The organism is Arthrobacter arnarulunnguaqae (assembly GCF_051262515.1).
Taxonomy (GTDB): domain Bacteria; phylum Actinomycetota; class Actinomycetes; order Actinomycetales; family Micrococcaceae; genus Arthrobacter_N.
In genome coordinates this window covers 400,229-457,267 of record NZ_JBIMER010000001.1, presented here as the reverse complement: position 1 = coordinate 457,267, position 57,039 = coordinate 400,229, and the positions used below count along the sequence as shown (strand labels likewise).

General features: G+C 67.9%; 53 protein-coding genes (2 of these 53 only partly in view). 35 read left to right on the top strand and 18 right to left on the bottom strand.

Translation table 11 applies throughout. The annotated features are described in order from the left end of the window. The 3 genes in view from ACHAAJ_RS02055 to ACHAAJ_RS02045 are tightly spaced (at most 11 nt apart) and all read left to right on the top strand, a layout consistent with a single transcriptional unit that may run on beyond the window. Positions 1 to 162, top strand: partial view of a bifunctional phosphopantothenoylcysteine decarboxylase/phosphopantothenate synthase gene (locus tag ACHAAJ_RS02055; protein ID WP_435726187.1) — the 3' portion only. The gene continues 1,176 nt to the left of window position 1, outside the view; the window shows 162 of its 1,338 coding nt (coding positions 1,177-1,338); the start codon falls outside the window, past its left edge; it ends in the stop codon at positions 160 to 162. Positions 163 to 171: 9 nt separating this feature from the next. Continuing rightward, positions 172 to 1,377, top strand: a complete 1,206-nt coding sequence (gene metK / locus ACHAAJ_RS02050; protein WP_435726186.1) for a methionine adenosyltransferase — start codon at positions 172 to 174, stop codon at positions 1,375 to 1,377. An 11-nt stretch (positions 1,378 to 1,388) separates the two neighbouring features. After that, the gene (locus ACHAAJ_RS02045) at positions 1,389 to 3,428 is read left to right on the top strand and encodes a primosomal protein N' (RefSeq protein ID WP_435726185.1); all 2,040 of its coding nucleotides are present in this window, start codon (positions 1,389 to 1,391) and stop codon (positions 3,426 to 3,428) included. On the opposite strand, the gene ACHAAJ_RS02040 is transcribed toward ACHAAJ_RS02045, so the two are convergent. Next, entirely contained in the window at positions 3,425 to 4,294 is an 870-nt protein-coding gene (locus tag ACHAAJ_RS02040) for an alpha/beta fold hydrolase (protein ID WP_435726184.1), read from the bottom strand. The two genes, ACHAAJ_RS02045 and ACHAAJ_RS02040, sit on opposite strands and share 4 nt — an antisense overlap. 10 nt (positions 4,295 to 4,304) lie before the next feature. After that, positions 4,305 to 5,387 (bottom strand): sugar-binding transcriptional regulator, encoded by a 1,083-nt coding sequence (locus ACHAAJ_RS02035; RefSeq protein WP_435726183.1) that lies wholly within the window; start codon positions 5,385 to 5,387, stop codon positions 4,305 to 4,307. 156 nt (positions 5,388 to 5,543) lie between these two features. Between ACHAAJ_RS02035 and ACHAAJ_RS02030 the strand changes: the two genes are divergently transcribed. From ACHAAJ_RS02030 to holA, 8 genes are all read left to right on the top strand, one after another. Next, positions 5,544 to 7,295, top strand: coding sequence for a glycerol-3-phosphate dehydrogenase/oxidase (locus tag ACHAAJ_RS02030; RefSeq protein WP_435726182.1), 1,752 nt, complete (start codon positions 5,544 to 5,546; stop codon positions 7,293 to 7,295). A 94-nt stretch (positions 7,296 to 7,389) separates the two neighbouring features. Then, positions 7,390 to 8,118 carry an MIP/aquaporin family protein gene (locus ACHAAJ_RS02025; RefSeq protein WP_435726181.1) on the top strand — a complete coding sequence of 243 codons (729 nt, stop codon included), beginning with the start codon at positions 7,390 to 7,392 and terminating at the stop codon, positions 8,116 to 8,118. Between the two features lie 42 nt (positions 8,119 to 8,160). Then, entirely contained in the window at positions 8,161 to 9,678 is a 1,518-nt protein-coding gene (glpK, locus tag ACHAAJ_RS02020) for a glycerol kinase GlpK (protein WP_435726180.1), read from the top strand. 194 nt (positions 9,679 to 9,872) lie between these two features. Then, positions 9,873 to 12,383, top strand: coding sequence for a leucine--tRNA ligase (gene leuS, locus ACHAAJ_RS02015; RefSeq protein WP_435726179.1), 2,511 nt, complete (start codon positions 9,873 to 9,875; stop codon positions 12,381 to 12,383). Positions 12,384 to 12,434: 51 nt separating this feature from the next. Beyond that, entirely contained in the window at positions 12,435 to 13,424 is a 990-nt protein-coding gene (locus ACHAAJ_RS02010) for a DegV family protein (RefSeq protein ID WP_435726178.1), read from the top strand. A 101-nt stretch (positions 13,425 to 13,525) separates the two neighbouring features. After that, positions 13,526 to 14,299, top strand: a complete 774-nt coding sequence (locus tag ACHAAJ_RS02005; RefSeq protein WP_435726177.1) for a ComEA family DNA-binding protein — start codon at positions 13,526 to 13,528, stop codon at positions 14,297 to 14,299. Continuing rightward, positions 14,296 to 16,869 (top strand): ComEC/Rec2 family competence protein, encoded by a 2,574-nt coding sequence (locus ACHAAJ_RS02000; protein WP_435726176.1) that lies wholly within the window; start codon positions 14,296 to 14,298, stop codon positions 16,867 to 16,869. The genes ACHAAJ_RS02005 and ACHAAJ_RS02000 overlap by 4 nt, the downstream gene beginning before the upstream one ends. Positions 16,870 to 16,906: 37 nt before the next feature. Further along, entirely contained in the window at positions 16,907 to 17,926 is a 1,020-nt protein-coding gene (holA, locus tag ACHAAJ_RS01995) for a DNA polymerase III subunit delta (protein ID WP_435726175.1), read from the top strand. Positions 17,927 to 18,031: 105 nt separating this feature from the next. Here the strand turns inward: holA and rpsT are convergent, their stop codons facing one another. Then, entirely contained in the window at positions 18,032 to 18,292 is a 261-nt protein-coding gene (gene rpsT / locus ACHAAJ_RS01990; RefSeq protein ID WP_435726174.1) for a 30S ribosomal protein S20, read from the bottom strand. A 197-nt stretch (positions 18,293 to 18,489) separates the two neighbouring features. Further along, positions 18,490 to 19,035 carry a type II toxin-antitoxin system PemK/MazF family toxin gene (locus tag ACHAAJ_RS01985; RefSeq protein WP_435726173.1) on the bottom strand — a complete coding sequence of 182 codons (546 nt, stop codon included), beginning with the start codon at positions 19,033 to 19,035 and terminating at the stop codon, positions 18,490 to 18,492. A gap of 133 nt (positions 19,036 to 19,168) precedes the next feature. Here ACHAAJ_RS01985 and lepA point away from each other — a divergent pair, with 133 nt between their 5' ends. Both lepA and hemW read left to right on the top strand, forming a co-directional pair. Further along, positions 19,169 to 21,022, top strand: coding sequence for a translation elongation factor 4 (gene lepA / locus ACHAAJ_RS01980; RefSeq protein ID WP_435726172.1), 1,854 nt, complete (start codon positions 19,169 to 19,171; stop codon positions 21,020 to 21,022). A gap of 4 nt (positions 21,023 to 21,026) precedes the next feature. Continuing rightward, positions 21,027 to 22,256: a radical SAM family heme chaperone HemW gene (gene hemW, locus ACHAAJ_RS01975; RefSeq protein WP_435726171.1), complete on the top strand. Its 1,230-nt coding sequence runs from the start codon at positions 21,027 to 21,029 to the stop codon at positions 22,254 to 22,256. 15 nt (positions 22,257 to 22,271) lie between these two features. On the opposite strand, the gene ACHAAJ_RS01970 is transcribed toward hemW, so the two are convergent. Continuing rightward, positions 22,272 to 22,706, bottom strand: a complete 435-nt coding sequence (locus ACHAAJ_RS01970) for a DUF4870 domain-containing protein (protein WP_435726170.1) — start codon at positions 22,704 to 22,706, stop codon at positions 22,272 to 22,274. A 105-nt stretch (positions 22,707 to 22,811) separates the two neighbouring features. Beyond that, complete coding sequence (locus tag ACHAAJ_RS01965) at positions 22,812 to 23,672, bottom strand: DUF3097 domain-containing protein (RefSeq protein WP_435726169.1); 861 nt, start codon at positions 23,670 to 23,672, stop codon at positions 22,812 to 22,814. A gap of 180 nt (positions 23,673 to 23,852) precedes the next feature. Here ACHAAJ_RS01965 and hrcA point away from each other — a divergent pair, with 180 nt between their 5' ends. Genes hrcA through ACHAAJ_RS01950 form a run of 3 tightly spaced genes read left to right on the top strand, consistent with a single transcriptional unit; the run spans position 23,853 to position 26,865 of the window. Next, positions 23,853 to 24,866: a heat-inducible transcriptional repressor HrcA gene (gene hrcA, locus ACHAAJ_RS01960; RefSeq protein WP_435726168.1), complete on the top strand. Its 1,014-nt coding sequence runs from the start codon at positions 23,853 to 23,855 to the stop codon at positions 24,864 to 24,866. 56 nt (positions 24,867 to 24,922) lie between these two features. Beyond that, entirely contained in the window at positions 24,923 to 26,044 is a 1,122-nt protein-coding gene (dnaJ, locus tag ACHAAJ_RS01955) for a molecular chaperone DnaJ (protein ID WP_435726167.1), read from the top strand. Further along, positions 26,044 to 26,865, top strand: coding sequence for a 16S rRNA (uracil(1498)-N(3))-methyltransferase (locus ACHAAJ_RS01950; protein WP_435726166.1), 822 nt, complete (start codon positions 26,044 to 26,046; stop codon positions 26,863 to 26,865). The genes dnaJ and ACHAAJ_RS01950 overlap by 1 nt, the downstream gene beginning before the upstream one ends. Here ACHAAJ_RS01950 and ACHAAJ_RS01945 read toward each other — a convergent pair. Further along, positions 26,862 to 27,797, bottom strand: a complete 936-nt coding sequence (locus tag ACHAAJ_RS01945; RefSeq protein WP_435726165.1) for a GerMN domain-containing protein — start codon at positions 27,795 to 27,797, stop codon at positions 26,862 to 26,864. The two genes, ACHAAJ_RS01950 and ACHAAJ_RS01945, sit on opposite strands and share 4 nt — an antisense overlap. Before the next feature lie 259 nt (positions 27,798 to 28,056). On the opposite strand from ACHAAJ_RS01945, the gene ACHAAJ_RS01940 reads away from it, so the two are divergent. The 7 genes from ACHAAJ_RS01940 (at position 28,057) to ACHAAJ_RS01910 (ending at position 35,510) form a co-directional block, all read left to right on the top strand. Next, on the top strand, positions 28,057 to 29,151 hold the full coding sequence (locus tag ACHAAJ_RS01940) for a PhoH family protein (protein ID WP_435726164.1): 1,095 nt from the start codon (positions 28,057 to 28,059) through the stop codon (positions 29,149 to 29,151). Positions 29,152 to 29,153: 2 nt separating this feature from the next. Then, entirely contained in the window at positions 29,154 to 29,627 is a 474-nt protein-coding gene (ybeY, locus tag ACHAAJ_RS01935) for an rRNA maturation RNase YbeY (RefSeq protein WP_435726163.1), read from the top strand. Further along, positions 29,624 to 30,952, top strand: coding sequence for a hemolysin family protein (locus ACHAAJ_RS01930; protein WP_435726162.1), 1,329 nt, complete (start codon positions 29,624 to 29,626; stop codon positions 30,950 to 30,952). Before ybeY ends, ACHAAJ_RS01930 begins: the two co-directional genes overlap by 4 nt. A gap of 5 nt (positions 30,953 to 30,957) precedes the next feature. Continuing rightward, a complete protein-coding gene (era, locus tag ACHAAJ_RS01925) occupies positions 30,958 to 31,929 on the top strand; it encodes a GTPase Era (RefSeq protein ID WP_435726161.1) in 972 nt (323 codons plus the stop codon). Between the two features lie 237 nt (positions 31,930 to 32,166). Then, on the top strand, positions 32,167 to 33,909 hold the full coding sequence (gene leuA, locus ACHAAJ_RS01920) for a 2-isopropylmalate synthase (protein WP_435726160.1): 1,743 nt from the start codon (positions 32,167 to 32,169) through the stop codon (positions 33,907 to 33,909). A 24-nt stretch (positions 33,910 to 33,933) separates the two neighbouring features. Next, the gene (recO, locus tag ACHAAJ_RS01915) at positions 33,934 to 34,686 is read left to right on the top strand and encodes a DNA repair protein RecO (protein ID WP_435726159.1); all 753 of its coding nucleotides are present in this window, start codon (positions 33,934 to 33,936) and stop codon (positions 34,684 to 34,686) included. Then, complete coding sequence (locus ACHAAJ_RS01910) at positions 34,683 to 35,510, top strand: isoprenyl transferase (protein ID WP_435726158.1); 828 nt, start codon at positions 34,683 to 34,685, stop codon at positions 35,508 to 35,510. The genes recO and ACHAAJ_RS01910 overlap by 4 nt, the downstream gene beginning before the upstream one ends. Here the strand turns inward: ACHAAJ_RS01910 and ACHAAJ_RS01905 are convergent. Further along, positions 35,483 to 36,757: an alpha/beta hydrolase gene (locus ACHAAJ_RS01905; RefSeq protein ID WP_435726157.1), complete on the bottom strand. Its 1,275-nt coding sequence runs from the start codon at positions 36,755 to 36,757 to the stop codon at positions 35,483 to 35,485. The genes ACHAAJ_RS01910 and ACHAAJ_RS01905 overlap by 28 nt on opposite strands. Before the next feature lie 61 nt (positions 36,758 to 36,818). Here ACHAAJ_RS01905 and ACHAAJ_RS01900 point away from each other — a divergent pair, with 61 nt between their 5' ends. Next, on the top strand, positions 36,819 to 37,904 hold the full coding sequence (locus ACHAAJ_RS01900) for a quinone-dependent dihydroorotate dehydrogenase (protein ID WP_435726156.1): 1,086 nt from the start codon (positions 36,819 to 36,821) through the stop codon (positions 37,902 to 37,904). Between the two features lie 83 nt (positions 37,905 to 37,987). Here ACHAAJ_RS01900 and ACHAAJ_RS01895 read toward each other — a convergent pair whose 3' ends face one another. Beyond that, the gene (locus ACHAAJ_RS01895) at positions 37,988 to 38,575 is read right to left on the bottom strand and encodes a DUF3043 domain-containing protein (RefSeq protein ID WP_435726155.1); all 588 of its coding nucleotides are present in this window, start codon (positions 38,573 to 38,575) and stop codon (positions 37,988 to 37,990) included. 61 nt (positions 38,576 to 38,636) lie between these two features. Between ACHAAJ_RS01895 and ACHAAJ_RS01890 the strand changes: the two genes are divergently transcribed. The 6 genes from ACHAAJ_RS01890 to ACHAAJ_RS01865 all read left to right on the top strand — a co-directional run bounded on the left by ACHAAJ_RS01890 (position 38,637) and on the right by ACHAAJ_RS01865 (position 44,623). Beyond that, positions 38,637 to 40,040 carry a dipeptidase gene (locus ACHAAJ_RS01890; protein ID WP_435726154.1) on the top strand — a complete coding sequence of 468 codons (1,404 nt, stop codon included), beginning with the start codon at positions 38,637 to 38,639 and terminating at the stop codon, positions 40,038 to 40,040. Positions 40,041 to 40,125: 85 nt separating this feature from the next. Next, entirely contained in the window at positions 40,126 to 40,500 is a 375-nt protein-coding gene (locus ACHAAJ_RS01885) for a HesB/IscA family protein (protein WP_435726153.1), read from the top strand. 208 nt (positions 40,501 to 40,708) lie between these two features. Beyond that, positions 40,709 to 41,584, top strand: a complete 876-nt coding sequence (ctaC, locus tag ACHAAJ_RS01880; protein WP_435726152.1) for an aa3-type cytochrome oxidase subunit II — start codon at positions 40,709 to 40,711, stop codon at positions 41,582 to 41,584. Positions 41,585 to 41,589: 5 nt separating this feature from the next. Beyond that, complete coding sequence (gene ctaD / locus ACHAAJ_RS01875) at positions 41,590 to 43,308, top strand: aa3-type cytochrome oxidase subunit I (protein ID WP_435726151.1); 1,719 nt, start codon at positions 41,590 to 41,592, stop codon at positions 43,306 to 43,308. A gap of 2 nt (positions 43,309 to 43,310) precedes the next feature. Continuing rightward, complete coding sequence (locus ACHAAJ_RS01870) at positions 43,311 to 43,712, top strand: cytochrome c oxidase subunit 4 (RefSeq protein WP_435726150.1); 402 nt, start codon at positions 43,311 to 43,313, stop codon at positions 43,710 to 43,712. 122 nt (positions 43,713 to 43,834) lie between these two features. Next, positions 43,835 to 44,623 (top strand): GntR family transcriptional regulator, encoded by a 789-nt coding sequence (locus tag ACHAAJ_RS01865; protein WP_435726149.1) that lies wholly within the window; start codon positions 43,835 to 43,837, stop codon positions 44,621 to 44,623. A 90-nt stretch (positions 44,624 to 44,713) separates the two neighbouring features. On the opposite strand, the gene qcrB is transcribed toward ACHAAJ_RS01865, so the two are convergent. From qcrB to ctaE, 4 genes are all read right to left on the bottom strand, one after another. Further along, the gene (gene qcrB, locus ACHAAJ_RS01860; protein ID WP_435726148.1) at positions 44,714 to 46,390 is read right to left on the bottom strand and encodes a cytochrome bc1 complex cytochrome b subunit; all 1,677 of its coding nucleotides are present in this window, start codon (positions 46,388 to 46,390) and stop codon (positions 44,714 to 44,716) included. Between the two features lie 2 nt (positions 46,391 to 46,392). Further along, positions 46,393 to 47,436: a cytochrome bc1 complex Rieske iron-sulfur subunit gene (gene qcrA, locus ACHAAJ_RS01855; protein WP_435726147.1), complete on the bottom strand. Its 1,044-nt coding sequence runs from the start codon at positions 47,434 to 47,436 to the stop codon at positions 46,393 to 46,395. A gap of 75 nt (positions 47,437 to 47,511) precedes the next feature. Further along, positions 47,512 to 48,300: a cytochrome bc1 complex diheme cytochrome c subunit gene (gene qcrC, locus ACHAAJ_RS01850; protein ID WP_435726146.1), complete on the bottom strand. Its 789-nt coding sequence runs from the start codon at positions 48,298 to 48,300 to the stop codon at positions 47,512 to 47,514. Positions 48,301 to 48,360: 60 nt separating this feature from the next. Further along, positions 48,361 to 48,999 (bottom strand): aa3-type cytochrome oxidase subunit III, encoded by a 639-nt coding sequence (gene ctaE, locus ACHAAJ_RS01845; protein ID WP_435726145.1) that lies wholly within the window; start codon positions 48,997 to 48,999, stop codon positions 48,361 to 48,363. Between the two features lie 147 nt (positions 49,000 to 49,146). Here ctaE and trpD point away from each other — a divergent pair, with 147 nt between their 5' ends. Further along, entirely contained in the window at positions 49,147 to 50,202 is a 1,056-nt protein-coding gene (trpD, locus tag ACHAAJ_RS01840) for an anthranilate phosphoribosyltransferase (protein WP_435726144.1), read from the top strand. A gap of 22 nt (positions 50,203 to 50,224) precedes the next feature. Here the strand turns inward: trpD and ACHAAJ_RS01835 are convergent, their stop codons facing one another. Both ACHAAJ_RS01835 and ACHAAJ_RS01830 read right to left on the bottom strand, forming a co-directional pair. Continuing rightward, positions 50,225 to 50,503 (bottom strand): Lrp/AsnC family transcriptional regulator, encoded by a 279-nt coding sequence (locus tag ACHAAJ_RS01835; RefSeq protein ID WP_435726143.1) that lies wholly within the window; start codon positions 50,501 to 50,503, stop codon positions 50,225 to 50,227. 62 nt (positions 50,504 to 50,565) lie between these two features. After that, positions 50,566 to 50,949, bottom strand: a complete 384-nt coding sequence (locus ACHAAJ_RS01830) for a DUF3054 domain-containing protein (RefSeq protein WP_435726142.1) — start codon at positions 50,947 to 50,949, stop codon at positions 50,566 to 50,568. Between the two features lie 101 nt (positions 50,950 to 51,050). On the opposite strand from ACHAAJ_RS01830, the gene ACHAAJ_RS01825 reads away from it, so the two are divergent. Together ACHAAJ_RS01825 and ACHAAJ_RS01820 are read left to right on the top strand one after the other, a co-directional pair. Next, positions 51,051 to 51,650, top strand: coding sequence for a hypothetical protein (locus ACHAAJ_RS01825; RefSeq protein WP_435726141.1), 600 nt, complete (start codon positions 51,051 to 51,053; stop codon positions 51,648 to 51,650). Further along, positions 51,651 to 52,205, top strand: a complete 555-nt coding sequence (locus tag ACHAAJ_RS01820) for a hypothetical protein (RefSeq protein WP_435726140.1) — start codon at positions 51,651 to 51,653, stop codon at positions 52,203 to 52,205. It begins immediately after the preceding gene. A 55-nt stretch (positions 52,206 to 52,260) separates the two neighbouring features. Here ACHAAJ_RS01820 and ACHAAJ_RS01815 read toward each other — a convergent pair whose 3' ends face one another. Beyond that, positions 52,261 to 52,668 (bottom strand): VOC family protein, encoded by a 408-nt coding sequence (locus ACHAAJ_RS01815; RefSeq protein ID WP_435726139.1) that lies wholly within the window; start codon positions 52,666 to 52,668, stop codon positions 52,261 to 52,263. A gap of 476 nt (positions 52,669 to 53,144) precedes the next feature. Beyond that, positions 53,145 to 53,396: a VOC family protein gene (locus ACHAAJ_RS01810; protein WP_494337656.1), complete on the bottom strand. Its 252-nt coding sequence runs from the start codon at positions 53,394 to 53,396 to the stop codon at positions 53,145 to 53,147. 68 nt (positions 53,397 to 53,464) lie between these two features. On the opposite strand from ACHAAJ_RS01810, the gene ACHAAJ_RS01805 reads away from it, so the two are divergent. Then, positions 53,465 to 54,133, top strand: a complete 669-nt coding sequence (locus ACHAAJ_RS01805) for a peptide deformylase (RefSeq protein WP_435726137.1) — start codon at positions 53,465 to 53,467, stop codon at positions 54,131 to 54,133. 20 nt (positions 54,134 to 54,153) lie between these two features. Here ACHAAJ_RS01805 and ACHAAJ_RS01800 read toward each other — a convergent pair whose 3' ends face one another. Continuing rightward, positions 54,154 to 56,259: a S9 family peptidase gene (locus tag ACHAAJ_RS01800; RefSeq protein ID WP_435726136.1), complete on the bottom strand. Its 2,106-nt coding sequence runs from the start codon at positions 56,257 to 56,259 to the stop codon at positions 54,154 to 54,156. Between the two features lie 64 nt (positions 56,260 to 56,323). Here ACHAAJ_RS01800 and ACHAAJ_RS01795 point away from each other — a divergent pair, with 64 nt between their 5' ends. Next, a protein-coding gene (locus ACHAAJ_RS01795; RefSeq protein WP_435726135.1) for a putative RNA methyltransferase crosses the window boundary here: on the top strand, positions 56,324 to 57,039 show its 5' portion. The gene runs 151 nt beyond the window's last position; only the first 716 of its 867 coding nucleotides appear in the window; its start codon is at positions 56,324 to 56,326; the stop codon falls past the right edge of the window.

Here is a 57,039-nt window from a genome sequence, read left to right as displayed (position 1 = left end):
CTCGTGGTCAACGAGGTCGGCGAGGGTCTGGTCTTCGGCACCGAGCACAATTCGGTGACCGTGCTGGCCGCCGACGGAGCGCGTCCGCGCAAATTCGAGGGCCCCAAGGGACGCGTCGCCACCGGGATCGTGGGCGTCATTTCGGACGTGCTGAACCGGTAGAGTGGTTCGGTGACTCGAGACAATTCCGCCCTGCGCCTGTTCAGCTCCGAATCGGTCACCGAGGGCCACCCCGACAAGATCTGCGACCAGATCAGCGACGCCATCCTGGACGCCATGCTGGCCCAGGACCCCGACTCGCGCGTGGCCGTCGAGACACTCACCACCACCGGACTCGTCCATGTGGCCGGCGAGGTCACGACCAAGGGCTATGTCGAGATCCCGCAGCTGGTCCGCCAGACCCTGCTTGACATCGGCTACGACTCCTCCGGAAACGGTTTCGACGGCGCGCGCTGCGGCGTCTCCGTCTCGATCGGACAGCAATCCCCGGAGATCGCCGACGGCGTCTTCAACTCCCTGGAGGCCCGGGAAGGCATCCAGGAGGATCCGCGGGACCTGCAGGGCGCCGGCGACCAGGGCATCATGTTCGGGTTCGCCTCGGACGAGACCGCCGTGCTCATGCCCACCCCCATCTTCCTCGCCCACCGGCTGTCCGAACGTCTCACCGAAGTCCGTAAGACCGGACTCCAGCCGCTCCTGCGCCCGGACGGCAAGACGCAGGTGACGATCGGCTACGACGGGGACAGGCCGGTGTCCGTGGAAACGGTCGTCGTTTCCTCCCAGCACGCAACCGAACTCCTGCTGCCCCAGCTGCAGGAGGACCTGATGGAGCTCGTGGTGAAGCCCGTGCTCGCCGGAACCGATCTGGACATCAGCGAAACACGCATCATCCTGAACCCCTCCGGACCGTTCATCATCGGCGGCCCCGTCGGGGACGCCGGCCTGACCGGACGCAAGATCATCGTCGACACCTACGGCGGCTTCGCCCGCCACGGCGGCGGAGCGTTCAGCGGCAAGGACCCGTCCAAGGTCGACCGTTCGGCCGCCTACGCCATGCGCTGGATCGCCAAGAACGTCGTCGCGGCCGGTCTCGCCCGGCGTGCCGAGATCCAGGTTGCCTACGCGATCGGCGTCGCCCGGCCCGTGGGACTGTACGTGGAGACGTTCGGGACGGAGACGGTGGATCCGCTGCGCATCGAGGAGTCCATCCGCGAGATCTTCGATCTGCGTCCGCTGGGCATCATCGAGGACCTGGACCTGAAGCGCCCCATCTACCAGCGGACCGCCGCCCACGGGCACTTCGGACGCGAGGAGCCGGACTTCACCTGGGAGCGCACGGACCGCGCGGACGCCCTGCGCAGCTACTTCAACGCCTGAGCGATCCGTTCGTGGAGGCGCGCCAGCCCTCGCTGCTGCAGGGGTTCGACGTCGGCAAGCCGTTGCCCGGCACTCCGGAGGCCGCGGCGGTCCTACCGGTGGCGCGCGTGCTGCTGGAGACCCAGGTGCCGCACCTGGATCGTTTCTACGACTACCTGGTCCCCGCCGCGCTGTCCGAGACGGCGCGCGCCGGCGTCCGCGTGCGCGCGCGTTTCGGCGGACAGGACCTGCCCGGGTTCATCGTGGAGCGCCGCGCGGACGCGGAGCCAGGCGTCCGGCTGCAACCGCTGGACAAGGTCGTCTCCGCGGAGGTGGTCCTGACGCCGGAGGTGCTCCGGCTGTGCCAGACCGTAGCGGCACGCTACGCGGGCACCGTGGCCGACGTCGTGCGGAGCGCCGTTCCACCGCGCATGGCCCGCGTGGAGCGCGAGCCCCGCGACTCCGCCGCCGAAAGCCTCCCGGGCGCGGTCCCAGCCACCGTGCCCGACACCCCACCCGACACCGCGGCGAACCCTTTCGCCGCGTACGACGGCGGCACCGACTTCACGGCGGCCCTCGCCGCCGGTGATTCGCCGCGCGCCGTCCTGAGCGTGCTGCCCAACCAGCCCGGCGGTTGGCCCGCGCTGCTGGCCGGCGCGGTCGCGGCCTGCGTGCGCTCCGGACGCGGCGCCGTCGTCGTCGTACCCGATGCCCGCGACCTGCGCCGCCTCACCGACGCACTCGACGCGACGCCGGGCGCCGATTCCTACGCCCGGCTCACCGCCGACGACGGCGCGACGCCGCGCTACCGCAATTTCCTGCGCGCCGCGCGCAACGAGGTCAGGGTGGCCGTTGGCACGCGCTCCGCGGCATTCGCTCCGGTGGGCGACCTCGGTCTGCTCGTGCTGTGGGAGGACCACGACTCGAGCCACGCCGAACCCAGGGCGCCCTACCACCATGTCCGCGAGACGCTCCTGCTCCGGGCGGGGGAGGCCGGCTGCGGACTGCTCATCGCCGCGCACGGCCGTAGCGCCGAGGCCCAGCGGCTGGTCCTGACCGGGTGGGCGTCCGAGCTCGCCGCGCCGCGCGCGGCCCTGCGTGCGGCCGCGCCCCGGGTGCTCGCGTCGTCGGATTCGCACCAGGCCGAGCGCGACCCCCTGTTGCACGCCGCGCGTCTGCCCCAGGTCGCATGGAAGGCCGCCGCCGACGCCCTGTCCACGGGGCCGGTGCTGGTGCAGGTGGCGCGTACCGGTTTCGTTCCCGCCCTGCGTTGCGAACGGTGCCGGGAAAGCGCGCGATGCGCGGAATGCGCCGGCCCGCTGGGATACGGCGATGCGCGTTCGGTCCCCGCCTGCCGCTGGTGCGGCGTCCAGATGCCGGTGTGGACCTGCCCCGAATGCGGGGGACACCGCCTGCGCGCCGGCACCATCGGGGCCGACCGGACCGCGGAGGAGCTCGGCCGGGCCTTCCCGCGCGCGCCGGTGGTCAGCGCGACGGGCGCGCAGCCCCGAGAGCGGGTGGGTCCGGGCCCCGCCGTCGTGGTGGCGACACCGGGCGCCGAACCGGTCGCCGAGGGCGGCTACGCCGCCGTGTTGTTGCTGGACGGAGACCGGATGTTGGCCCGCGACGGCCTGCGCACCGGCGAGGACGTGCTCCACCGCTGGCTTGCAGCGGCCTCGTTGGCCCGATCCTCCAAGGACGGGGGAGTCGTGGTGGTCGCCGCCGTCGCCTCGGATCCCCTCAGCGCGATGGTGCGCTGGGACCCGGCGGTCTTCGCGGAGCGCGAGCTGGCCCAACGACGCGAACTGGGGTTGCCGCCCGCGGTCCGCACCGCCGTCGTAACGGGCCCGGCCACGGCGACGGACCGCTTCGTGGCCTCGCTCGACCTTCCCCCGTCGGCGCGCACGAACGGCCCCGTCATCGAGGAGGACGGGGACCACCGGTGGATCATCTTCTATCCCTACGCCGACGGGGCGGCCGTCACGGCCGAACTGCGCAAGCAACGGGCCGTCTCCTCCGCCCAGCGCGATCCGGTGGTCAACGTGCGCGTGGATCCCGACGGTGTCCTCTAACGCGTCAGGAACTCGCGGATGTGGCCGGCGGCCTCCAACGGTTTCTCATAGTGGATCAGGTGGCCCACCCCCTCGATGACCCGCAGGTCCGCGGAGCGGAAGCCCGCGGCCAGCCTCCTTTGGCCGGCGACGGACCCCAGTTCGTCCAGCGCGCCGGCGACCAGGAGGGTCGGCACGGGGATCTGGGGCGCGACTTGCAGCACCGTGCCGCTGATGGAGGACGCATAGGCTTCGCGCAGCGTGTCCCGGCCGTTGAAGCGGCTGAAGTAGCGGCGGTGCTGGTCCTTGACGTAGGAGCGCACCGCTCGGTGGCGCGACTTGGTCATGGCCAGGCTCATGAGGTCCGAGATGAGTCTCCAACGCAGAAGCGGTTCGCCGAGCGCGGCCGGGAGCATGGAACCGACGGCGTAGAAGACGCCGGCCGCCTTGGACATCAGTGCGTTGGACCCTTCGAGCGCGGGCTCGCAGATGGGGTTGACCAGCACCAGCCGGCGGAAGGACCCCGGATGGTCGGCCAACAGGCGGGCGGCGACGAGGGTTCCGAACGAATGCCCGAGCAGGGTCGTCGAGGGCCCCAGCCCGAGCTGTCCTGCCAGTTCCCTGACGGCTACGGCGTACCCCGCCGCGTCGTGCGCCGTGCCGCGCATCGGCGTCGAGTCCCCGAAACCGGGCAGGTCGGGCACGACGACGGCGTACTCGGGCAGCGCGTCGACGAGGAGCTGGAGCCCATGGTGGTCGCCACGGAATCCGTGGACGGCCAGGATGGTTCCCGCGGGGGCGCCAGCGGCGGGGTAGGTCCAACACCTGAGGTCCGCCCCCAGGATGCGGTGTGTGCTGACCAGTGTTGCGTCCGGGCGGGAAGACATGGAATCCACCCTAGCGGGAGCCGGGGCCGTGGCCGTGGTCGCCATCGTCGTTGTCGTTGTCGTTGTCGTTGTCGTTGTCGTTGTGCCGATCGTCGGCGATCTCCGCGAGCTCCGCGGCCGCCGCCTCGTCGAGGACCAGATCCGTGATCAGCCCCATGCCGAGTGCCGCCGCGAGGGCCGGTACCTTCGAGCGGCCCGCCACGGCGCACACCCTGCGGGGGACACGACGCAGGACCTCGAGTGGAGGCCCGGTGGATCGCCGGTTCAATTCGATGGCATCCGTCGCCCCGTCCGCCGTGAAGAACGTGGTGGCGACGTCGCCCACGACGCCCCGGGCGCGGATTTCCTCGAGGTCCCGCGGAGTGAGGTAGCCGCCCCGGTAGACGTGGCTGGGGACATCGGCGTCTACGGTGCCCAGCCCGAACAGGACGAGCCCCATGTGCCGCTGCAGATCCAAGACCCTGGTGATGGACCGTTCCCGCCACATGAGTTCACGCGTGTGCGCGTCGTCGAAGAACGTCGGGACGGGAAACTGTTCGATACGGGCGCCGTATGCCGCGCCGAACCGTTGCAGGATGTCTGAGGCGTAGGCGATGCCGGACGACTGCACGTTTCCGGATCCGTTGAGTTGCACCACGACCGTTCCGCGGGTGGGATGCGGCTTGAGGTGGCGGCTGATCGCGCTGACGGTAGAGCCCCAGGCCACACCGATGATCATGTCGGAACCCACCAGCCGCGTCAGGATCCCGGCGGCATGCACCGCGACCCGTTCCAGGACGTCCGCCTCGCTCAGCTCCCGATCGGTGGGCACGGCATGAACGGTGATCCCGTACCGCTCCGCGAGCCGACGCTCCAACTCAGGCGTGGGCGAACTGGCCTTGTTGACCACGAAACTCACGACCCCGGTTTCGCGCGCCCTGCCCAGGAGCCGCGACACGGTGGACCGCGACACGCGCAGCTCGCGGGCGATGGCGTCCATGGTCAGGTTCTGCATGTAGTAGAGCTGGGCGGCACGCAAAACATCGGCGTCCTGTCCCTGGCTGCGCGGGTGCCGCCGCCCGTGGTCGATCCGTCCACTTCCGACGTCGTTCATGGTGTGTCGCCGCTCATAATCTGTCCCGTTCCTGGAATTAGTGCACATTCGTGCATACGCATTGACGTGTTGGTCCACCTTTCCCAAGACTACTCATGCGGGACGGGAACACGTCCCCCGCCAAGAACCCCAAAGCCATGTCAGTGAGGACCCAGCGTGCCCAAAAACACCCGAATCCGCCAGCAAGTACAGGACTTCAAGGACCGTCCCGAGGCGGCCGTGCTCGTCATCGGGGGCGGAATCAACGGCGTCGCCACTTTCCGCGATCTGGCGCTGCAAGGCGTCGACGTGGCGCTGGTGGAACGCGGCGACTACTGCCAAGGGGCATCGGGCGCCTCGTCCCACATGATCCACGGCGGCATTAGATACCTGGAGAACGGGGAGTTCAGGTTGGTGCGGGAGTCCGTTGCCGAAAGGAACGGGCTGCTGTCCATCGCGCCGCATTATGTCAAACCGCTGCGGACCACGATTCCCGTCTTCTCCACCTTCTCCGGGATCCTCAGCGCGCCGCTTCGATTCCTGACGCACCGCAGCGGACGTCCCACCGAACGCGGCGCGGCGCTGATCAAGGCCGGCCTGGTGATGTACGACTGCTTCGCCGGCCTGTCCACGGCCCGCAACACGCCGTGGCACACCTTCCACGGACGCAGGAAATCCCTCGCGGCGCTACCCCAGCTGCGCCGGGACGTGAAGTACACCGCCACCTACTTCGACGCCTCCGTGCACAACCCCGAGCGGCTCACACTCGACGTTCTGAGGTCGGGGTTGGAGGCGAATCCAGCTGCGCGTGCCAGCAACTACCTCAGTCTGGCCCGCCACGAAGCCGAGGGAGTGGTCCTGCGAGACGAAATCACGGGGGAGGAGTTCAGGTTCCGCGCCGGAACGGTCGTCAACGCGACCGGGGCGTGGGCGGATGCGACCAACGCGTCGGTCGGCAAGCCCACGACCCACATGGGCGGAACCAAGGGCAGCCACATCGTTCTGGACCACCCGGCACTGCTGGAGGCGACGGGAGGGAACGAGATCTTCTTCGAGCACAGGGACGGACGGATCGTGCTGATCTATCCTTTGGGCGACCGCGTCCTGGTGGGCACGACGGACATCGAGGCCGACATCAGCCGGGACGCCGTGTGCACGGATGCGGAAATCGACTACTTCCTCGACCTCGTCCACCATGTCTTCCCCGCCCTGGAAGTCGGCCGCGATGCGATCGTCCACACCTTTTCGGGCGTCCGGCCGCTCCCGCGCCACGATGGCACGCAGCCCGGATTCGTCTCCCGGGACTACCGCATCGAGAGAAGCACGCTCGGCGACGGAGTGCCGATGCTGACCCTCGTCGGCGGGAAGTGGACCACTTTCCGGGCGCTTGCGGAGCACCTGGCCGGCGACGTCCTCTCGGAGTCCGGCCAGCGGCGTTCCGTGTCGACGAAGGACCTCGCCATCGGCGGCGGACGCGGGTACCCGAAAGACGCGGCGTCGCTGGGGGAGTGGTTCGCCGCCCGGGCCTCCCTGGCGGAACGCCGTCGGCTGGAGATCCTCTTGGAGCGGCACGGAACGCGCGCCGACGCCGTGCTGGAGCATTGCGGCCCGAACGACGCCCCGTTGAACGCCACCGATGAATTGACGGTCGGCGAACTCGGCTACTTCGTGGCCCAGGAGCAGGCCACCCGCCTGATCGACATCTTCATCCGCCGCACCTCGCTGGCTTTCCGCGGGCTAGTGACCAGGGAAATGCTGGAGGAAACCGCGGGCGTCCTGGCGCGCTATCTCGCGTGGGACGACGAAACGACCCGGGATGAAATCAAACACGCGCAGGACACCCTGCTCCGGTTGCACCGCACGCAGCTGGGCGGGAACGGCACGCGTCGGGGGCTGGCCCCGCACCAGGGCAGCCACCAACCGGCATAGCGCCCCGAAACGCCGGGGTCCGCGGAGTCATCCGCGGCACCCGCACGCCCGCCCCACATCCGGTGGCCGCGGGAAAAACCACGAGGAGTCAATGATGTCTCTACACATATTCAGCGCCGAGATGTTCGGCACCGCCATGCTCCTGCTGCTCGGTTGCGGCGTCGTCGCCAACGTCGCGCTGGCGGGCACCAAGGGAAACAGCGGAGGATTCCTGCTGGTCAACTTCGGCTGGGGGCTCGGCGTCTTCGCCGGCGTCTACATCGCGGCGGCATCCGGAGCCCACCTGAACCCGGCGGTGACCGTGGGCCTCATGGCGAACGGCGACGCCGCCGAGTTCGCACCCGGCGTGGACAAGACCATGCTGAACATGTTGGCCTATTTCGGCGCGCAGCTCACCGGCGCCATGTTCGGAGCCGCCGCGTGTTGGGTCGCGTACAAGCAGCACTTCGACGCCGAGCCGGAAGCCGCCAACAAACTCGCCGTCTTCTCCACGAGCCCCGGAATCCGGAACCCCGGCTGGAACCTGGCCACCGAGGCGATCGGTACCTTCGTGCTGGTCTTCGTGATTGCTTCCTTCGGGCAGACGCCTTCGGGCTTGGGTCCGCTGGCGGTGGCTCTGCTGGTCGTCGGGATCGGCGCCTCCCTCGGCGGGCCCACCGGATACGCCATCAACCCGACGCGCGACCTCGGCCCGCGCATCGTCCACGCGCTGCTGCCCATCAAGGGAAAGGGCAGCAGCGATTGGGGATACTCATGGGTCCCCGTCGTCGGACCGCTCCTCGGTGGCGCGGCAGCCGGACTCGCCGCCGGCGCCCTCTACTAACACCTCCCCAACACAACGAAGTGACAACGAAAGGTGAAGCACATGAGTGAGAAATACGTGATCGCGCTCGACCAGGGGACCACCAGCACACGGGCCATCGTGTTCGACCACGAGGGCCGGATCGCCTCGACCGGACAACTGGAACACGAGCAGATCTTCCCGAAGGCCGGCTGGGTGGAGCACGACCCATCCGAAATCTGGGCAAATACCCGGGAGGTCGTCGGAAGCGCGCTGTCCAAGGCCAACCTGACGCGGCACGACATCGTCGCGGTGGGCATCACCAACCAACGCGAAACCACGGTGGTCTGGAACAGGACCACGGGCGAACCCGTCTACAACGCCATTGTCTGGCAAGACACGAGGACCCAGCCGATTGTCGACGAGCTTGCCGGGGACGCCGGCGTTGACCGCTACAAGGACCGGGTCGGACTGCCGCTGGCGACGTACTTCTCCGGAACGAAGATCAAGTGGATCCTCGACAACGTTGACGGCGCCCGCGGGCAGGCGGAACGTGGGGAGCTCCTGTTCGGAAACACGGATACGTGGGTGACGTGGAACCTGACGGGCGGCACCGACGGTGGTGTCCACATCACTGACGTGACCAACGCGTCACGCACCCTGTTTATGGACCTGAAGACCCTCGATTGGGATGAGGAGATCCTCGCCGACTTCGGCGTTCCACGCTCGATGATGCCGGCCATCAAGTCCTCGTCCGAGGTCTATGGGGAGGTCCACGGTTCACAGTTGCTGCGCGAGGTTCCCGTCGCCGGCATCCTCGGCGATCAGCAGGCGGCAACGTTCGGGCAGGCCGCGTTCGGGAAGGGCGATGCCAAGAACACCTACGGCACCGGCTGCTTCTTGATCTTCAACACCGGCGAGGAGCTCGTCCGCAGCGAAAACGGGCTCCTCACCACCGTTGCCTACAAGCTCGGCGACGGGAGGCCCGTCTATGCGCTCGAGGGCTCCATCGCTGTCACCGGTTCGCTCATCCAGTGGCTGCGCGACAACATCGGCATGATCTCGACGGCTCCGGAGGTCGAGACCCTCGCGACCACGGTGGAGGACAACGGGGGCGTGTACATCGTCCCGGCCTTCTCCGGATTGTTCGCGCCCTACTGGCGCCCGGATGCGCGCGGCGCGATCGTGGGCCTGACCCGTTTCGCGAACAGGGGCCACATCGCCCGCGCGGCGCTGGAGGCCACCGCCTTCCAAACCCGCGAGGTTTTGGACGCCGTGAACGCAGACGCCGGAGTCGCGCTGACCGAGCTCAGGGTCGACGGCGGCATGGTCGCCAACGACGCGCTGATGCAGTTCCAGGCCGACCTTCTCGGGGTGCCCGTGGTCCGGCCCAAGGTGATCGAGACTACGGCGCTGGGCGCCGCGTATGCCGCCGGCCTCGCCGTCGGGTTCTGGAAGGACCTCGGGGAGCTGGAGAGCTACTGGTCGGAAGACAAGCGGTGGGAACCCCGCATGGACCCCGAGGAGCGGGATCGCCAGATGCGACTGTGGAAAAAGGCCGTGACGCGCACCTTCGATTGGATCGACGACGACGTGCGCTGACGTCCGCCTCCGCGACTGGGGTAAGATCCCTACATGGAACGGAAGTCCCTACTTACCCCGCCGTACGGGGTGCGCTGAGTACACCGCGCGCCCCGTACGGCAGCCCCTTGCATGCAAGGGGCTTTTGTTTGTCCTGAACGCCCCGCGGGTAGGCCCGGGTCGCCGAGGCACCGATTCAACGAGGAAGACCACCAGTGACCAGCGAGAACAGCACCACCAGCCGGCAGTCCGAGGAGGCCGGACAGGCCTACGACGCCGCGGCCATCGAAGCGACCTGGGCGCCGGTCTGGGACAAGCTCAATGTCTTCGCCCCGCTCGACGACGGAAGCCGCGAACGCCGCTACGTGCTGGACATGTTCCCCTATCCCTCCGGCGACCTGCACATGGGCCACGCCGAGGCGTTCGCCATGGGCGACGTCGTGGCACGCTACTGGCGCCAGCTGGGCTACGACGTTATGCACCCGATCGGCTGGGACTCGTTCGGCCTCCCGGCGGAGAACGCCGCGATCAAGCGCAACGCACACCCGAGCGAGTGGACGTACGCGAACATCGAGACGCAGGCGGCCTCTTTCAAGCGCTACGCGATCAGCGCCGACTGGTCCCGCCGCGTGCACACCTCCGATCCCGAGTACTACCGCTGGACCCAGTGGCTGTTCGTCCGGTTCTACGAGAAGGACCTGGCCTACCGCAAGGACCACCCGGTGAACTGGTGCCCCACGGACCAGACGGTGCTCGCCAACGAGCAGGTCGTCAACGGCGCCTGCGAGCGTTGCGGTACCCCGGTGACCAAGAAGTCGCTGAACCAGTGGTATTTCAAGATCACGGACTACGCCGACCGGCTGCTCCAGGACATGGAGCAGCTCAAGGGCCACTGGCCGGAGCGCGTGCTCTCCATGCAAAAGAACTGGATCGGCCGGTCGGAGGGCGCCCACGTCCACTTCGCCATCGAGGCCGTGGGCAACAAGCCCGCGGCGATGACCACCGTCTTCACCACCCGCCCCGACACCCTGCACGGCGCCACGTTCTTCGTGGTCGCCGCGGACGCCGCCTTGGCCGCCGAGCTGGTCACGGACGAACAGCGCCCGGCGCTGGAGGAGTACCAGGAGCAGGTCAAGGCGCTGAGCGAGATCGAGCGCCAGGCCACCGAACGCGAGAAGACCGGGGTGTTCACGGGCCGCTACGCCGTGAACCCGCTCAACGGAGAGAAGCTGCCCGTCTGGGCCGCGGACTACGTGCTGGCGGAGTACGGAACGGGCGCCATCATGGCCGTGCCCGCGCACGACCAGCGCGACCTCGACTTCGCCACGGCCTTCGGGCTGCCGGTTCGCGCCGTGCTCGACACCGGCGAGGAGGACCCGGCCGCCACGGGCGTTGCGACCACGGGCGAGGGCACACTGATCAATTCCGGCGAACTGGACGGCCTGAGCAAGGCCGACGGAATCGCCCGTGCGATTGAAATCGTCGAGGCCGCCGGAACGGGTGAGCACACCGTCAACTTCCGCCTGCGCGACTGGCTCCTGAGCCGCCAGCGGTTCTGGGGCACGCCGATCCCCATCATCCACTGCGCCGACTGCGGCGAGGTCCCGGTTCCGGACGACCAGCTCCCAGTCCGCCTCCCGGACAACCTGCGCGGTGAACAGCTCGCCCCGAAGGGGACTTCCCCCTTGGCCGCGGTTCCCGAGTGGGTCAACGTCGCGTGCCCGAAGTGCGGCGGCGACGCGAAGCGGGATACGGACACCATGGATACTTTCGTGGACTCCTCCTGGTACTTCATGCGGTTCGTTTCCCCGCACTACACCGAGGGCCCGTTCGATCCGCAGGCGGTTAGGGACTGGATGCCGGTCGGACAGTACGTCGGCGGCGTGGAGCACGCGATCCTGCATCTGCTCTATTCGCGGTTCTTCACCAAGGTGGTCCACGACCTCGGCCTGATCGAGGCGACCGAACCCTTCAGCGCCCTCCTCAACCAGGGCCAGGTCCTCAACGGCGGCAAGGCCATGTCCAAGTCGCTGGGCAACGGCGTGGACCTCGGGGAGCAGTTGGACAAGTTCGGGGTCGACGCCGTTCGTCTCACCATGATCTTCGCGTCGCCGCCGGAGGACGACGTCGACTGGGCGGACGTCTCGCCGTCGGGCTCCTCCAAGTTCCTGGCCCGTGCCTGGCGCCTGGCCGGAGACGTCGCCAGCGCGGTGGGCACCGATCCGTCCGACGGCGACAAGGCGCTGCGCAGCGCGACGCACCGCACAGTCGCGGACGCGCGCGAACTCCTCGACGCCGGGAAGTTCAACGTCGTCGTGGCCAAGGCCATGGAGCTGGTCAACGCGACACGCAAGGCGATCGACGCGGGCCCCGGCGCGGCGGATCCGGCCGTGCGCGAGGCCGTCGAGGCCGTGGCGGTGATCCTCAGCCTCTTCGCTCCCTACACGGCGGAGGACATGTGGGCCCAGCTCGGCCACGAACCGTCCGTCGCCAATGCCGGATGGCCCGCCGTCGAGGAAGCGCTGCTGGTCCAAGACACCGTCACCGCCATTGTGCAGGTGCAGGGCAAGGTGCGCGACCGTATCGAGGTGCCCGCCGACATCACGGAGGACGCCCTGCGCGAACTCGCGTTGGAGTCGGCCGCCGTCCGGCGCGCCGTGGACGGCCGGGACCTGCGCACCGTGATCGTCCGTGCGCCTAAACTCGTGAACATCGTCCCGGCATAGGATCCGCAGGCGGGTCCGCCACACCAGCCGATCAAGAGGACGGACACGACGATGGAGCAGAACGGGGCGCTCGCCCAGCCGGGCGGACCGGATCGGCTGCCCGGCTGGCTTGAACGGCTGCGCCGGCGCGGGCGCGAGGTGGCGAACGGCCGAGCCGCAACGCCCCCGGGGCACCGCGTCGCGGTGGTCACCGATTCGTCGTCGGCCATTCCCGTCGACTGGGCCGCGGCGCACCGCGCGGTCCTCACCGTGGTGCCCATGCCGATCATGATCGACGGCCAGATGCACACGGAAGGCACAGCCGACGTCGAAACCGAGTTGGCCATGGCACTGGCGCTCGGAAAGTCGGTCAAGACGTCCCGGCCGGCTCCCGGATTGTTCCTGCGCACGTACCGGGCGTTGGCCGACGCCGGATTCGAACACGTCGTGTCGATCCACCTGTCGTCGAAGCTTTCGGGCACCGTCGAGGCGGCACATTGGGCCGCGGAGCAGAGCCCGGTTCCCGTCACCGTCGTCGATTCGGAGACGGTGGGACTGGCCTTGGGCTTTTCGGTGATGGACGCGGTGTCCGCGTCCGAGGTCGGTGTCGACGAGTCCGGCGTGGCCGCGGTTGCCGGCCTCGCGGGGGGCAACACGATCGGATTCGTCGTCCCCAGCCTTGAGCAATTGCGCAAGGGTGGCCGGATCGGTGCCGCCGCCAGCGTGCTGGGTACCATTTTGGCCGTCAAACCCCTTTTGGCGGTGAGCGAGGGCCAGGTGGTGGTGAAGGAGAAGGTACGGACACTGCCGCGCGCCCTCGTTCGACTCGTCGCGCTGGCCCGTGAGGATGCCGGCCGACACCCGGCCGGGGCACGCGTGGCCGTCCACTATTTCGGCGACAGCGGTCCCGCGCACGAACTCGCGAACGAGCTGTCCGGATCCTCCGTCCAGCCGGTCAGATGCCAGCCGCTGCCGGCGGTCCTCGCCGCCCACACGGGGGCCGGCGTCTTGGCCGTGGTGGTCTCGGCGATACCCAAGGATCCGGAGCCACAGGAGCAATAGGACGCGGAGAGCCGCCCTCCACAACCGGTCACCAGACCCCCGGATTCCACACCGGCCTCAGCGTCGGTCGCCCCGGCCCGGCCGATCCCTAGCGTGGGGGCATGGTCCGTCACCGGTGGGAACTTCGCGGGGACACCGCCCGTCCGGTGGCCCCGGTCCGGCGGCTGCGCTTGCGCGTCGGACGCGGGGCCACACTATGCCTGTTGCTGGGTGCCCTGGCATGGATCTGCATCAGCCTCCTTTTCCACCCGCCGAACGGCGGGGGAGAGCGCCTCGGGGAGGTCCAACTGGTTCCCAGCGCCGCGACGGGCATTGCTTCCGCACCCGCCGCGGGTCCGACGGATGAGAAGCCCGGCGACGGGGAGGAAGCGCCGGGCGGATCCCCGGACGTCCCTTCCGCGGACACGTCTGCCGGAAGCCTGGTGGTCCACGTGGCCGGCGCCGTCAAGAAGCCAGGCGTCTACACGTTTCCCGTCGGCACGCGCGCCGCCACGGCGGTGGAGGAAGCCGGGGGCCTGACGGCGCAAGCCGACCAGTCGGCCGTCAATCTGGCTTCCGTGCTGAACGATGGCCAACAGCTCCTGATTCCCACCACGGGTGACGGGCGTCCCGCCGGGGCTGCCGGAACCGGCGTCCCGGATTCCGCCGGTTCCCACGGTGCCGGGGCCGCGTCGGCCGCCGTGGCCGTCAACGTCAACACCGCGCCCGCTGCCGAGTTGGAGAGCCTTCCCGGCGTCGGCCCCGTCATGGCCGCCAAGATCATCGACCATCGCGGCCGCAACGGACCCTTCTCCTCGCTCTCTGAGCTGGATTCCGTCCCGGGCATTGGACCGGCCATGATGGAGCGGCTCGAGGGGCTGGTGGCCTTCGAATGAGGAAGATCCCCGCCCTGCTCGCCGACACCGCGAACCGGGCCCTGTCTCCGCCTCCCACGGGGAGCACACAGGAAGAACTCGCGGGCTTGGACGCCAGGGCGTTGTGGTGCGCCGCAGGCGCATGGCTTGCGGCCACGGCCTTGGTGGGGCTCGACGTCCCGTCCACGGCGCTGGTTGCGTGCGCCGGAAGCGCACTGCTGGTTGCCCTGGCGTGGGTCCTCTTGCGCAACAGGGGACTGCTCGCCTGGAGCCATCCCCTGTGGGCGCCGCTGGCGTTGTTCGTGGCCGGGGGGACGCTGGCCGCGGTTTCGGTCGCCGGACACGGACTGTCCACCACCGATCCGGTTTTCGACGCTCATCTGGCCGACGGGGATTCCCTGCGTTTCAGCGTCCGGCTACTGGAGGATCCCCGCGCGGTGGCGAACCCCGACCGCTTCGGCGCATCGGACGAGAACGAGAGGGACGACGGCACCGGCCGGACAGGAAAGCCCCGAGTCACGACGCTGATCGCGTCTGCCGCCCTGGAGCGGTATGCCTTGGCGGGGCAGTGGCGTGGGACAAACACGGAAGTCGTCGTGGCCGTCTCACCGGACCATGTCGGCGGGCGCCCCCTCCGGAACGGGGACGTGGTCGAAGGCCTGGGGCGCGCCTCTCCGGCGTCGCCGGAATCGCGCGAAACACTTTGGATCCGCCCCACGGGACCGATCAGCATCCGTGGAGTGGACGACGCGCCAGGGCCGGCCCACACTCTTCGATCCCGCTTCCTGGACCTGACACGAGTGCTGCCCGCCGACGGGGCCGCGCTCCTGCCCGGCATGGTCATGGGGGACCGCAGCGGTCAGGACGAGGGGCTGTCCGCGGCCATGAAGGCGTCGGGTCTCGTGCATTTGACCGCGGTCAGCGGCGCGAACTGCGCCATGGTACTCGGCGCCGTGCTGTGGCTGGCTCGTGCCACGGGACTGGGGCGGGCCGCCGCCTACGCGGGCTCGCTGGCCTGTCTGGTGGGTTTCGTGGTCCTCGTCCGTCCCGAACCCAGCGTCGTCCGGTCCGCGGTCATGGGAGCCGTCGCCGCCACGGCCGTCTATGCCGGGCGCGGGCGGCAGGCGTTTTCCTCCTTGTGTGTTTGCGTTGTGGCGTTGCTGGTGTGGAACCCCTGGTATGCCGGTGAGCCCGCGTTCCAGCTGTCCGTCCTCGCGACCACCGGGATCGTGGTTCTCGGCCGTCCGCTGGCCGCGGTTCTGATGCGGATCATGCCGGGTTGGCTGGCCAACGGATCGGCCATCTGCATCTCCGCCCAACTGTTTTGCCTTCCCGTGCTCGTTGATCTGAGCGCGGAGCTTCCCGTCTATGCCGTGGCCGCCAACATCATCGTGGCTCCGCTGGTGCCGATCGTCACCGTCGTCGGGACTTCCGCCCTGCTGTTGGCCGCACTTCCGGCACCCTGGGTGCTCCCGCTCGTGTGGGCCTCTGGATTGCCGTCGGTCCTCGTGGCCGGCGTCGGCAGGGCGGTGGCTTCCCTGCCCGCCGCCACCGTTCCCTGGCCCGAGGGGGGAAGTGGCCAGCTGGCCGCCGCCGTCCTGGCCGCGTTGGCCGTTTCTTCAGCATGGTTGGCCACGGTCCGGCGCCGGTCCGTGGACCAGCCAACGGATCCCGCGCCGGAGGTGCCTGGAGCGCGGCGGTTCCCGGGTACGCGAATCGGTGCGCGGGGATGGGCCATCGGTGCCGCCATCGGTTTCATCGCGCTCCTCGCGGGCATCACGTTGCCGGCGACTGCCGTGTTCCCGACGAAGTCCGGTCCATGGGAAGTGGCGGTGTGCGACATCGGTCAGGGTGACGCGCTGGCGCTGCGTACCGGGGATCGAAGCGCCGTGGTCGTGGATACGGGTTTGGACCCGGGCGCGGTCGACGCGTGCCTGTCCGGCCTCGGCGTGGACACCGTCGACGCACTCTTCGTCACGCACCTGCACGCGGACCACGCAGGCGGGATCGCCGGCGTCTTCCGCGGGCGTAGCGTCGGCGAGCTGTACTATTCCGGCGCGGACCCGGACGAGAGCCCACGTGGAATGCCCGATGCCCACCAGGCGCGCCGGATCGGGGCCGGTGAAAAGGGACGGGAGCGGACCCTGGAGTGGTCCGCTATCTCGCCCTCCGCCGGCGCCGTGTCGACCAGCGAAAACGACGCGTCGCTGGTCGTGCTCTTCACCCTCTCCACCGGAGCAACGCTTCTGGCAACGGGTGACATTGAAGAGGACGCCATGCTTCGGCTGCTCGGGGAGCGCCCACGCCTGCGGGCGGACATCCTCAAGGTCAGCCACCATGGCGCCAGAAACGGGGGAACCGACGTCATCGAACGGGTAGGGGCAAGGATCGCGTTGATCAGCGTTGGAGCGGACAACGGCTACGGACACCCGGCGCCGGAAATCCTGGCCGCTCTGGACGCCGCGGGCATGGCGACGTTCCGCACGGACCTCAACGGTACGATCCTCCTGCGCACCACTGGGCGGGGCACCGTGGAGTTGGTCGGAACGCCGACGGGGGAAGCCACCGGACGGTCCCGGTGGAGGGGATAGGATTCAGAGTCAAACAAGCGTCGGAAGGTGGACGGACATGGCGGCAGCAAAGTCGGCTCCCACAAGGAGTCAGGCCAAGACGGCATCGGCGGGGAGCTGGCGCACCGTTGAACCGGCTCCCTTGGTCCTGCTCCTCGGACCGGAATCCCATCTGGCCGGGAGGGCCGTCGAGCGGCTCCGCAGCCTTGTCCGGGAACGCGAGTCCGGAGTCGAAACCACGGAGTTCGATGCGGCCGCCTACCAACGCGGTGAGCTGCTCATGGCCGCCAGCCCCTCGCTTTTCGGCGAGGCGAAAGTGGTGGTGGCCCGAGGGCTCGCCACCATGAACGAGGACTTCCTCGAGGACGCCTTGGCCTACTGCAAGTCGCCTGCGCCGGACGTCGTGGTGGCAATGCACCATTCCGGGGGCAACCGCGGCAAGAAGCTCTTGGATGCCCTGAAGGCGGCCGGAGCCCACGTCATCGACTGCCAGCCGCTGAAAAAGGACGCGGAGAAGCTGGACTTCGTGGCCCAGGAGTTCCGCCAGGCCAAGCGCCGCATCCAGCCCGACGCCGCGCGGGCTCTCGTGGCCGCGGTCGGCTCGGACCTGGCCGAACTGGCGGCCGCCTGCACGCAGTTGGTTCAGGACACCACGGGCGAAGTCGTCAAGGAGTCGGTCGACGAGTATTTCGGTGGGCGGGTCGAAGCGACCGGTTTCAAGGTCGCAGACGCCGCCCTCACCGGGCGTGGGGCCGTCGCCCTCAGCACTTTGCGCCATGCGCTGGCCACCGGCACCGACCCCGTCCCGATCGTCGCGGCGCTGGCCATGAAGCTCCGACAGGTGGCCAAGGTCGCAGGGCAGCGCAAGTCGGCCGGGCAGCTGGCGAGGGAATTGGGGATGGCTCCCTGGCAGGTCCAACAGGCCCAGGAACAGGCACAATACTGGACGCCGGACGAGCTCGTGAACTGCCTACGACTGGTCGCGGAAGCCGACGCACAGGTCAAGGGCGCATCGCGGGATCCCGAATACGCGGTGGAGCGCGCCGTCACCGGAATCGCCCTGGCCGCACGCCGCTGATGCACGCGACGGTCCGGTGGCGGGGCGGGGCGGGTCCTTGCTCCAACACAAAAAAGGATGGCCACCCCGTTGCCGGGGCGGCCATCCTCCGCATGCTCGTCCTGCCTAGAGGGCGGCGACCTTCTTGGAGATCGCGGACTTGCGGTTCGCGGCGTTGTTCTTGTGGACGACACCCTTGCTGACGGCCTTGTCCAGCTTGCGGCTGGCCGAGGCCAGCGCGGTGCCGGCGGCATCCTTGTCGGCGGAGGCCACGGCCTCGTTGACCGAGCGGATTGCGGTCTTCAGCTCCGACTTGATGGCGGCGTTGCGAACGCGTGCCTTCTCGTTGGTGAGGATGCGCTTCTTCTGGGACTTGATATTTGCCACTGGTATAAACTCTCTTGCTTCTCGCGGATGGGTCGGTGAGGGTTCACTCCAGAGCCATCGACTGAGCGGCGTGGGGATACCTATGGCGACTCGGGAGAAGTGCCCGTCGACCTGCCCGGACACACAGCAGTCAATGTTAGCAGTAATGCACCCGCCCCGCGATTCCGGCACGAACACGGCGCGTCGGCGGGCGCCGTCTAGGCCGTGAGCCGGCTCGCCACGACGTCGAACCTCGACTTGTCCAGGACCGCCCCCTCGCGCCTGATGCCGCCCGGCTCGAGGCGCACGACACGATCCAATTTCACTTCGCTCTCCCGCCCCGCGGTGTCCCAGCGGCCGCTGCCGATATCCACGTAGTTGGGATCGGCGTTCCTGCCGTTGTTGCGGTCCTTGGATGTCAGCATCAGCCCCAGGAGGTAGGGCCCGTCGTGACCCACCAGCAGGACGGGTCGGTCCTTGCCCTGGGCGTGGTCCTCTTCGTAGGGCACCCAAGCCCACACCACCTCGCCGGGATCCGGCTCCCCGTCGGGCTCGGGCCGGTAGGTGGGACGCAGCGAGCCGGTGAAATCCCCCGGATAGCCGCCGGCCTGCCACCCGCCCGACGCGTCGCCCGCCAGCGGCGGCGGCGGGTTTCCGCTTCCGCCGTACGACGCCGGCCCGCCGCTCCCGGCGCTTCGGGTGGACCGGACCAGGCGCATCGCCATCCGGATCATCTTCACGGCCATGCGTCCATTGAATTGCATGCGCACACGGTACCAGCCGGACCCGCGGCCCTCCGCGCGGGGAGCGCACGCCGCCGGAAGCATGGGATAATGGCTTTTTGCGGTCCGCCCGCGCCCAGTTCACCTGCCTTCCGTACAGAGCGAGGTCACCCACGTGTCTCCCATGGCCCGCACCGCACCGGTGCCCGCCGCCACCGATCCGGCGATCATCAGGAACTTCTGCATCATCGCCCATATCGACCATGGCAAGTCCACCCTGGCCGACCGCATGCTGCAGTCCACCGGAGTGGTGCAGCAGCGCGACATGAAGGCGCAGTACCTGGACCGGATGGACATCGAGCGCGAGCGTGGGATCACGATCAAGAGCCAGGCCGTACGCATGCCTTGGGAACTCGACGGCACCGCATACGCCCTGAACATGATCGACACGCCGGGACACGTGGACTTCACGTACGAGGTCTCCCGCTCGCTGGCCGCCTGCGAGGGCGCCGTCCTCCTGGTTGACGCGGCGCAGGGCATCGAGGCCCAGACCCTGGCCAACCTGTATCTGGCCATGGAAAACAACCTGGCCATCATCCCCGTGCTCAACAAGATCGATCTGCCCGCCGCACAGCCGGAGAAGTACGCCGCCGAGCTCGCCAGCCTCATCGGGGGAGACCCCGACGACGTCCTGCGGGTTTCGGGCAAGACCGGCGCCGGCGTCGAGGTCCTGCTGGACAAGATCGTGCGCGACCTACCCCCACCGGTCGGCGACCCGAACGCTCCGGCGCGCGCCATGATCTTCGACTCCGTCTACGACACCTACCGCGGCGTCGTCACGTACGTGCGGGTCGTCGACGGTCAACTCCACCCGCGCGAGCGCATCCAGATGATGTCCACCCGCGCCAGCCACGAACTCCTCGAGATCGGCGTCAGTTCCCCGGAGCCGACGCCGAGCAAGGGCCTGGGCGTTGGCGAGGTCGGATACCTGATCACGGGCGTGAAGGACGTGCGGCTCTCCAAGGTCGGCGACACCGTGACAAACCTGTTGAAGCCGGCCGCCGACTCCCTCGGCGGCTACGAGGACCCCAAGCCGATGGTCTTCTCGGGCCTCTACCCCATCGACGGCTCCGACTACCCCGTACTGCGCGACGCGTTGGACAAGCTGCAGCTGAACGACGCCGCCCTCACCTACGTGCCCGAGACCTCCGTTGCGCTGGGATTCGGCTTCCGGGTGGGGTTCTTGGGCCTGCTCCACCTGGAGATCGTCCGCGAGCGCCTCGAGCGCGAGTTCAACCTGGATCTGATCTCGACTGCCCCGAACGTGGTGTACGAGGTCATGACGGACGACCGCAACATGGTCACGGTCACTAACCCCAGCGAGTTCCCCACGGGAAAGATCCTCGAGGTCCACGAGCCGATGGTCGCGGCGACCATTCTGGCTCCCAACGAGTTCGTTGGCGCGATCATGGAGTTGTGCCAGTCCCGGCGTGGTCAGATGCGCGGCATGGATTACCTTTCCGAGGAGCGTGTGGAGCTGCGGTACTGGCTTCCCCTCGCCGAGATCGTCTTCGACTTCTTCGACGTGCTCAAGTCCAAGACCCGCGGCTACGCATCCCTGGACTGGAAGGCGGACGGCGAGCAGATCGCCGATCTGGTGAAGGTGGACATCCTGCTCCAGGGGGAGCAGGTGGATGCGTTTAGCGCCATCACGCACAAAGACAAGGCCTACTCGTACGGCACGTTGATGACGTCCAAGTTGCGCGAGCTCATCCCGCGCCAGCAGTTCGAGGTTCCCATCCAGGCCGCCATCGGCTCCCGCATCATCGCCCGCGAGAGCATCCGGGCCATCCGCAAGGACGTTCTGGCCAAGTGCTACGGCGGCGACATTTCGCGCAAGCGCAAGCTGTTGGAAAAGCAGAAGGAGGGCAAGAAGCGCATGAAGATGGTCGGCCGCGTCGAGGTGCCGCAGGAGGCCTTCATCGCCGCACTGTCCTCCGACGAATCCAAGGACAAGGGCAAGAAGTAGCCCGATGCCCTCAGTTTTGCCGTTGGGAGATCCGGCCCCCGCCAATGGGCTGCTTCCGGCGTCGTCCGGCGAGGGCGCCGCGGAGCGTCCCTTCTGCGTCTACGTACACATTCCCTTCTGCGCGGTGCGCTGCGGATACTGCGACTTCAACACCTACACGGCGCACGAACTGGGCTCCGGCGCCACCCAGGACACCTACGCCGCCGCCGTCGGATCCGAACTGGCGTTCGGCGCACGCGTCCTGACCGGCTCCGGACTGCCGGACCGCCGGGTCGAGACCGTGTTCTTCGGCGGCGGGACTCCGACGCTGTTGCCTGCCGAGGACCTTGCGTCCGTGCTGGAACGCATCTCCGTCCTCTGGGGGCTGGCCCCGGGCGCGGAGGTGACCACGGAGGCCAATCCGGACTCCGTCACGCCGGAATCCCTGCGGGTTCTTTCCGACGCCGGATTCACGCGCGTCTCGTTCGGCATGCAGTCGGCGGTGCCCCACGTGCTCAAGACGCTGGACCGCACCCACCGTCCCGAACGCGTGGGCCGCGCCGTGCAGTGGGCACGCGACGCCGGGCTGGCCGTCAGCGTCGACCTGATCTACGGCACGCCGGGGGAGAGCATCGACGACTGGCGCGCCAGCCTGGAGACCGCGCTCTCCTACGAGCCGGACCACATTTCCGCCTACGCCCTGATCATCGAGGATGGCACGCGTCTCGCCGCCCAGATCAAACGCGGAGAAGTGCCAGACATCGACGACGACGACCACGCCGACAAGTACCTGTTGGCTGAATCCATGCTCACGGCCGCGGGCTTCGGCTGGTACGAAGTCAGCAACTGGAGCCGCTCGGAGGAAACCCGCTGCCGCCACAACATGGCCTATTGGACCGGGGCGGACTGGTGGGGCGCCGGTCCCGGCGCGCACTCCCACGTCGGCGGCCTCCGGTGGTGGAACGTGAAGCATCCCGCGGCCTACCAGCAGCGGATCGATGCGGGCGTTTCCCCGGCCGCGGGACGCGAAACCCCCGACGACGACGCGCGCTACCTCGAACGCGCGATGTTGCTGACACGCATTGTCGATGGCATGCCCACCGCGGAGTTGCGCCCGGCGGGAAGGAAGGCGGTGGCAGGCCTGATCGCCGACGGCCTGATCGAAGGGCCGGCGGCCGTGCGCGGGACGGTGGTTGCGACCCTGAACGGCCGGCTGCTGGCCGACGCCGTTGTCAGGCGCCTCCTGGACTTCTGAGTCCAACGCCGCCGGCTAGTGGATCAGCCGCAGGTTCAGTGGATAGCGGTATGGCCGGCCCCGGTTGACCTCGATGCCCGCGACGACCCCGCTCACCGTCAGGTAAACCCAGATGGCCACCGCGATCACCGCGAAGACGCTCCCGACCACCGGGATCAACGTGAGGATGTTGGACAGCATCGCCAAAACCGTCAACGGCACCGTGAAGTTCAGGGCCTCTTTGGACTCCTGCGCGGTGAACGGGCCGCGCCCGCGGTACACGAAATAGATCACTGCCGACGGAATGAAACCGAGGATCGATCCGAAGTGGGCGATCGTTGCCCATTGCCGGTCCTCCGAAGGAGACAACGGCAACGGCGAGGGGGAGGAGGCCTCGTAGTGCCTGCGGTCCCCGGAATCGTTCCGTGCCTTTTCGCTAAACCCGTGGGTCACGCCCGAGTCTCCATTCATGGTCGCCTATTGCGGCCAGTTTATCCCGTGAAGTCGGTGGTTCGCGCACGACGGGCCGGTGGTTCGGCGCGGATCCGCTCCGCGCGCCGGGCCTGTCCCGTGTCGCTACCCGCGTGGGCCACCCTCGGCCGTCAGGAAATCGATGACCTCCTCCACGCGGCCCAGCAGGCTGGCCTCCAAGTCCGCGTAGCTCGTGACGCTCGCCAGCAGGCGCTTCCAACCCAGCGCCACGTCCGCTTGGGTTGCATGCGGCCACCCGAGGCCCCGAAGGATCCCCGTTTTCCAGTCGGTCCCGCGGGGCGCAACCGGCCAGGCGCGAATGCCGAGCACCGAAGGGCGGATGGCCTGCCATACGTCGACGTAGGGGTGGCCGACGATCAGGACGTTGCCACGCGCACCCGGCACGGCCATGGCCTCGGCGGCGATCCGGGCTTCCTTGCTGCCCGGCACCAGATGGTCCACCAGAATGCCGAGCCGCCGTCCCGGCCCCGGGGCGAATTCCCGCACGGCAGACGCCAGGTCGTCGACGCCGTGCAGGGGCTCCACGACAACACCCTCGACGCGCAGGTCGTGGCCCCATACCTTCTCGACCAGCTCCGCGTCGTGCTTGCCCTCGACCCAAACGCGGCTCGCCCGAGCCGTCCGCGCCCTGAGGTTCTCGACCCGCACCGAACCGGACGCCGTACGCGCCGGCCGCGGCGGCGTGCCGCCCCGAACCGGCTCCACGATCTCGACGGGCTCGCCCTCGATCAGGAATCCGAAACCGGTCGGGAAGGACTTGGTTTTTCCGCGCCGGTCCTCAAGGACCACGATCCGCATGCCCCCGGACTTTTCGACCCGGACTACTTCGCCCACCCATTCCGTCTGCACGTCCTCGAGGACCAGACCCAACGCGGCGGGGACTTGGCGAAGTTTCCTCGGTCGCGGGGCCGAGATCTCGCGGGCGCCCCATTCGTAGTTGTTCACAGTGCCTGACACAGCCTTTCGTGGTGCGCCCACGGGGGCGGCGGTGCGATCCGGCCATCCGGCGCGCAGCCACCATGCTAACAACCTCGAAACGTATTAGACTTGGCACTTGACGGCGTCGAGTGCCAAACCGCCCCGTCGTCCAACCATCGCCCACGAGACGGAATCGGGAGGGAAGGGATGTCCGAACCACGACGCCTCGAGGTGCTCCGGGCCATCGTCGAGGACTATGTGCACTCCCGCGAGCCCGTGGGGTCGAAGGCTCTTGTCGAGCGCCACCAGCTGGGCGTGTCTGCGGCGACCATCCGCAACGACATGGCGGCGCTGGAGGACGAGGGTCTGATCGCCGCGCCGCACACCTCTTCCGGGCGTGTCCCCACCGAACAGGGGTATCGGCGTTTCGTCGACCGCATCGAGGACGTGCGGCCGCTTTCCGCCGCGGAGCGCCGCGCCATCCAATCCCTCATCGAAGGCGCGGACGACGTCGACGACGTCCTCGAGCGCACGGTTCGCCTTTTGGCGCAATTGACCCACCAGGTCGCCGTCATCCAGGTTCCGCAGTACAGCGACGCGGCTGTCCGCCACATCGAACTGGTGGGGCTCGGCGCCGGACAGGTGCTGGCCGTCCTGATCAGCACTTCGGGCAAGGTCGAGCAGCGTGTTGTGCTCACTCCGGCGGAGACGAACGAAGACGACCTGCACACCATCAAGGCGGCGTTCATGGCGATGGCGGCCGGCGGCAAGCTGGCCGAGCTGTCGCCGCTGGCGGGCGCCGCCGTGGAGAACGTGCCCGTTAGGCTCCGCCCGGCCGCACGGATACTCGCCGGCGCGCTCGGCGCGCTGGGCGACAACAGCGTGGTCGATCGAATTGTGATGGCCGGTACGGCCAACCTCGCGCGCTCCACGGGCGACTTCCCGCTCACCATTACCCCGGTCCTCGAGGCCCTCGAGGAGCAAGTCGTGCTGCTGCGGTTGTTCTCGGAGATGGAATTGGATGCACGGGGCATCGCGGTTCGGATCGGCAGCGAAAACGCGTACGGTGGTTTGGTTGAGACCTCACTGATCGCCACGGCCTACGGGCCGGGCCAATCGTCCAAGATGGGCATCCTCGGCCCCACGCGCATGGACTACCCCAGCAGCATGGCCGCCGTCCGCGCGGTCGCCCGCTATCTTTCCCGGATCCTGGCCGGCTAACGCCGACCCACCGGTTAACCAAGCATCGAAAAGCAGGAAAGGACACAGCGAACACTGTGAGCAACCACTACGACGTACTCGGCGTCGCGCAGGGCGCGACGACCGAGGAGATCAAGAAGGCCTACCGCAAGCTTGCGCGTAAGCTGCACCCGGACGTCAACCCGGGAGACGGCGCCGCGGACGAGTTCAAGCTCGTCACCCGCGCCTACGAGGTCCTGTCGGATCCGGAGAAGCGCCGCAATTACGACACCACGGGCAACGAGAACGGCAACGCCGCGGGACCCGGCCCCGGAGCGGGCTACGGCTTCAACGACATCTTCGAGCAGTTCTTCGGCGGGACGGGGCAGGCCGCCGGGCCCGCTTCGCGGACCAGCCGGGGCCGCGATGCGCTGATCACCGCGCCGATCGACCTGAAGGACGCCGTCCAGGGCGTCGTCTACCCGTTGGAGATGGAAACCGCCGTCACGTGCACCGCCTGCCACGGGACGTGCTGCCAGCCGGGAACCTCGCCGGAGTCCTGCAACATCTGCAGGGGGCGCGGACAGGTGCAGCGGCCGGTTCGCTCCTTCCTCGGCCAGATGATGACGGTTGAGACGTGCAGCGCCTGCCGCGGTTTCGGAACGACCCTTCCCAGCCCGTGCAACGAGTGCATGGGACAGGGCCGCGTGCGTGAACGCGTCAGCAAGCAGCTCAAGGTGCCCGCGGGCGTGGCAACCGGCACCCGTATCCACCTCGCGGCGCAGGGCGAGGCCGGCCCCGGCGGCGGACCCGCCGGCGACCTCTATGTCGAGATCGAGGTCAAGCGCCATCCGGTCTTCGAACGCGAGGGCAACGACCTGCACGCCACGCTGACCGTGCCGATGACGGCAGCCGCCCTCGGCGCGGACCTGGACCTCGACACGTTCGATGGAAAGCAGGAGATCCGCGTGGAGTCGGGCTCGCAGTCCGGGGACACCGTGCGACTCTCGCAGCTCGGCGTTCCACGGCTTCGCGGCGGTGGGCGCGGCGACCTGATCGTGCACATCCAGGTCGAGACACCCACGAAGCTGGACGCCGAACAGCGGGACCTGTTGGAGCGGCTCGCGACGCTGCGCGGCGAGGAGGTCGCCGAGGGGCGGCTCTCCGAGCGTGGCGGCGTCTTCTCCCGCTTCTTCGACAAGCTTGGCCACCGCGGCTAATGAGCAACCAGGCCTTCCTCGTCGATCCGGGTGCCCTGGCCAACGCGGCACCGGGACAGACGGTGACGCTGGATGGCCCCGAGGGGCACCACGCCGTGTCGGTCAAGCGCGTGCGGGAGGGCGAACGGATCGATCTCGTCGACGGCGGGGGCCGGCGCGCCGCCTGCGTCGTGGTCACCACGGCCAGGGGGTTCCTCGAGGCCCGCGTCGAAACCTTGGAGGTCGAGTCGTCTCCCGCCCTCCGTACTGTCCTGGTTCAGGCGCTGGCGAAGGGCGATCGGGACCTCCAAGCCGTGGAATCCGCGGTGGAACTGGGAATTGACAGGGTGGTCCCATGGCAGGCCGAGCGTTGCGTCGTGCGTTGGACGCCCGATAAGGCGGCCAAGGGCCGCCAGAAGTGGGAGTCGACCGTCCGTGCAGCGGTGAAGCAGTCGCGCCGGTCCCGGGAACCGTCGGTGGGAGAGCCCGTCAACACGAATCAGCTGGCGGCGATGGCCCGCACCCATGGTACGCAAGGAACCGGCGGCGGTTCGGAAGTGCCCGGCGGCCGCCTGACCGTGGTGCTCCACGAGACCGCCACGGAGCCCCTGTCGCGGGTCGTCCAGATGCGGCTGGCGCAGGAGAAGCCGCCTGTGGAAATACTGCTGGTGGTCGGTCCCGAGGGTGGCATCGCGCCCGGGGAGCTCGACAAACTGGTATCGGCCGGCGCCGCGACGGCATCACTGGGAACAAACGTCCTCCGGGCGTCCACCGCCGGTCCCGCTGCCCTGGTGCTGGTCCGGCACCTCGCCGGCCTGCTGGACGGTTCCGTCCGGAACTAGTTGACGGTCAGCGCCTTGGTGTCCTCGCTCAGGCGCTCCGCATCCTGCGCCGTCTGGCCCCACACGGACAGCCGGTATTCGCCCGGGCGCATGTTCAGGACGATTTCGAACGCATCCTCCGGCAGTTCGCCCGCGCCCAATGCAAGCGCCCCCTGCGAGACGACTTCGCCCGGTTCCCCGTCGCGGGTGCGGCGCACCTCCCACCGTGTGCCGCCGGTGAATCCCGCCGAAACACCGCGGACGGTCAGCTTGCCGGCGGGACGCGTCGCGCCGTCTTGCGGATCGATGACCCAAATCGGCGCCCGGAGACTGGCGACTCGTTCGATCGGTCCATCGAGCGGGATGTGGCCGAAGGCCTCGTAGCCCGTGTGCCCGTCGACCAGCACGGCGACCCGCGACGGAGTCGTGCCTGTCAGCAACCCGGCGTTGGCCGCCGCGGCCGTGGCCGTGTACACCAATTGCTGGATGGCGCGTTCGGCAAGCCCGCGGTCGAGTTCGCGGGAGAACGCGTCGTCCGAAAGATCGACGGTGATCACATTGTTCGTGTCGATGGAGGTACCGATGCGCGCGGCGGGCGACCAGACGTTGAAATAGTCGGTGTCGGTCGGCGTGTGCTCCAACATGTATTTGATGGCCGAGGTGATCGGGTCGCCCTGATCCTCGGCCTTGAGGTATTCGCGGTACAGGTAGACGGTCAAGTCCCGCTCGCCGAGCCAATACACGGGCGAGAGGCGGTGGCTGCTCAACTTCTCCAGCGGTTCGGCGTCCTGCGGCGGCGGCGTGACCCGCGCCGTCGTCGAGGATCCTTCCGGCATCGTCGTCGTGGGCACACCCATGCCCCCAGCGCAGGCCGACACGGCGCCCAGGGACGCGACAAGCACCAGGACGGCCACGCGGGAACGCGTGCGTCTACGGTGTTTGGGGGTCGTCAAGGTCGTCCTTTTCAGGGGGGATAGCGGGGTGGCCACCATCGGCCGCCCAACAAGCTTGGCATAGCACTCGCCCGGGGGCGCACCCCGGACCGGGGATGCGGCAGGACTGTTGTACGACCGATATGTCCCGCGTGTGCACTAATTCCTGCGGCCGCCGCCCCCGCGGGGCTGTTCAAGTACGATGGGAGAGCGCCGGAAACGGCCCGGGACCCGGGCCCGGATACGCCGGCGCCCAGCCACGGGAGGCGACGCCGACAGCATGATCCAGGACGCCGAGAAGCCACAACAGGAGAGCGGCGAGGCTGAAGTGGTCCACTTCGACTCCACCGACCAGATGGTTGCCACGCTCGGCGCCCACGACGAGGTTCTGCGGATCGTCGAAGGCGTCTACCCCGGGGCGAAGTTGCACGTTCGCGGCAACGAACTCACGGTGGGGGGCGAACCCGGAGATGCCGCCAAGGCGTTGCGCGTCGTCCACGAAGCCCGCGGCCTCGCGGGCCGCGGAACACGCATTTCCGCGCACCTGGTCGAGCAGCTCGTCCGCATGGTTGATGGTCCGTCCACCGCCCCGGGCAGCGCAAGTGGCGTCTTCGGCCTCAACATCCTGACGGGCCGCGGACGAAGCATCCGCCCCAAGACGGTGAACCAGAAGTCCTATGTCGACGCGATCGACGACAACACGGTGATCTTCGGCATCGGGCCGGCGGGGACGGGCAAGACCTTCCTCGCCATGGCCAAGGCCGTGCAGGCCCTCCAGGCCAAGGAGGTCAGCCGCATCATCCTCACGCGGCCGGCCGTCGAGGCGGGGGAGAAGCTCGGATTCCTACCCGGCACGCTGACGGACAAGATCGATCCCTACCTGCGCCCCCTCTACGACGCGCTGCACGACATGGTCGATCCCGAGTCCATTCCGCGCCTCATCGCCGCCGGCACCATCGAGGTGGCCCCGCTGGCCTACATGCGCGGACGCACGCTCAACGACGCGTTCATCATCCTCGACGAGGCGCAGAACACGACGCCGGAGCAAATGAAGATGTTCCTGACCCGCCTCGGTTTCGGGTCCAAGATCGTCGTCACGGGCGACATCACGCAAATCGACCTTCCGGGTGGCACCAAGTCGGGGCTCAAGGTCGTCAGCGAAATCCTCGACGACGTCGACGACATCGCCTTCCGGATGCTCGACGCCACCGACGTTGTCCGCCACAGGCTCGTCGCCGACATCGTCACCGCGTACGAGACGTGGACCGCGCGCGAGTCCGAGCCGCCGATCGACTGGCGCACGAGGCGCACCAACCGGCGTCCCGGGCGTCCCTCCGGCACGTCCGTTCCGCCCGCCGACGCCGGGAAGGGCTAGCCATGTCCGTCGAGGTGAACAACGAGTCGGCCATGTCCGCGGACCTCGAGGCGCTGAGCCGCCTGGGACGCCACATCCTGGACTCCCTCTATGTGCACCCGGAGGCGGAGGTCTCCATCATCCTGGTCGACGAGGACGCCATCGAACGGTTGCACGTCGACTGGATGGACTTGCCGGGGCCCACGGACGTCATGTCCTTCCCGATGGACGAGCTCCGCCCCGGGAGCCCCGGAAGCCAGACGCCAGCCGGCATGCTCGGCGACATCGTCATCTGCCCCCAAGTCGCCGCCCAACAGGCCAAGGGCGGCGGTCACAGCACGGCGGACGAGATCCTCCTGCTGGCCACCCACGGCATGCTCCACCTTCTCGGCTACGAGCACGACGATCCCGCGGACAAAGAAGAGATGTTCGGGTTGCAGCGGAGCCTGCTCGAGGCCTTCCTCGGACGGCCGGCCCCGCGCGAGACGACCGAATGATCCTCACGCTTCTCGCGCTCCTCGCCGTGGCCTTCATCTGCTGCGCCGCGGTGTTGACCGCCGCGGAGTCGGCGTATCTGTTCCTGCCGCGTTCCGAGGCGGAGCAGATGCTGGCGGACCGCCCCCGGAAGCGACTCCGGCAGATCCTGTCCGAACCGACGGCGCATACGCACGCCGTGCGGTTCTGGCGCATCTGGTTCGAGACCGCGTCCGCGGTGGCCATTGCCATTCTCTACCACGACCTTCTGGACAACGTGTGGCTCGCGGGCCTGTTGGCCACGGCCACGATGGCCGCCATCGGCTTCGTGCTGGTTGGGGTGTCGCCGAGGCGTCTTGGGAGGGACCGCGCCTCCGGCGTCGTCGTCTTCACGGCACCGCTCGTCCGGTTCCTCCGCGTGATCCTGGGTCCCATCCCCGGTTGGCTGGTGCGGGTGGGCTCGGCGATAGCCCCCGGGACACCGGTCCGGGAGGACGCGTTCTTTACGGAGGAACAATTCCGGGACATGGTGGACCGCGCCAACGAGGCGGACATGATCGAGGACGTCGAGGCGGACTTCATCCACTCCGTCTTCGAGCTCGGTGACACCCGTGTCCGGTCCGTCATGGTGCCCCGAACAGACATGGTGACGGTCGACGTCGGCACGTCACTGCATAGCGCCATGACGCTCTTCCTGCGTTCGGGGTGCTCCCGGATACCCGTCATCCGGGAGAGCGCCGACCAGATCGTCGGAATCGTCTACCTTAAGGACGTCGCGGCCCGGTTGCACACCAACCAGGCGGATGGACGCCCGGTCGAGGCCGTCTGCAGGGACGTCCGGTACGTTCCCGAGTCCAAGTCGGTCGCCGAACTGCTGCAGGAACTCCAGCGCGAGTCCACGCACGTGGCGATCGTCATCGACGAGTACGGCGGGACCGCGGGGCTCGTTACGCTGGAGGACCTGATCGAGGAGATCGTCGGAGAGATCGACGACGAGTACGATACGACGCGAACCGAGTCCGAGGACGTGGGTGACGGCGTCTTCCGCGTCAGTGCGCGGATGTCGATCGACGACCTCGGGGAACTGTTCGATCGGGAGCTCGACGACGAGGAGGTGGACACGGTCGGTGGCCTGCTCGCCAAGACGCTCGGCCGAGTGCCCATCGTCGGCTCCGAGGTCGGCGTCTTCGGTATCCGGCTTCACGCCGAGCGGCTGGAGGGACGCCGTAACCGCATCGGCTACGTGCTGGCCTGGCTCGACGAGACGCAGGACGAGGAAAGAACCTCCGAGGACGGCTCGACCGGCCGCATGGAAACCGCCCAACCGGGCGACACCACAAGGGAATAGGAACCATGTCAAAAGACAACACCGGGTCAGGCGGACTCCTGCCGCGCGAATGGCCGGCCGGTTTCCGCGCCGGCTTCACGTCCTTCGTCGGCCGCCCGAACGCGGGCAAGTCCACCCTGACGAACGCGCTCGTCGGCCAGAAGGTCGCCATCACGTCCGCTAAACCGCAGACAACGCGGCACACCATCCGGGGCATCGTCCATCGCCCGGATGCGCAGCTGATCCTGGTGGACACCCCGGGCCTCCACCGTCCGCGCACCCTCCTGGGCCAACGCCTGAACGACCTGGTCGCCGACACCCTCAGCGAGGTCGACGCGATCGGCTTCTGCCTTCCGGCGAACGAGAAGATCGGCCCGGGCGACCGCTACATCGCGGCCCAGCTGGCGCAGCTCAAGGGCAAGCCGATTGTCGCCGTCGTCACCAAGGCGGACCTCGTCGACCGGGCCGCGCTCATGCGGCAGCTGCTGGCCGTCGCCGCGCTGGGCACGGAGACCCTCGGCGAGGCCGGCTGGGCCGCGGTGATCCCCGTTTCGGCAACGGGCGACTTCCAGGTGGGCGCGGTGGCCGACGTGCTCGTGGAGCAGATGCCCGTCTCGCCGCCGCTCTACCCGGATGGCGAGCTCACCGACGAACCGGAGGCCGTGATGGTCGCCGAGCTCATCCGCGAGGCCGCGCTCGAGGGGCTGGGCGACGAGCTTCCGCACTCGCTCGCCGTCGTGGTCGAGGAGATGATCCCCCGCGAGGGCCGCTCCGCGGACAACCCGTTGCTGGACGTCCACGTCAACCTCTTCGTGGAACGTTCGTCGCAGAAGGCGATCATCATCGGCCGCGCCGGCTCCCGGCTGCGGGAGGTCGGGACCCGTTCGCGCCAGGCAATCGAGAGGTTGCTGGGAACGCGCGTGTACCTCGACCTGCACGTGAAGATCGCCAAGGACTGGCAGCGGGATCCGAAGCAGCTCGGGCGCCTGGGCTTCTGACGGCGTCGCCCACGCCGGCGGGGCGGGGGCCCAACGTCCCGTCCCGGCAATAATGCCGGGACGGCGGAGGACTTGATCGGCGTGGGTGATAATGTGGGGACATGCGTGCGGGAATGCTTCTACTTAGCCGCCGCGGCGAGGCAACACGGGGCCAACGGTCCTAGGCCGATCCCTCGCTGCGGAGTTTCGTGCTGCCGGCCACCATTTTCAACCACCACTGAAAAGGCCACCTGAACCATGCACAACGCCCAAAAGCCCTCCGGAATGCCGATCCACAAGTACGTCCCCTTCCAGGACCAGATCGAGGTGTCCCTCCCGGACCGGACCTGGCCGGACAAGACGATCACCAAGGCACCGCGCTGGTGCGCCGTGGACCTGCGCGACGGCAACCAGGCCCTGATCGATCCGATGAGCCCCGAGCGCAAGCACAAGATGTTCGATCTGCTCGTCTCCATGGGCTACAAGGAGATCGAGGTGGGCTTCCCCTCCGCCTCCCAAACTGACTTCGACTTCGTGCGCCAGCTGATCGAACAGGACCGCATCCCCGGCGACGTCACGATCCAGGTGCTGACCCAGTCGCGGGAGCACCTCATCGAGCGCACCTACGAGTCCCTGCAGGGCGCCAAGCGCGCGATCGTGCATCTCTACAACTCGACGTCCATCCTGCAGCGGCGCGTGGTGTTCAACCAGGACCAGGACGGCATCGTCGACATTGCGCTGACCGGCGCACGGCTGTGCAAGAAGTACGAGGAGGGACTCGACGGAACGGACGTGACGTACGAGTACTCCCCGGAGTCCTACACCGGGACCGAATTGGAGTTCGCCCGCCGCATTTCGGACGCCGTGGCCGACGAACTGGGCGCGACGCCGGAGCGTCCGATGATCCTGAACCTGCCGGCGACCGTCGAGATGGCCACGCCCAACGTCTACGCGGACTCCATCGAGTGGATGCACCGCAATCTCGTCAACCGACAGTCGATCATCCTGTCCCTCCACCCGCACAACGACCGCGGCACCGGTGTCGCGGCGGCCGAACTCGGTTACCTGGCGGGGGCGGACCGGATCGAGGGCTGCCTCTTCGGCAACGGGGAACGCACCGGAAACGTCGACCTCGTGACGCTGGGCATGAACATGTTCGCCCAGGGAATCGACCCGATGATCGACTTCTCCAACATGGACGAGATCCGCCGCACGGCCGAGTACTGCAACCAGCTTCCCGTCGCGGAGCGGTCGCCCTACGGCGGCGACCTGGTCTTCACCGCCTTCTCCGGCTCCCACCAGGACGCCATCAAGAAGGGCTTCGAGGCCATGGAGCACGACGCCGGGGCGGCCGGAAAGCACGTCGACGACCTGGTGTGGGCCGTGCCGTACCTGCCCGTGGATCCGAAGGACATCGGACGCAGCTACGAGGCGGTCATCCGCGTCAATTCCCAGTCCGGCAAGGGCGGGGTCGCGTACCTGCTGAAGAGCGAGCACCAGCTCGACCTCCCGCGCCGCGCGCAGATCGAATTCTCCGGCGTCGTCCAGCGCAAGACGGAGGGCGACGGCGGCGAGATCAGCCCCGCCGCCATCTGGACCGCGTTCCAGGACGAGTACCTGCCGTGCCGCGGCATCGACGGCACCGACCGCTGGGGCCGCTACGAGCTCGGCAGCGTCACCACGGAAACGGCCGAGGACGGCTCGTTCTCGCTGACCGCGACACTCATCGTCGACGGCGACGCGCAGCGGCGCACCGCCACGGGCAACGGGCCCATCAACGCCCTGGTGGGGCTGCTGTCCGAGGACGGGGTGGACGTTCGGATCCTCGACTACACGGAGCACGCCCTGGGCGAGGGCGGCAACGCGATGGCCGCGGCCTACGTCGAATGCGCCGTGGGCGAGCGGGTGCTGTGGGGCATCGGCATCGACACCAACACCACCATGTCCTCGTTGAAGGCCGTGGTCTCCGCCGTGAACCGCGCCATCAGGGACGCCCACTAGGGGCTTGGGCAGTTAGGCGTCCGCGTGTCCCGTTCCAGCTTCGCCTCCAAGTCGTACCGCACCCAAGGCCTGGTCTTGCGCACCCACAAGCTGGGCGAGGCCGACCGCATCGTGGTGCTGCTGACTCCCGGACACGGACAGATCCGCGCGGTCGCCAAGGGCGTCCGGCGGACCAGCTCCAAGCTCGGCGCGACGCTGGAACCCTTCATGCTGGTCGACGCGCAACTGGTCCACGGCCGATCCCTGGACATCGTGACCCAGGCACAACTGCGCGGCCCCTACGGCCAGGCACTGGCCGGGGACTACGGCCGGTACACGGCCGCACACGCCATGGCGGAGACCGCAGAACGGCTGACCGACATCGACGGCGAGTCGGCCGGTCCGCAGTTCCGGCTCCTCCACGGCGCGATCGCCGCCTTGGCACGGGGGAGCGGCGACTCGGGCCAATTGCTGGATTCCTACCTGCTGCGCGCCCTGTCGACCGCCGGATGGGCGCCGAACTTCACGGACTGCGCCCGCTGCGGGAAACCGGGTCCACACACTGCCGTGAACATTCCGCTGGGCGGAGTCGTCTGCGCGGATTGCCGGCCCGCCGGGTCCAGTTCGCCGGCGCCCGAAACCATCGAACTGCTCGCCGCCCTGCTCGCGGGCGACTGGGAGCGGGTCGCGGCCGGCGACGCCCCGGGACGCCGCGAGAGCGCGGGCATTGTGGCAGGATACCTGCAGTGGCACTTGGAGCGAGTGGTCAAATCCCTCAAGCATGTGGAAAGAGCGTGATCCCCCTGAGGAAAACATCGGGGCCGGACCTCGGCCGCCATCCGGAGGCGCCGGCCCCGCACCCCAGCGGCGCCGTCCCGCCGAACGTTCCACCCGGGTTGGTTCCGCGGCATGTGGCCATCGTCATGGACGGCAACGGCCGGTGGGCCAACCAGCGCGGGCTGCCCCGTACCGAGGGACACCACGCGGGCGAGGCCGCACTGCTGGACGTCGTGGCCGGCGCCATCGAGATCGGCGTCGAGTTCGTTTCCGTGTATGCGTTCTCCACGGAAAACTGGAAACGCAGTCCCGACGAGGTCCGCTTCCTCATGGGCTTCTCCCGGGATGTTCTCCGCCGGCAGCGGGACCAGCTCGACGCCTGGGGCGTGCGTGTCCGGTGGGCGGGGCGCCGGCCCAGGCTCTGGCGCACCGTGGTCAACGAGCTGCTGGAGGCCGAACGAGTCACCAGGAAAAACACGGTGTGCCAGCTGACCATGTGCGTCAACTACGGCGGCAGGGCGGAGATAGCCGACGCCGTCGCCGCCATCGCCCGGGACGTGGCGGACGGACGGCTCAAGGCCTCTGGCGTCTCGGAAAAGACGATCGGCCGATACCTCGACGAACCGGACCTGCCCGACGTCGATCTGTTCCTGCGGACCTCCGGGGAGCAGCGCACCTCCAACTTCCTGCTCTGGCAATCGGCGTACGCGGAGATGGTGTTCATGGACGTGCTGTGGCCGGACGTCGACCGCCGCACACTCTGGGAAGCCGTCGAGATCTATGCCCGCCGCGACCGACGCTACGGCGGAGCGGTCGATCAGCCGACGGAGGACGGCGACAGGTAGCCGTCCGACCACCGGGTCACCGCGCGGTACGCCTCGGAGCGTGCCCGTGCCGAGGACGTGAAGAGGTCGTGCATCCCCCGTTCGATCCGCACCACGCTGACCTCGCGGCCCAGTTTCAGGGCGCGCTGACGCACCACCTCGACTTCCAGGACGGCGTCCGAGACCAGCATCCCGGCGTCGAACTGCGTCCCGAAGTGGGACCTGTCGGAGGTCAGGACAAGCACGGGTTCCCGGATGTCCAGGCCTTTCGACACCGTTGAGTGGCCGGCCAGGACAGCGGACATCCATCCCACCGTCACCGGAAACGCATGGCGCGGCCTCCAGAGCGGGTGGAGCTTCCATTCGCCGTGTGCCTCGACGCTGAGCGATTGCCAGTAGGTATCGACCTCGGGCAGTTTAAGTTTGGTCCGCGGCCGGCGTCGGGCGACCGGATCCAACAGGCTGGCGGCGGCGTTCCGCACCATCCAGCTGCCCTGCATCTCCAGCCAGGGCGAGTTCAGGACCAGACCGCTCAGGACACCGGGGTTCCTGTCCGCCCAAAGCGACGCGATCAGCCCTCCGGTCGAATGCGCCACGCACACCACGTCGACGGACGTTCCGACGTCCCCGTGGATGGCCTCGAGCGCGGCCTCGATATCGGCGTCGTACTCGCGGAGGTCGGTGACGAAGCCGGGCGTCTGCCAAGGACGCAAACTCCGACCGTAGCGGCGCAGGTCCAACGCGTAGAAGCGGTAGCCCCTGGCCGTCCAATAGCGGGCCAGCTCGGCGTTGAAGAAGTAGTCCGTCCAGCCGTGGACGGAAAGCACGACACGGACCGGACAGCCCCCGGAACCGGCCGGGCCGACGCCGGCAGAGGGACTTTCCTGCGTGCCGCGAGTCCCCGCGGCGCCCCAGCCGCCGGCGCGACGCAGGCCGTCCACCGCGCGCGCCATGACGGCGCGCCGGGGTGGGCGCGCCACCGGAGGACCCGGGTCCGGCGCGTCCGACGCCGGCAGGTAGCGCACCAGCGTCGCCCGAACCGGCCCCTCTTCGTCCTTCCCCTGGTCCAGCGTCCTGTAGCGGAACCCTGGACCGAGTGGATCCCGCGTCCACTGTCCGGGGGGCGAATCGGCGGCGAACCCGCCCCCGTCCACCAGCTCGGCGGCCGGGGGAACCGTGCCGACCGGAACGGGCATGTCGGCGGGGTCCGCCGTCGGATCCATACCTTCGCGACCGTCGCCGCCGGAATCAACACCCACCTTGTCCATGACCCGAGCATAGCCAGCGGCGAGTTGGCAGTCTTGCGCGCTCCGCGGGAGACTGGAGACCATGCGCATCTATCCGACCTTCTTCCGCCTTGTCTTCTCCGGCATGGATCCGGAAAGGGCACACCACATCGGCTTCCGGTTGATCCGAACGGCGGAACGGTGCGGAGCCTCCGCCATCCTGCGGAAGGCCACCCGCCCGCACGCGTCGCTGCGCCGCACCGTGATGGGAATCGACTTCCCCTCGCCGTTCGGCCTGGCCGCCGGCTTCGACAAGGAAGGGCACGGGGTCGCCGCCTTGGCGGACCTGGGGTTCGGGCACATCGAGGTCGGCACCATCACCGGGCAGGCCCAGCCGGGCAATCCGCGGCCAAGGCTCTTCCGGCTGGTGGAGGACCGCGCCGTCGTCAACCGAATGGGCTTCAACAACGACGGCGCCGCTGCGGTAGCGCCCCGCGTCGCCGCCGTCCGGTCACTTTTGGGACGCAGGTTCGCCGGAACTCGACCCGTGGTCGGCGTGAACATCGGCAAGACGAAGACGGTCGAACTCGCTGATGCGGTGGGGGACTACCTCGCCGGGACCGCCCTGCTGGCGACCCACGCCGACTATCTGGTGGTCAACGTCAGCTCGCCGAACACTCCGGGCCTCCGCTTGCTCCAGGACATCGAATCGCTGCGCCCGCTGCTCGCCGCCGTCGGCGCCGAAGCTGACCGCGTGGCGGGAAGGCACGTGCCACTGCTCGTGAAGATCGCGCCCGATCTAGCGGACGACGACGTCGACGACGTGGCCGACCTCGTCACGGATCTTGGGCTGGACGGTGTGATAGCGACCAACACCACCATCGCGCGCGAGGGGCTCGGCCTGCGCACCCCGCCCGAGCGCCTTGCCGAAATCGGCGCGGGCGGCCTCAGCGGCGCCCCGCTCAAGTCGCGTTCGCTCGGGGTGCTTCGGCGCCTGCGAGCCCGTCTCGGCGCGGGCACGGCCGTGGTGTCGGTCGGGGGAGTCGAAACCGCCGCCGACGTCATCGAGCGGTTGGACGCGGGCGCGGACCTGGTCCAGGGCTACACCGCGTTCCTGTACGAGGGTCCGTTCTGGGCCATGCGCATCAATCGTGCCCTGCGCAGGCACTTGGCGCAGAGCCGCGGGTAGCCCGCCGGCCACGCCTACCAGACCCAAAGAGAACGGGGCCGACCATCTGTGGTCGGCCCCGTCGTCGTACGTTGGATTGATACCTAGCTGGGGGTTTCGCCGCGCTTGACCTGCGGCTTGGGCAGGCGCATCTTGCGGAACTGCAGGCCGCGCATGGACGCGTACCAGAGGACGCCGCGCTCGTTGGAACCGAACTTCTCGATCAGCCTCTTTTTAAGCTGGCGCGTCATGATGTAGGCGTCGACGACGGTGATCGCCAGGACCACCCAGAGGCCGAGCGTGACGTAGGCCTGCAGCTGGACGGCGCCCGGGAGGGCCAGGGCGAGGATCAGGAACCCGAAGATGATGAACATCAGGAACTCGCCCACCATCCACCTCGCGTCCACGAAGTCCCGGGCGAACCGCTTCTGCGGGCCCTTGTCGCGGGGCATCAGGTAGCGCTCGTCGCCCGTTTCGTTGGCGATGCGTATCTTTTCCTGCTGTTCCATGCGCCGCCGGCGGTCGCGCTCCTTGGCGAGCTTCCGGTCGGTGGGAACCAGCGGCCGCTTGCGTTGCGCCTCCTGCTGGTTCCGTCGGGGCGTGGGCGAGCCCTTGCCCCCGGCGGAGTTGGGCAGGGTTTCCTCTTGGGCGGCCGGCATGGCGGCGGCGTCATCCTTCTTACGTCCAAACACGCGTCAAGTCTAGCCGCAGCGGGCGGGGCATCCGAACGGCACCATGGGTAGGGTTCTTGCCATGACTACCCCCGAGAGACCCACCGCGGAAGGCGTCGACGTCGCTGCCCTCTCGGCCCACGTCACCGAAGCCTTCCCCCGTACCCTGGCCGAACTCACGGAACTCGTCGGCATCCCGGGCATCGCCTGGGATGCCTTCGACCCGGCCGAACTGGCGCGCAGCGCCGACGCCGTTGCCGGCCTCGCGCGCTCCGCGGGAATGGAAGACGTGCGGATCCTGACCGCCACGACGTCGTCCGGCAAGGAGGGGAGCCCCGCGGTCGTTGCGCGCAGGCCCGCGCGGGACGGAAAGCCCACCATCCTGCTGTACGCGCACCACGACGTCCAGCCGCCCGGCGACCCGGGGCTCTGGAACACGCCGCCGTTCGATGCGACCGAAGTCGACGGCCGTCTCTACGGCCGGGGCGCGGCCGACGACAAGGCCGGAATCATGGTGCACATTGCCGCGCTGCGCAGTGTCTTGGCGGTCGCCGGGGACCTGGGCATCGGAGTCACGTTCTTTTTCGAGGGCGAGGAGGAAGCCGGTTCGCCGTCGTTCCGGCCTTTCCTCGAGCAGTACCGAGACCTCCTCGCGGCCGACGTCATCGTGGTCGCCGACTCCAGCAACTGGAAGGTCGGCGTCCCGGCGCTGACCACGAGCCTGCGCGGGATGGTGGGCGCCGTGATCGAGATCGGCGTCCTGGACCACGCCGTCCACTCGGGGATGTTCGGCGGGCCGCTGCTGGATGCCCCGACGCTGGCGGCCCGCCTGATCGCCGGCTTCCACGACGCCGACGGCAACGTGGCCATCGAGGGCCTGGTGTCCGGGGAGACCAGCAGCGTCGACTACCCGGAGTCCGATTTCCGCGCCGACGCGTCGGTGCTCGACGGCGTGCGCCTCGCCGGCACCGGCCCGTTGGCCGACAGGCTGTGGAACAAGCCGGCGCTGTCCGTGATCGGCATCGACGTGCCGTCCGTCGCCGTCTCCTCCAACACGCTGTTGCCGACGGCGCGCGTGAAGGTCAGCGTCCGGCTCGCGCCCGGGCAGGACCCGGGGGACGCCGGCGAGGCGTTGCGGAGACATGTGTTGGGCCAGGACCTGTTCGGCGCGCGGGTTGGCGTCGAGATCGTGGAGACGGGAAACGCCTTCTCCACCGACACGTCCGCGCCGGCCTCCCGGGCGTGCCTATGGGCGCTGGAGCAGGCCTGGGGCGTTCCCGCTGTCGAAACCGGCATCGGCGGCTCCATCCCCTTTATCGCCGACCTCACCGAGGTCTACCCCTCGGCCCAAATCCTGGTGACGGGCGTGGAGGATCCCGACTCGCGCGCACACAGCGCCAACGAATCCGTGCATATCGACGATTTCCGCCGCGCCGTGCTTGCCGAGGCCCTCCTGCTGGTCAAACTGGACACGCAGGGACTGTAACAATGCCTCCGCGAAGTACCATGGAGTGGAGGAGACGGCGCGCTACGGCGTCGGCTCCCGACACGAGCAGCAATGGAGGACCCAGATGACCGCCACCACGAACAACCCCACGCCCAGCGCGGACGAGCTGGAGACCCACGAGGTCCAGTTGTCCGATGTCGCAGCCGGCAAGGTTCGCAGCCTGCTGGAGCAAGAGGGACGCACCGATCTCCGGCTGCGTGTCGCCGTCCAGCCCGGAGGGTGTTCCGGACTGATCTACCAGCTCTACTTCGACGAGCGGCTGCTGGACGGTGACGCGGTTCGCGATTTCGACGGCGTCGAGGTTGTCGTCGACAAGATGAGCGTCCCGTACCTGTCCGGTGCGTCCATCGATTTCGAGGACACCATCTCCAAGCAGGGTTTCACCATCGACAACCCGAACGCCGGCGGTTCCTGTGCATGCGGCGACTCTTTCCACTAGCGGGGGAGCGGCGACTCCGGCGGTCCGCGATTTCGACGCGCGCCGCCGGGGTTTCTGTCTGCAATGACCCTCCTCAGAGGGTAAGCTCTACAGCAAGTAGTAAAACCATGCTTTCCTTCGGCCTAGTCACTGCCGGTTATTCCCCAGGGAAACCGCCGGCCGCGGGCCGAAGCATCATTCAGCACCAAACAAAGAGGAAGGGCCGTCTGTGAGTTCGCAAGACCGAACCAGCAGCAGCCGCCGGGGTAGGGCCAAGGTATTGGCCATCGCCAGCGCGGGGGCGTTGCTGTTGACGGGTTGTTCAGAACAAGTCCAGCGAGGCTGGCTGCCCAACGTGGAGCGTGACACCACCAACCACACCGGATCCATCCAGGATCTCTGGGTCAATTCGTGGATCGTTGTGCTGTTGATCGGCGTGCTGACGTGGGGCCTGATCATTTGGTGCATCGTGGCCTACCGCCGCCGCAAGGGCGACACCGGCTACCCGCGCCAGCTCAGCTACAACCTCCCCATCGAGATCTTCTACACGGCCGTCCCATTGATGATGGTGCTGACGTTCTTCTCCTTCTCGGACGCAACGGAGCGCGAGATGAACACGCCGGTGGATTCCGAACTGGTCGTCGACGTGCGCGGCAAGCAATGGTCTTGGGACTTCAACTACTCCTACCAGGGCCAGGAGAAGTATTCCGCCGGCGTCCAGGCGGAGCTTGACGGCACCGAGGGCACCGAGGAAACCCTTCCCACGCTGTACCTCCCGGTCGGCAAGTCGGTGACCTTCGAGCTGAACAGCCGCGATGTCATCCACTCGTTCTGGATCCCGGCGTTCCTGCAGAAGCTGGACATGATCCCGGGCAAGACCAATTACATCTACCTGACCCCCGAGGTCGAGGGCACGTACGACGGCAAATGCGCCGAACTGTGCGGCGAATACCACTCCGAGATGCTCTTCAACGTCAAGGTGGTGCCGGAACAGGAGTTCCTCGACCACCTCGCGACGCTCGAGGACGGGCACATCGGCGAGGAATACGACCGCAAGCCGGACCAGGTCGCCAACAACTCGCAGACCCAAGGCGAAGGAGAGTAGGGAACATGACCACCTACGAGTACGCCACCAACGAGGTGAAGACCTCCGCGCCGCGCGTGGTCCCCGTCTCCAAGGGCCGCATCGTCGTCAACTGGATCACCTCCACTGACCACAAGACGATCGGCTACATGTACCTGATCGCCTCCTTCGCGTTCTTCTGCATCGGCGGTGTGATGGCGCTGCTCATCCGCGCCGAGCTGTTCGAACCCGGGATGCAGCTGCTGCAGACCAAGGAACAGTACAACCAGCTCTTTACGATGCACGGCACGATCATGCTGTTGATGTTTGCCACGCCCTTGTTCGCGGGCTTCGCCAACGTCATCATGCCCCTCCAGATCGGCGCTCCCGACGTCGCTTTCCCGCGCCTCAACGCGCTGGCCTTCTGGTTGTTCCTCTTCGGTTCCACCATCGCGGTCTCCGGCTACATCACTCCGCAGGGCGCGGCGTCGTTCGGCTGGTTCGCCTACGCACCGCTCTCCAACACCACGTTCAGTCCCGGCGTCGGTGGCGACCTGTGGGTCTTCGGGCTCGCGCTCTCGGGCTTCGGCACGATTCTCGGTGCCGTCAACTTCATCACCACCATCATCTGCCTGCGCGCACCGGGCATGACCATGTGGCGCATGTCGATCTTCAGCTGGAACACGCTGATCACGGCCATCCTCGTCCTCATGGCGTTTCCGCCCCTGGCCGCGGCCCTGTTCGCCCTCGGCGCGGACCGGAGGTTCGGCGCCCACATCTTCGATCCCGAAGCGGGCGGGCCGGTTCTCTGGCAGCACCTCTTCTGGTTCTTCGGCCACCCCGAGGTCTACATCATCGCGTTGCCGTTCTTCGGCATCGTCTCGGAGATCTTCCCGGTCTTCAGCAGGAAGCCGATCTTCGGCTACAAGGGTCTGGTCTTCGCGACCATCTCGATCGCGGCGCTGTCGGTGGCCGTCTGGGCACACCACATGTACGTCACCGGCTCCGTGATGCTTCCGTTCTTCGGATTCATGACGATGTTGATCGCGGTTCCCACCGGCGTGAAGTTCTTCAACTGGATCGGCACCATGTGGCGCGGCTCCATCACGTTTGAGACACCCATGCTCTGGAGCATCGGATTCATGGCGACGTTCCTCTTCGGCGGCCTGACCGGCATCATCCTGTCGGCGCCCCCGCTGGACTTCCACGTCTCGGACACCTACTTCGTGGTCGCCCACTTCCACTACGTGGTGTTCGGAACCGTCGTGTTCGCGATGTTTGCCGGTTTCTACTTCTGGTGGCCCAAGTGGACGGGCAAGATGCTCAATGAGCGTCTGGGCAAGATCCACTTCTGGATGCTCTTCGTCGGTTTCCACGGCACGTTCCTCATTCAGCACTGGCTGGGTGTCATGGGAATGCCGCGTCGCTACGCGGATTACATGCCAGAGGACGGCTTCACGGCGATGAACCAGTTCTCCACCATCTTCGCGTTCATCCTGGGCCTGTCGATGATCCCGTTCTTCTGGAACGTCTGGGTCACGCACCGCCACGGCGTACGCGTTGAGGTCGACGACCCGTGGGGCTTCGGCGGATCGCTCGAATGGGCGACCTCCTGCCCGCCGCCGCGCCACAACTTCCACTCCATTCCGCGCATCCGTTCGGAGCGCCCCGCCCTCGACCTCCACCACCCGGAGCTGGGAATGCGCAACACGCCCCAGACCGGCGTCGCGAAGATCTTCGGCCCGGCAGACCAGAAGGACAGGTAACCATGAAGATTGAATCCTGGCTCTTCCTCGGCGGAGTGTTCTTCTTCGTCCCGGTGGGCATCGTCTACGGCTACATGACCAACTGGAGCGAATGGGTCGGCTTCCCGGCCATCTTCATGGTCGCCGCCATGTCGGCCATGGTCGGCTTCTACCTGTTCTTCACCGCCAAGCGCGTCGGGCCGCGGCCCGAGGACCGTCTTGACGGCGAGATCCACGAGAATGCCGGCGTGGTTGGCGCCTTTTCCCCGTGGAGCTGGTGGCCCATCGTCTTGGGTGGCGCGGCAGCCATCGGGTTCCTCGGAATGGCCGTTGGCTTCTGGGTAACCTACATCGGTGCCGGCCTGGCGGTTATCGCGCTCATCGGCTGGGTCTACGAATACAGCCGCGGGGACCACGCACACTAGCCATACAGCTGAAGAGTCAAGGGCGGTGCATCGACAGATGCCCCGCCCTTGGCATTTAACCGCGGGGATCAGGGAACCGTAGAATGGCCGCATGACCACCAGCAGCCGAGCGCACGGCCACCATGCCCGGTAGCCGAGCCGACTCCATCCGCGGCCGTCTGGAGAGTACGGCCGGCGGCACCAAACACGGCCAGCTCAAGGCGATCCTTAAACAGCACGCGGAGGCCGTCTGCAAGCCCGGCCAGGCCATCCCCTCCGAACGGGACCTCACGCGGCACTTCGGCGTGGCACGCATGACGGTCCGCCAGGCGATCGATTCGCTCGTCGAGGACGGCGTGCTGGAACGCATCATCGGCGTGGGAACGTTCGTCGCCCGCCCCAAGCTGGATCTACAGGTCAAGCTGACGTCCTACACGGAGGAAATGCAGCGCCGCGGCATGGTGCCCGCGGGGCGCGTACTGCGCTTCGACGAGATCCCCGCGGTGGGGGCGCTCGCGCGTGAGATGGAGCTCGAGGAGAACACCCCGGTGGTCCGATTCCGCCGCCTCTTGCTGGCCGACGGGGCCCCGATGAGCGTCGACGAAAACTATCTGCCCTCACACAAGGTGCCGGGCTTCCTGGACGAACCGGCACCCACGTCCCTCTACAGCAGCCTCAACGAGCGGTACGGGCTCGTGATGGAGTGGGGAGAGGACCAGATCGAAGCCGCGGCAGCCTCCCCGGGAAACGCCCAGCAGCTGGGAGTGGACGTCGGGACGCCCTTGTTGCGCATCCAAAGGCATGCCTATGTGGGGCGCGAACTCCTCGACTACTCCGTGTCGTTGTACCGCGCCGACCGCTACAAGCTCTGGGTGCCCCTGCAGAGGCCGGGAACGCGCCCCCCGCACTACTACGACGCCCACCGGGATTGAGGCCCGCAGAACTACTCCAGGCCCGCATGCACGAAGGAGCCCCGACCGCTGGTCGGGGCTCCTTCGTGCATGCCGCACTACGGCCGGGCGCTAGTGACGCTCGATCGCGTCCTGCCTGTTGTCCGACTCGACCGCGGCGTGGCCGTGGTGTGCCTGCGCTTCGGCCAGCTCGCTGGGCGTGACGGGCGCGACGCGGTCCTCGAAGAAGAACCGCGAGATCGCGCCGCGGGCCTTTTCGCCCCGCGTCACGTGTCCCGCGCGATCCGCCAAGGCTGGCAGAACCTCGTGGGACTCGAAGGCAACCAACTTGTAGAGCTTGTACTCGTCGAGCTGGGCGTGCCGCTCGGAGAAGCCACCCTCCGGAGACATCTCGATCACGCCGGCCTCCCGGCCGTGCAGGACGATGTCGCGGTCCTTGCGCTGCAGTGCCAGGGCGATGCGGCGGGCCACGATGAAACCGACGATCGGTCCGGCGAAGAACAGCACGCGGAGCCAGTAGGTGACGTCGTTCAGCGAGACGTTGAAGTGCGTTGCGATGAGGTCCGAGCTCGCCGCGGCCCACATGACGCAGTACCAGATGACGCCGGCGACGCCGATGCCGGTGCGGGTCGGGGCATTGCGCGGGCGGTCCAGCAGGTGGTGCTCACGGTTGTCCTTCGTGACCCAGCGTTCGATCCAGGGCCACATGAACATGGCTCCGAGCAGGATGGTGGCGGGAACCAGAGCCGGAAGCAGGACGTTCAGGATCAGGGTGTTTCCGCCCCACGGGAAGGGGATGACCCATTCGAGCGACATGTTGCCGATGTAGCCCGGCATCAGGCGCAGCGCTCCGTCGACCCAACCGATGTACCAGTCCGGCTGGGTGCCGGCGGAAACGGGGGAGGGGTCGTAGGGACCGTAGTTCCAAATCGGGTTGATCGTGAACAGGCCCGAGATGAACGCCACGATTCCGAAGACGATGAAGAAGAAGCCGCCTGCCTTGGCCGCGTAAACCGGACCGACGGGGAAGCCGACGACATTGTCGTTGGTGCGGCCCGGGCCGGGGTACTGCGTGTGCTTGTGCACAACGACCATGAACAGGTGGATCGCGACCATCAGGAGGATCAGCGCGGGAACCAGCATGATGTGCATCATGTAAAGGCGGCCGATGACTGCCACACCCGGGAATTCTCCACCGAAGAGGAACGCGGAGATGTAGGTGCCAACGACGGGAAGTGCCTTGATGACTCCATCGATGATGCGCAGTCCGTTGCCGGAGAGCAGATCGTCGGGGAGCGAGTAGCCGGTGAAGCCGGCGGCGAGGGCGAGTACCAGCAGAACTCCGCCGACGACCCAGTTCAGTTCGCGCGGCTTGCGGAACGCGCCGGTGAAGAACACGCGCAGCATGTGCACCGAAACGGCGGCCACGAACAGCAGGGCCGACCAGTGGTGTACCTGGCGCATGAACAGTCCACCGCGGACGTCGAAGGAGATGTCCATCGTGGATGACATGGCCACGGACATTCCAACGCCCTTGAGCGGATTGTAGGAACCGTTGTAGACCGTGTGGGCCATGGAAGGGTCGAAGAAGAACGTCAGGAAAGTGCCGGAGATCAACAGGATGACGAAGGTGTACAGCGCCACCTCGCCGAACATGAAGGACCAGTGGTCCGGGAAGATCTTGCGGCCAAACTCCTTGACCATGGCGGATCCGCCGACTCGTTGGTCGACGAAGTCCGCAATGCGGCCGGTGGAGGTTTTGGGTTGGTATGCGTTAGTGGTGCTCATGGTTAGCCACGCTCCCAGTAGCTCGGCCCGACGGGTTCAAGGAAGTCGCTCTGCGCCACAAGGAAACCCTCGGCGTCCACCGTGATGGGTAGCTGCGGCAGTGCGTGGCCGGCGGGACCGAAGATGACCTTGCACTCCTGCGTGAGGTCGAACGTCGACTGGTGGCAGGGGCACAGCAGGTGGTGTGTCTGCTGCTCGTACAGTGCCACCGGGCAACCGACGTGCGTGCAGATTTTCGAGTAGGCGACGATGCCGTTGTAGTGCCAGTCGCGGCGCTCGGGAGAGATCTGCATCTTCTGCGGATCCAGCCGCATGAGCAGGACGACGGCCTTGGCCTTCTCGTTGAGCGGGTCCTCGGTGTCGTTCAGGCCCTCCGGAATCACGTGGAAGGCCGAGCCGATCTGGACGTCCGAGGCCTTGATGGGGGTGCCGGACGGGTCGCGGGTCAGCTTCATGTCCTTGTCCCACATCGTGTACCGGAGACGGTCGACGATCTGGTCTGCGTCCGCGCCCGTGCGGTCGAGATCGCGGAACATGAAGATCGCGGGGATCGGCGCCAGCGCGAGTGCCCCGATAAGCGAGTTCCGGATCAGGGGACGGCGCATGATGCCCGTCTCCTCCAGCACGTCGTTGATGATGCCCTCGGCCTCGGCACGATCCGCCTCCGGGCGGATCTCGTGGCGCGACTCCGCGATCTCGTGGTCCGGCATCAAAGTCCGCGCCCAGTGGACGATGCCCACGCCGATGCCCAGCATCGCGAACGTGGTGCCGAAACCGAGCATCATGTTCTGCGTGCGCATCTCGGCGATGGATTCCGGCCTGCCCAGCACGAAGTACGCGATGAAGAACGAAAGCGTGCCGATGATCGAGATGACGAACAGTAACGCCACCTGACGCTCTGCGCGCTTTGCGGCGTGCGGATCCAGATCCGCGAGGCGCTTACGGTGCGGCGGAATGCCGGGGTCCTGGAAGCTTTCCAAGGAGCCCGGACCAGCCTTAGCAACGGTGCCCGGGTCGTTCGGACTGCCGTGACTATGGTCGCCCATGTTGTCTCTCATCCTCTTATCTCAAAAATGGCTTGGTACGAAGTGATCCGGCGTGTGATGGCCCGCCGGAAGCCCTCAGGAAGGACGCGAGGTCAACCAGATGGTGAAGGCGATGACGATGCCGAGGCCCGCCGTCCAGATGAAGAGTCCCTCGGAAACCGGTCCGAGCGAGCCGAGCTTGGCCCCGCCGGGGGAGCCTTGCGCCTCGATCTCCTTCAGGAAGGTGATCACGTCGCGCTTTTCCTCCGGAGTGATGTTGGAGTCGTTGAACACCGGCATGTTCTGCGGTCCGGTCGCCATGGCCTCGTAGATGTGCTCCTCGGTGACGTCGCCGAGCCCCGGAGCGAACTTGCCCCGGGTCAGCGCGCCACCAGCGGCGGCGGCGTTGTGGCACATCGCGCAGTTCACGCGGAAGATCTCGCCACCATTGCCGGAGTCACCGAGCGATGCGTCGACCATTTCCGCGTCCGGCACTGCGGGACCGGCGCCGAGGGAGGCAACGTACGCGGCAAGCTGCTGAGTCTGTTCGTCGTCGAACTGCCTCGGCTTCATCTGTGCCTGCGGGCCCTGCATCTGCATCGGCATGCGGCCGGTGCCGACCTGGAAGTCCACAGCCGCCGCACCAACACCCACCAGGGAGGGACCGTTGGAGCTGCCCTCTGCGTTCATGCCGTGGCACGTTGCACAGTTGGCGACGAAGAGCTTGTTGCCCTCTTCAATGTCGCTCGCGCTGTACACGGTCGAAGCCTGGGCCTCGTTGACGCTGCCTGCCGCGGCGTACAGGCCGCCAGTGACAAGCAGGCCCATCAAGAGCAGCGCGACGGCCGCTAGCGGATGGCGGCGCCTTTGCGAAAGAGCCTTCACTTGCTGGTTCCTCACTAGTTTCTTGGGGGTGGTGGAGCTGGTTGAACCGATGCCGATTGGCTACTTCAGGAAGTAGATGATCGCGAACAGCGCGATCCACACGACGTCGACGAAGTGCCAGTAGTACGACGTGACGATTGCGGACGTCGCTTCGAAGTGACCGAACTTACGCGCTACGTATGCGCGCCCGATGATCAGGAGGAAGGCGATGAGTCCGCCGGCCACGTGGATTCCGTGGAAGCCGGTGGTGATGTAGAAGGCCGAACCGTAGGGGTTCGAGTTCAGGGCGACGCCGTGGTGCACCAGTTCGGTGTACTCATACGCCTGAACGGCAACGAAGATGGCGCCGAGGATGAAAGTCACGATGAACCACTCGACCATGCCCCATTCCTTGAAGTTGAACAGCCCGCCGGTGCGGCGGGGCTTGAGGTCCTCCGCGCGGAAGACCCCCAACTGGCAGGAGAAGGAACTGGACACGAGGATGATCGTGTTGATGAGCGCGAACGGAACGTTGAGTTTCGCTGTTTCCGTTGCCCATAGCTCCGGCGACGCCGCACGGAGCGTGAAGTACATGGCGAAGAGCGCGGCGAAGAACATCAGCTCGCTGGAAAGCCAGACGACGGTTCCGACCGACACCATGTTGGGGCGGTTCAGCGCGGGATGCGCTGGGACATTGAGGGCTTGAGTCGCAGTTGTCACAGAGCCATTATGTCTATAAAAGTGCCGGTCGCACCAATGCATCCGGCCCCGAGTCGCCGGTTTTCACGCCGGTCAGGCCTAAGTTCCGCGGAATACCGGGGCAGAAACAATTCCGCACTTTCTACAAAACGTAGATAACCTAGTTGCGTGTCAACGACTTCTGCCGCCCGTACGTTCCCAAACTGGCCCGCGCTCCTGACCGCGTTGATCGGGGGAACCGATCTTTCGACCGCCGACGCCGCGTGGGCCATGGGCGAGATCATGTCCGGAAACGCGACCGACGCACAGATCGCCGGCTTCCTGGTTGCCCTGCGGTCCAAGGGCGAAACGGTGGAGGAATTGACCGGACTCGTGGCGGCCATGGTGTCCAGCGCGAAGCCCCTGCCCCTGCCGGGGGAGAAGCTGGACATCGTCGGCACCGGCGGGGACCGCCACAACACCGTCAACATCTCCTCGATGGCGGCGCTGGTCTGCGCGGGCGCCGGAGCGCGGATCGTCAAGCACGGCAACCGGGCCGCGTCGTCGTCCTCCGGGTCGGCCGACGTGCTGGAGGCGCTCGGCGTGCGGCTGGACGTCGGCGCGGAGCGGCTCGAGGCCGTTCTCGACGCCGCGGGGATCACCTTCTGCTTCGCGCAGGTGTTCCACCCGTCCATGCGCTTCGCCGCGGTGCCCAGGCGAGAGTTGGGCGTGGCCACCGTCTTCAACTTCATGGGTCCGCTCACCAACCCCGCCTTGCCCACGGCATCGGCCATCGGCTGCGCCGACCTGCGGATGGCGCCGCTGATGGCTGGCGTCTTGGCGAACCGGGGCGTGCGCGCCCTGGTGTTCCGCGGCGGAGACGGGCTCGACGAACTGACCACGACGACGACCAACCGGGTATGGGAGGTCAGGGACGGCGGAGTCGCCGAGTCGGAGTTGGACGCCTCCGACCTCGGCATCGCCCGGGCAACCCTCGAGGATCTGCGCGGCGGCGACGCTGAGCACAACGCCGCCGTGGTTCGTCGCGTCCTCGGGGGCGAACCGGGGCCGGTGCGCGACGCCGTCGTGCTCAATGCGGCGGCGGCGCTGGTCGCGCTGGACCATTCCGCCGAAGTCTCACTGCTGGAACGCATGGCCAGGGCGATGTCCCGCGCCGAGGATGCCATCGATTCCGGACGCGCGGCGTCCGCCTTGGAGAACTGGGTCCGGGCCACCGCCGGTTAGCGGGACGTCGGCGGTTGCGCGCCTATTCGAGTCCGAGGGAGAACGCGGCGTCGAGGTCGTGCTGCGAATACGCGCGGAAGGCAATGTGTGTGGACGTCTCCAGGACGCCCGGAACCTTCGACAGTTTGTTGGCGATGGCCTCGGCGAGGTCGTCGTGTTGCCGGACACGCGCGATGGCGATCAGGTCCCAGTCGCCGGCGACAGAGTAGACCTCGCTGATGCCGTCGATCTCGGAGATGCTCTGCGCGCATTCGGGAATGCTATCCGCCTGCGTCTGGATCATCACGAACGCTGTGATCATGTTGCCTGCCTTCGGTTCTCTCGGCGGGTCGCGAGCCGCCCGCTTCCGCTTTCGAGCCTAGTTCACGGCCCGCCGGCGCGCACTTTGCGTGAGGCCGCGAATTGGGTCGCGGCGCGCCTTCCCAGCAGGAGGACGCCCAGCGCGATCGTTGCCACGACGACGAACGGCAGTGCCGCCGTCGATCCCGTCAGAATCCTGAGCGCCAGTCCCAACGCGACGGTTCCCAACCACAGCACGACGCCGTGGGGCCAGATCCGCGAGTTCGTCGCCCGGAACCGCGTCGCCAGGGCGAGAACAGCCAGGGCCAGCAGGAACGGCGCGGCGGTCTCCAAGATACCCAGTACGCCCAGGCCACGCTCATGCTCTCGGCGGCCGATGGCGGCGAAGAGCAGCACCAGAAGGGCGTCTACGAGCAGCAACGGAATCCATGGCGAGCGATTTTGCATGGTCCCATCGTAGTCTTGGTGCCCGGAGGGAGGCGCCCCACGATCCGTACACACAAAGCTTATGCCTTGTAATGCGGGCAACAAAACGTTAGCCTTGTTGCATGATTGTTGTGACCATCGACCAACGGGCCTCGCGGAAGCGGCCGGACCACGTCGATGCCCTTGTCGAGCGGCTTAACGCCGAGTATCGCGCCCTGCGTCCCTTCGAACGCACGGCCGGGGACGAACTGCAGGGCGTGCTCGAGGACGGCCACGACGCGGCCGCCCTTGCGCTCGACGTCGCACGGACGTCGCAGTGGAGCGTGGGCATCGGCGTCGGCGTCGTCAAGGAACCCCTGCCGATGCAGACCCGGGCCGGTGCCGGCGAGGCCTTCGAGATGGCCCGCGATGCGGTGGAGCGGGCCAAGAACTCGCCGGCTTCGATCGCGGTCTCCGGGGCGGGGGAGGAGGCGGCCAGGATCGAGGCGGAGCTGCAGCTCGTGGCCGAGGTGGATCGCCGGCGCAGCGAGGCGTCGGAGAAGGCGGGCGCAATGGTCTCCTCCGGGCTGTCTCAGAAGGAGGCGGCCGCCCGGTTGGGAATCACGCAGCAGGCGGTCTCAAGCCGACTGTCTTCGGGCCTCTGGCACCAGGCGCGGAACCTGGCCACGCACGCCGGACAGGCGCTTCACACGTATTCGCGGCGAGTGGGCGGGGAACGGTAAATGGGTGTCATCGCCATCGTGCTCTCCGTCGTGGCGGCCGCCGGGGGAGTGCCGCAGTACTTCAGGCGCTTCCGGGGCCGCTCGGACAAGTTGCTCTCCGCCACGGCCTTGTCCCAGGTCTTGCTGATCGGGTTGGCGGCGCTGGTGGCATCGGCGGCGAGTTCCGCTGGTGCGCTCGAGCCGGTCCCCCTGCCCGTCGCGGTGGTTTTCTCCGTCGCCGCGGCTGCCTTGGGCGGGGGGCCCGTCACGGTAGCCATTCTTCGCCTGGCGGAGCGCGAGGATCCTCCCGCGGTCACCGAGGGGCAGTCGACGTACGTCCATCCGCCGGTCCTGCAGGGCGGGGCCTGGATCGGGATCCTTGAACGCGTTGCGATCGCCGCCACACTATGGGCCTCCTGGCCGGAAGGGCTGGCGGTGGTCCTTGCGGTCAAGGGCCTGGGGCGGTATTCCGAACTCGGAAAGGACGGCGCAGCGGAGCGCTTCATCCTGGGCACGTTCTCCAGCGTCCTCTGGGCGTGCGCATGCACGGGCATAGGCTTCATGGTTCGGGGCTGAGCCGGAACCCGACGGGTCTTGACCTGACTGTCGATCAGCGGGGGACAGGTGGCATCTAGTCCGAGGTCGTCGGCTCGTATCCGATCAGCCAGTGAAGCCCGTGCCGGTCGACGACTTGGCCGTCGGCCGCGCCCCACGGCTTCGCGGCCAGGGGATCGAGAACCGTTCCTCCGACGGCCAGCTTGTCGAACCACTCGTGGAGGGTCGCCGGATCGGCCGTGCCGAGCAGCGACATCATCGCGCGCTCCAGCCGAACGCTCGTCCCGTCTTCCGCCCCGTCGGACCCGGCCAGCGGTACGACGCCGTCGAGGACTCCGTGCGCGATCGCGTCCGGTGAGCCGGAGCTGTTTCCGAAGTCCGCGTTGGTGTGCAGGACGAGGTCGCCGCCGAACACGTCGGAGTAGAATCCGAGCGCCTCGCGGGCGTTGCCGGGGAAGTTGACGTAGAGCATGGGGGCTGTCATGCGGATACGCTAACATCGGCCACGGGCACGCGTCCCGGGAACACGTCATCCGATTCGGCCGGCCTGCTCGCTGTCTGTTGGGCGTCCGCATCCGCACTACTTGACATAATGTACATTATCGGCGTTTGAATCAGTGACGTCGGAAGGGATTGGATGGCCCCGGAAGCGCCTGGACAGGCCAATTGGCTTCAGGCAACGACGCCTACGCCGAATACGCTGGACAGAAGGCCGGACCAACTATCTCGAACATCAGCCGGCCAACCAGCCAGCCAATCAGCGCGACCGCAATCATTTCTGGCGTTCCATCGCCCGGATTTGTCACGCCGGACATTCGCCTCACCGACGCCCGACCAATCCAGGGGCAAACCGAGGTCCCCGCGATGGCGCGGCCGCGAACGACCGAGATAACCTCGTTGACATAACTAGAACCACTTGGCGGCCAGCGGGGCGTCTTATTTGGGCTACGGCGGGTTCTCTCAGCCTTCGAACAGGCAAAACGGATGGCCCGCCGGATCCAGATACACCCTGACGTCCCGCTGCGGCTGGACCGACGCCACCCCGGCACCCAGGCGCTCGGCGCGCGCGCCGGCGGCAAGGAGGCCATCGACCAGCAGGTCCAGGTGCGCCTGCATCTGCTGCTCCCCCGCCCTGGACGGCCACGCTGGCGGCACATGGCCCGGCTCGGCTTGGAACGACAGCCCGACTCCGCCGTCAGGTGGACCGATCATCACCCATCCGGGTTCCTCCCGCCGGAGTTGGGCGCCCCGGACCGGTTTCCCTGTGCCACGCTTAAGGCATGAGCGAAACTTTGCCACCCGCGCACGCCTCCGACTACCCGGCGGGACGGATCGCGGAGATGGTCCACAACATCATCGAGGCCCACCGGTCCGGTACGTTGCCCGCGATTGCGCAGCTGGGCCACCCCGTGCTTCGGATGCCTGGGTTCGCCTTCGAAGGGCAGCTCGACGACGACCTGCTCCGTTCGTTCCTCGCGACGATGCGCGCGACGATGCACGACGCACCGGGCGTCGGCCTCGCGGCCCCGCAAATCGGAGTCCCCCTGCGGATCGCGGTGCTGGAGGACCGGTACCCGGTGGACCCGGAAGTCGGCGTCGAACGCGATCGAACGCCGCTGGAGTACTTCGCGGCCATCAACCCGTCCTACGCGCCGCGCGGCCCGCGCACCGCCGCGTTCTACGAGGGGTGCCTATCGTTCAACGGATACCAGGGAGTCGTCGCGCGTCCCGCCGTCGTCGAGGCGGCATACACGGACGACGCCGGCGCCGCCGTCGTGCGCGAACTCGCCGGCTGGCCGGCACGGATCTTCCAGCACGAGACCGACCATTTGGACGGGATCGTGTACATCGATCGTGCCGAGACGCGGAGCCTTGCCAGCACCGCCGAATACCTCGAACGGTGGGCCGAGCCGGGCATCGCCAATGCTCGGGCAGCGCTGGGCTTCTGAGACCGGCGGGGCTTTCGACCTCAGCGCGCCCGGGCGGTCTGCGGGACCGATCCGGCGTGGGCTGCCGGTCTCGGCCCTTCCACCGGGAGGTACCGGGCGAACCACTCGAGGATGGCCTCGAAGCGCTGGCGCCGGTGCCACGGCGTGCCGCCCCGCGACAGCTCGTGGTTCTCCCCCGGGAACAACAGGAATTCCGCCTCCACCCCGTGGCGCAGGAGTTCCACGTAGTACCGCTGCGCCTGCTCCAGCGGGCACCGGTAGTCCTCCTCGGAGTGCAGGACCAGCGTGGGTGTCCGCACGTCGCCCACCCTGGCCATCGGACTCTGCGTGAGCACGTGAGCCGGGTCCGTTCCCGTGTACGCCTCGCTGAAGAACCAGCCGATGTCTGAGGACCCGACGAAGCTCAGCGGGTCCAGGTAGGCACGCTCCACGACGGCGGCCTTGAACCGATGGTCGTTCGCGATGGTCCAGGCGGTCAGGTATCCCCCATACGAACCCCCGAGCACGCCGACACGCCCCCCGTCGAGTGACGGTTCGGTATCGACGGCGCCGTCGAGGAAGGCCAGGACGTCCCGAAGGTCCACGGTTCCCATCGCGCCCTTGATCGCCAGGCCGTGCTCCCGTCCATAGCTCGCGCTCCCGCGCGGATTGCACTGAACGACGGCGTAGCCCGCTTCCACGTAGACCTGCGCCTCATCGAAGTACGACCACCCGTATTGCGCGTAGGGTCCGCCGTGGATGTTCAGCAAGACCGGATGCGGGCCCTCGCCCCGCGGCAGGAACACCCAGCCGTGCACGGGATAGCCGTCGGCCGGGTCGACGACGAGTTCCCGGGGCTCGGCGATGCGCGTGTGTTCGCGGAGCCCGGCCGCGAAGTCGGTGATCCGGTGGATCGACCCACCCCGGACGACGCCCACCTCGCCCGGCGTCGCCGGCGTGGCATAGGAGGAAACCACCGTGCCGTCGGCTTCGGCGGCTCCGCCGACCTCCAGCGGCCCGGAGGCGAGCACGAGGGCGCCGCCGTGGGCGTCGAGGCAATGGAGCTCCACGCTCCCCCGCACTTGTGCGAGCGCCAAGACGGATCCGGTCCCGTGAGGCGCGAGCGTAGAGCTCGCGCCGGTGTAGTCCGCGTCCGTCAGATCGGTCAGCAGCCTCGGCTCTGAGGCGTGGTCCCGGCCAAGGAGATCGGCGTCGAGGGCAAAGACCCCGGTGTTCCGGGCGACGAAGTCCGTGCCGTCGCGGCCAAGATCCTGCCCCAGCAGGAACAGCGTGGCGCCGTCGCGGGAAAACACCGGACCGGCGAACGAACGGGTCGACGTCGACGACCCCGCCACGGGCTCCGGTACGGCGCCCTCCCGGTCGACGGCGACACGGTGCACCATGGAACGCAGATCGCGGTCGGCCCCCGCGTGCAGCGCCGCCGTGAAGTAGAGGTGCCGCCCGTCCGGGGAGAAGGCGGGATCGGAGGCGTCGCGGTCCGCGGGCGTCACGAGCCGCGGGGCCGGCATGCCCTTGGCCGCCGGACCCGCGGCATCCGAGTCCCTGCGCCCGGATTCGTCACCGCGCTGAGCGGAGTCGGCCAGCGACTTCGCCGCGCGGCCCACCGGCTCGAAGAAGGGTTCATCGTCGAGCGCTGGGACGTCGATGACGTGGATGCCCTGCACCTTGTCCCGGATGAATCCCGGACCGTTGGCGCGGTACTTGAACCCGGTGATGCGCCGCGGGTCCTCCGCACCTGCGCCCACGCCGTCGAGCGTTCCGTATCGGCCCTCCTCCGGAGTGCGGCTGACGAACGCCAGGCGCGCGGAATCGGGGGAAAACGCGAACGCGGACACCCCCAAGGGCCTGTCCGTGACAATGCGTGGCTCCCCTCCCCCGGCGTCGACGACCGCCAACTGCGGACGGCCCTTGCCGTCCGGACGCAGGAAGGCGACGATCCGGCCGTCGGGCGAGAACCCAGGCGCCGCGTCCGATTGCCCACGGGTGAACCGGCGCCACGTGCCTTCCACCAGGTCCACCATCCACAGCTGGCCCACCGGGGCGTCCGCCTCGAAGCTTGGCCGCGAAGCGGAGACCACCGCACGGCGCCCGTCGGGACTGATCGAGGGCGCGGATAGAGTGGTCATCAGATCGAGCTGAGTCGGTTTCACAGCGCGATCATATCTGAAAGAGTTACTGAAAGAAATAACCGTGAGCTCCCCCCAACACCTCACGCTCGCGTTGCGCTGTCCGGTCTGCGCGCGGGCGTTGTGCCTCGTGGCCGAGAACAACCGGCCTCTGGTCTGCGCCGCAGGCCACCGTTACGATGCCGCCAAGCAGGGTTACTACAACCTCCTGACCGGCAAGGGAACCGCGTTCCGCGAGGACACCGCCGCCATGGTCCAGGCCCGGACGGATTTCCTGGCGGCCGGACATTATTCTGCGCTCGCCCAGGCCGTCGCCGGCATGGTGGTCGAGGCGACCCGCGGCCGCGAACACGCAATGATCCTCGACGCCGGGGCAGGCACCGGCTACTACCTGGCCGCGGCGCTGGCGGCCGTCCGCGCCGCGGGAACCCGGCCCACCGCCGTCGCCATGGACATCTCCCGGTATGCCATGCGCCGAGCCGCCAGACTCCAGGACACCACCGCCCTCGTCTGGGATCTGTGGCGCCCCCTCCCACTCGCGGACGCGTCGGTCGACATCCTGCTGAACGTGTTCGCCCCGCGCAACGGCGCCGAGTACCGCAGGGTCCTCGCCCCCGGTGGGATCGCCGTCGTCGTCACGCCCCTGCCCCAGCACCTGGCCGAGGCGGCCGAACATCTCGGCCTGTTGGCCATTGCCGGCGGGAAGGAGGAATCCGTGTCGGCCAGGCTCGGGGACGGATTCGACCACCTGAAAACGACGCCGCTGAGCTTTGCGATGCG

Bases quoted from the DNA above. Each gene is read 5' to 3' on its own strand.
- ACHAAJ_RS02040 (WP_435726184.1), bottom strand. From the start codon at position 4,294: ATGTCTTCCCGCCCGGACGCAACACTGGTCAGCACACACCGCATCCTG.
- ACHAAJ_RS02035 (WP_435726183.1), bottom strand. From the start codon at position 5,387: ATGAACGACGTCGGAAGTGGACGGATCGACCACGGGCGGCGGCACCCG.
- ACHAAJ_RS02025 (WP_435726181.1), top strand. From the start codon at position 7,390: ATGTCTCTACACATATTCAGCGCCGAGATGTTCGGCACCGCCATGCTC.
- glpK (WP_435726180.1), top strand. From the start codon at position 8,161: ATGAGTGAGAAATACGTGATCGCGCTCGACCAGGGGACCACCAGCACA.
- ACHAAJ_RS02010 (WP_435726178.1), top strand. From the start codon at position 12,435: ATGGAGCAGAACGGGGCGCTCGCCCAGCCGGGCGGACCGGATCGGCTG.
- ACHAAJ_RS02005 (WP_435726177.1), top strand. From the start codon at position 13,526: ATGGTCCGTCACCGGTGGGAACTTCGCGGGGACACCGCCCGTCCGGTG.
- ACHAAJ_RS02000 (WP_435726176.1), top strand. From the start codon at position 14,296: ATGAGGAAGATCCCCGCCCTGCTCGCCGACACCGCGAACCGGGCCCTG.
- holA (WP_435726175.1), top strand. From the start codon at position 16,907: ATGGCGGCAGCAAAGTCGGCTCCCACAAGGAGTCAGGCCAAGACGGCA.
- ACHAAJ_RS01985 (WP_435726173.1), bottom strand. From the start codon at position 19,035: ATGCAATTCAATGGACGCATGGCCGTGAAGATGATCCGGATGGCGATG.
- hemW (WP_435726171.1), top strand. From the start codon at position 21,027: ATGCCCTCAGTTTTGCCGTTGGGAGATCCGGCCCCCGCCAATGGGCTG.
- ACHAAJ_RS01970 (WP_435726170.1), bottom strand. From the start codon at position 22,706: ATGAATGGAGACTCGGGCGTGACCCACGGGTTTAGCGAAAAGGCACGG.
- hrcA (WP_435726168.1), top strand. From the start codon at position 23,853: ATGTCCGAACCACGACGCCTCGAGGTGCTCCGGGCCATCGTCGAGGAC.
- ACHAAJ_RS01950 (WP_435726166.1), top strand. From the start codon at position 26,044: ATGAGCAACCAGGCCTTCCTCGTCGATCCGGGTGCCCTGGCCAACGCG.
- ACHAAJ_RS01940 (WP_435726164.1), top strand. From the start codon at position 28,057: ATGATCCAGGACGCCGAGAAGCCACAACAGGAGAGCGGCGAGGCTGAA.
- ybeY (WP_435726163.1), top strand. From the start codon at position 29,154: ATGTCCGTCGAGGTGAACAACGAGTCGGCCATGTCCGCGGACCTCGAG.
- ACHAAJ_RS01930 (WP_435726162.1), top strand. From the start codon at position 29,624: ATGATCCTCACGCTTCTCGCGCTCCTCGCCGTGGCCTTCATCTGCTGC.
- era (WP_435726161.1), top strand. From the start codon at position 30,958: ATGTCAAAAGACAACACCGGGTCAGGCGGACTCCTGCCGCGCGAATGG.
- leuA (WP_435726160.1), top strand. From the start codon at position 32,167: ATGCACAACGCCCAAAAGCCCTCCGGAATGCCGATCCACAAGTACGTC.
- ACHAAJ_RS01905 (WP_435726157.1), bottom strand. From the start codon at position 36,757: ATGGACAAGGTGGGTGTTGATTCCGGCGGCGACGGTCGCGAAGGTATG.
- ACHAAJ_RS01900 (WP_435726156.1), top strand. From the start codon at position 36,819: ATGCGCATCTATCCGACCTTCTTCCGCCTTGTCTTCTCCGGCATGGAT.
- ACHAAJ_RS01890 (WP_435726154.1), top strand. From the start codon at position 38,637: ATGACTACCCCCGAGAGACCCACCGCGGAAGGCGTCGACGTCGCTGCC.
- ACHAAJ_RS01885 (WP_435726153.1), top strand. From the start codon at position 40,126: ATGACCGCCACCACGAACAACCCCACGCCCAGCGCGGACGAGCTGGAG.
- ctaD (WP_435726151.1), top strand. From the start codon at position 41,590: ATGACCACCTACGAGTACGCCACCAACGAGGTGAAGACCTCCGCGCCG.
- ACHAAJ_RS01870 (WP_435726150.1), top strand. From the start codon at position 43,311: ATGAAGATTGAATCCTGGCTCTTCCTCGGCGGAGTGTTCTTCTTCGTC.
- ACHAAJ_RS01865 (WP_435726149.1), top strand. From the start codon at position 43,835: ATGCCCGGTAGCCGAGCCGACTCCATCCGCGGCCGTCTGGAGAGTACG.
- qcrB (WP_435726148.1), bottom strand. From the start codon at position 46,390: ATGAGCACCACTAACGCATACCAACCCAAAACCTCCACCGGCCGCATT.
- qcrA (WP_435726147.1), bottom strand. From the start codon at position 47,436: ATGGGCGACCATAGTCACGGCAGTCCGAACGACCCGGGCACCGTTGCT.
- ACHAAJ_RS01835 (WP_435726143.1), bottom strand. From the start codon at position 50,503: ATGATCACAGCGTTCGTGATGATCCAGACGCAGGCGGATAGCATTCCC.
- ACHAAJ_RS01830 (WP_435726142.1), bottom strand. From the start codon at position 50,949: ATGCAAAATCGCTCGCCATGGATTCCGTTGCTGCTCGTAGACGCCCTT.
- ACHAAJ_RS01825 (WP_435726141.1), top strand. From the start codon at position 51,051: ATGATTGTTGTGACCATCGACCAACGGGCCTCGCGGAAGCGGCCGGAC.
- ACHAAJ_RS01820 (WP_435726140.1), top strand. From the start codon at position 51,651: ATGGGTGTCATCGCCATCGTGCTCTCCGTCGTGGCGGCCGCCGGGGGA.
- ACHAAJ_RS01815 (WP_435726139.1), bottom strand. From the start codon at position 52,668: ATGACAGCCCCCATGCTCTACGTCAACTTCCCCGGCAACGCCCGCGAG.
- ACHAAJ_RS01810 (WP_494337656.1), bottom strand. From the start codon at position 53,396: ATGATCGGTCCACCTGACGGCGGAGTCGGGCTGTCGTTCCAAGCCGAG.
- ACHAAJ_RS01805 (WP_435726137.1), top strand. From the start codon at position 53,465: ATGAGCGAAACTTTGCCACCCGCGCACGCCTCCGACTACCCGGCGGGA.
- ACHAAJ_RS01800 (WP_435726136.1), bottom strand. From the start codon at position 56,259: ATGACCACTCTATCCGCGCCCTCGATCAGTCCCGACGGGCGCCGTGCG.